General features: G+C 67.1%; 60 protein-coding genes and 1 other RNA gene (2 of these 61 only partly in view). 48 read left to right on the top strand and 13 right to left on the bottom strand.

All coding sequences use genetic code 11. From position 1 onward, the window contains the following. On the top strand, window positions 1-51 hold part of the coding region annotated (locus HUK65_RS06490) for a transposase (protein ID WP_179905333.1) (this coding region is incomplete at its 5' end). Its footprint begins 115 nt before the window's first position; 51 of 166 annotated nt are visible. Between the two features lie 365 nt (window positions 52-416). Here HUK65_RS06490 and HUK65_RS06485 read toward each other — a convergent pair. Beyond that, a complete protein-coding gene (locus HUK65_RS06485; RefSeq protein WP_179905332.1) occupies window positions 417-1145 on the bottom strand; it encodes a DUF805 domain-containing protein in 729 nt (242 codons plus the stop codon). A gap of 141 nt (window positions 1146-1286) precedes the next feature. Here HUK65_RS06485 and HUK65_RS06480 point away from each other — a divergent pair, with 141 nt between their 5' ends. Next, on the top strand, window positions 1287-1718 hold the full coding sequence (locus tag HUK65_RS06480) for a DUF1489 family protein (protein WP_179905341.1): 432 nt from the start codon (window positions 1287-1289) through the stop codon (window positions 1716-1718). Between the two features lie 118 nt (window positions 1719-1836). Here the strand turns inward: HUK65_RS06480 and HUK65_RS06475 are convergent, their stop codons facing one another. After that, on the bottom strand, window positions 1837-2766 hold the full coding sequence (locus tag HUK65_RS06475; protein ID WP_179905331.1) for a class I fructose-bisphosphate aldolase: 930 nt from the start codon (window positions 2764-2766) through the stop codon (window positions 1837-1839). Between the two features lie 116 nt (window positions 2767-2882). Continuing rightward, window positions 2883-5051 carry an RNA degradosome polyphosphate kinase gene (locus tag HUK65_RS06470; RefSeq protein WP_179905340.1) on the bottom strand — a complete coding sequence of 723 codons (2169 nt, stop codon included), beginning with the start codon at window positions 5049-5051 and terminating at the stop codon, window positions 2883-2885. Between the two features lie 164 nt (window positions 5052-5215). Between HUK65_RS06470 and HUK65_RS06465 the strand changes: the two genes are divergently transcribed. Next, window positions 5216-5992, top strand: coding sequence for a rhomboid family intramembrane serine protease (locus tag HUK65_RS06465; protein ID WP_179905339.1), 777 nt, complete (start codon window positions 5216-5218; stop codon window positions 5990-5992). A gap of 119 nt (window positions 5993-6111) precedes the next feature. Beyond that, on the top strand, window positions 6112-6834 hold the full coding sequence (locus tag HUK65_RS06460; protein ID WP_179905330.1) for a glycosyltransferase family 25 protein: 723 nt from the start codon (window positions 6112-6114) through the stop codon (window positions 6832-6834). A 26-nt stretch (window positions 6835-6860) separates the two neighbouring features. On the opposite strand, the gene HUK65_RS06455 is transcribed toward HUK65_RS06460, so the two are convergent. Next, a complete protein-coding gene (locus HUK65_RS06455; RefSeq protein WP_179905329.1) occupies window positions 6861-7550 on the bottom strand; it encodes a thiamine diphosphokinase in 690 nt (229 codons plus the stop codon). Window positions 7551-7687: 137 nt separating this feature from the next. On the opposite strand from HUK65_RS06455, the gene HUK65_RS06450 reads away from it, so the two are divergent. After that, window positions 7688-10105, top strand: coding sequence for a hypothetical protein (locus HUK65_RS06450; RefSeq protein ID WP_179905328.1), 2418 nt, complete (start codon window positions 7688-7690; stop codon window positions 10103-10105). A gap of 110 nt (window positions 10106-10215) precedes the next feature. Here HUK65_RS06450 and HUK65_RS06445 read toward each other — a convergent pair whose 3' ends face one another. After that, complete coding sequence (locus tag HUK65_RS06445) at window positions 10216-11388, bottom strand: MalY/PatB family protein (protein ID WP_179905327.1); 1173 nt, start codon at window positions 11386-11388, stop codon at window positions 10216-10218. Window positions 11389-11507: 119 nt separating this feature from the next. On the opposite strand from HUK65_RS06445, the gene def (HUK65_RS06440) reads away from it, so the two are divergent. The 21 genes from def (HUK65_RS06440) (at window position 11508) to HUK65_RS06340 (ending at window position 28794) form a co-directional block, all read left to right on the top strand. After that, window positions 11508-12032 carry a peptide deformylase gene (def, locus tag HUK65_RS06440; RefSeq protein WP_179905326.1) on the top strand — a complete coding sequence of 175 codons (525 nt, stop codon included), beginning with the start codon at window positions 11508-11510 and terminating at the stop codon, window positions 12030-12032. A gap of 4 nt (window positions 12033-12036) precedes the next feature. Continuing rightward, on the top strand, window positions 12037-12540 hold the full coding sequence (def, locus tag HUK65_RS06435; protein ID WP_179905325.1) for a peptide deformylase: 504 nt from the start codon (window positions 12037-12039) through the stop codon (window positions 12538-12540). A gap of 9 nt (window positions 12541-12549) precedes the next feature. Then, window positions 12550-13038: a peptide deformylase gene (gene def, locus HUK65_RS06430; protein WP_179905324.1), complete on the top strand. Its 489-nt coding sequence runs from the start codon at window positions 12550-12552 to the stop codon at window positions 13036-13038. A 65-nt stretch (window positions 13039-13103) separates the two neighbouring features. Next, window positions 13104-13352, top strand: coding sequence for a hypothetical protein (locus HUK65_RS06425; RefSeq protein ID WP_179905323.1), 249 nt, complete (start codon window positions 13104-13106; stop codon window positions 13350-13352). Between the two features lie 30 nt (window positions 13353-13382). Then, window positions 13383-14297 carry a methionyl-tRNA formyltransferase gene (gene fmt / locus HUK65_RS06420; protein ID WP_179905322.1) on the top strand — a complete coding sequence of 305 codons (915 nt, stop codon included), beginning with the start codon at window positions 13383-13385 and terminating at the stop codon, window positions 14295-14297. Next, complete coding sequence (locus tag HUK65_RS18995; protein WP_268839299.1) at window positions 14294-15109, top strand: putative nucleotide-diphospho-sugar transferase; 816 nt, start codon at window positions 14294-14296, stop codon at window positions 15107-15109. The genes fmt and HUK65_RS18995 overlap by 4 nt, the downstream gene beginning before the upstream one ends. 83 nt (window positions 15110-15192) lie before the next feature. Further along, window positions 15193-16050: a LysR family transcriptional regulator gene (locus HUK65_RS06410; RefSeq protein WP_179905321.1), complete on the top strand. Its 858-nt coding sequence runs from the start codon at window positions 15193-15195 to the stop codon at window positions 16048-16050. Between the two features lie 8 nt (window positions 16051-16058). Then, window positions 16059-16964 carry a DMT family transporter gene (locus HUK65_RS06405; protein WP_179905320.1) on the top strand — a complete coding sequence of 302 codons (906 nt, stop codon included), beginning with the start codon at window positions 16059-16061 and terminating at the stop codon, window positions 16962-16964. Window positions 16965-17235: 271 nt separating this feature from the next. Beyond that, window positions 17236-19698 carry an ATP-dependent helicase HrpB gene (hrpB, locus tag HUK65_RS06400; protein ID WP_179905319.1) on the top strand — a complete coding sequence of 821 codons (2463 nt, stop codon included), beginning with the start codon at window positions 17236-17238 and terminating at the stop codon, window positions 19696-19698. A gap of 117 nt (window positions 19699-19815) precedes the next feature. Continuing rightward, window positions 19816-20391 carry a nucleotidyltransferase family protein gene (locus tag HUK65_RS06395; RefSeq protein WP_179905318.1) on the top strand — a complete coding sequence of 192 codons (576 nt, stop codon included), beginning with the start codon at window positions 19816-19818 and terminating at the stop codon, window positions 20389-20391. Window positions 20392-20622: 231 nt separating this feature from the next. Further along, on the top strand, window positions 20623-21021 hold the full coding sequence (rsfS, locus tag HUK65_RS06390; RefSeq protein WP_407692416.1) for a ribosome silencing factor: 399 nt from the start codon (window positions 20623-20625) through the stop codon (window positions 21019-21021). After that, window positions 21021-21491, top strand: a complete 471-nt coding sequence (gene rlmH / locus HUK65_RS06385) for a 23S rRNA (pseudouridine(1915)-N(3))-methyltransferase RlmH (RefSeq protein ID WP_179905317.1) — start codon at window positions 21021-21023, stop codon at window positions 21489-21491. The genes rsfS and rlmH overlap by 1 nt, the downstream gene beginning before the upstream one ends. A 234-nt stretch (window positions 21492-21725) precedes the next feature. Then, window positions 21726-22268: an RNA polymerase sigma factor gene (locus tag HUK65_RS06380; protein ID WP_179905316.1), complete on the top strand. Its 543-nt coding sequence runs from the start codon at window positions 21726-21728 to the stop codon at window positions 22266-22268. Further along, on the top strand, window positions 22265-23014 hold the full coding sequence (locus HUK65_RS06375) for an anti-sigma factor family protein (protein ID WP_179905315.1): 750 nt from the start codon (window positions 22265-22267) through the stop codon (window positions 23012-23014). Before HUK65_RS06380 ends, HUK65_RS06375 begins: the two co-directional genes overlap by 4 nt. Window positions 23015-23135: 121 nt before the next feature. Further along, window positions 23136-24443: a sulfite oxidase gene (locus HUK65_RS06370; protein WP_179905314.1), complete on the top strand. Its 1308-nt coding sequence runs from the start codon at window positions 23136-23138 to the stop codon at window positions 24441-24443. Between the two features lie 15 nt (window positions 24444-24458). Further along, window positions 24459-24803: an aldehyde dehydrogenase gene (locus HUK65_RS06365; protein ID WP_179905313.1), complete on the top strand. Its 345-nt coding sequence runs from the start codon at window positions 24459-24461 to the stop codon at window positions 24801-24803. Between the two features lie 61 nt (window positions 24804-24864). Beyond that, on the top strand, window positions 24865-25416 hold the full coding sequence (locus tag HUK65_RS06360) for a hypothetical protein (RefSeq protein WP_179905312.1): 552 nt from the start codon (window positions 24865-24867) through the stop codon (window positions 25414-25416). Next, the gene (locus HUK65_RS06355) at window positions 25413-26333 is read left to right on the top strand and encodes a hypothetical protein (RefSeq protein ID WP_235441800.1); all 921 of its coding nucleotides are present in this window, start codon (window positions 25413-25415) and stop codon (window positions 26331-26333) included. Before HUK65_RS06360 ends, HUK65_RS06355 begins: the two co-directional genes overlap by 4 nt. Beyond that, on the top strand, window positions 26333-27664 hold the full coding sequence (locus tag HUK65_RS06350; RefSeq protein ID WP_235441799.1) for an AAA family ATPase: 1332 nt from the start codon (window positions 26333-26335) through the stop codon (window positions 27662-27664). The genes HUK65_RS06355 and HUK65_RS06350 overlap by 1 nt, the downstream gene beginning before the upstream one ends. A gap of 200 nt (window positions 27665-27864) precedes the next feature. Further along, window positions 27865-28128, top strand: coding sequence for a hypothetical protein (locus HUK65_RS06345; protein WP_179905311.1), 264 nt, complete (start codon window positions 27865-27867; stop codon window positions 28126-28128). 180 nt (window positions 28129-28308) lie between these two features. After that, entirely contained in the window at window positions 28309-28794 is a 486-nt protein-coding gene (locus HUK65_RS06340) for a terminase small subunit, Nu1 (RefSeq protein ID WP_179905310.1), read from the top strand. A gap of 24 nt (window positions 28795-28818) precedes the next feature. Here the strand turns inward: HUK65_RS06340 and HUK65_RS19095 are convergent, their stop codons facing one another. Continuing rightward, window positions 28819-29106 carry an Arc family DNA-binding protein gene (locus tag HUK65_RS19095; protein WP_179905309.1) on the bottom strand — a complete coding sequence of 96 codons (288 nt, stop codon included), beginning with the start codon at window positions 29104-29106 and terminating at the stop codon, window positions 28819-28821. A gap of 106 nt (window positions 29107-29212) precedes the next feature. Between HUK65_RS19095 and HUK65_RS06330 the strand changes: the two genes are divergently transcribed. The 10 genes from HUK65_RS06330 (at window position 29213) to HUK65_RS06285 (ending at window position 34839) form a co-directional block, all read left to right on the top strand. Next, window positions 29213-29416, top strand: coding sequence for a ribbon-helix-helix domain-containing protein (locus HUK65_RS06330; RefSeq protein WP_179905308.1), 204 nt, complete (start codon window positions 29213-29215; stop codon window positions 29414-29416). Between the two features lie 35 nt (window positions 29417-29451). Then, window positions 29452-29772 carry a hypothetical protein gene (locus tag HUK65_RS06325; RefSeq protein ID WP_179905307.1) on the top strand — a complete coding sequence of 107 codons (321 nt, stop codon included), beginning with the start codon at window positions 29452-29454 and terminating at the stop codon, window positions 29770-29772. Further along, on the top strand, window positions 29769-29987 hold the full coding sequence (locus tag HUK65_RS06320; RefSeq protein ID WP_179905306.1) for a hypothetical protein: 219 nt from the start codon (window positions 29769-29771) through the stop codon (window positions 29985-29987). Before HUK65_RS06325 ends, HUK65_RS06320 begins: the two co-directional genes overlap by 4 nt. Then, complete coding sequence (locus HUK65_RS06315) at window positions 29984-30256, top strand: hypothetical protein (protein WP_179905305.1); 273 nt, start codon at window positions 29984-29986, stop codon at window positions 30254-30256. Before HUK65_RS06320 ends, HUK65_RS06315 begins: the two co-directional genes overlap by 4 nt. Continuing rightward, window positions 30190-30636 (top strand): hypothetical protein, encoded by a 447-nt coding sequence (locus HUK65_RS06310; protein ID WP_179905304.1) that lies wholly within the window; start codon window positions 30190-30192, stop codon window positions 30634-30636. Before HUK65_RS06315 ends, HUK65_RS06310 begins: the two co-directional genes overlap by 67 nt. Window positions 30637-30735: 99 nt before the next feature. Further along, the gene (locus HUK65_RS06305; RefSeq protein WP_179905303.1) at window positions 30736-31275 is read left to right on the top strand and encodes a hypothetical protein; all 540 of its coding nucleotides are present in this window, start codon (window positions 30736-30738) and stop codon (window positions 31273-31275) included. Then, a complete protein-coding gene (locus HUK65_RS06300) occupies window positions 31272-31889 on the top strand; it encodes a head maturation protease, ClpP-related (RefSeq protein ID WP_179905302.1) in 618 nt (205 codons plus the stop codon). The genes HUK65_RS06305 and HUK65_RS06300 overlap by 4 nt, the downstream gene beginning before the upstream one ends. Next, complete coding sequence (locus HUK65_RS06295) at window positions 31882-33348, top strand: phage major capsid protein (protein ID WP_235441798.1); 1467 nt, start codon at window positions 31882-31884, stop codon at window positions 33346-33348. The genes HUK65_RS06300 and HUK65_RS06295 overlap by 8 nt, the downstream gene beginning before the upstream one ends. Window positions 33349-33530: 182 nt before the next feature. Then, a complete protein-coding gene (locus HUK65_RS06290) occupies window positions 33531-33791 on the top strand; it encodes a helix-turn-helix transcriptional regulator (RefSeq protein ID WP_179905301.1) in 261 nt (86 codons plus the stop codon). A gap of 187 nt (window positions 33792-33978) precedes the next feature. Further along, the gene (locus tag HUK65_RS06285) at window positions 33979-34839 is read left to right on the top strand and encodes a tyrosine-type recombinase/integrase (protein ID WP_327787038.1); all 861 of its coding nucleotides are present in this window, start codon (window positions 33979-33981) and stop codon (window positions 34837-34839) included. A 54-nt stretch (window positions 34840-34893) separates the two neighbouring features. On the opposite strand, the gene ssrA is transcribed toward HUK65_RS06285, so the two are convergent. Both ssrA and HUK65_RS06275 read right to left on the bottom strand, forming a co-directional pair. Then, window positions 34894-35244: a transfer-messenger RNA gene (gene ssrA / locus HUK65_RS06280) on the bottom strand. Window positions 35245-35250: 6 nt separating this feature from the next. After that, on the bottom strand, window positions 35251-36147 hold the full coding sequence (locus HUK65_RS06275; RefSeq protein WP_179905299.1) for a hypothetical protein: 897 nt from the start codon (window positions 36145-36147) through the stop codon (window positions 35251-35253). A gap of 129 nt (window positions 36148-36276) precedes the next feature. Between HUK65_RS06275 and HUK65_RS06270 the strand changes: the two genes are divergently transcribed. After that, window positions 36277-36465, top strand: coding sequence for a DUF4169 family protein (locus HUK65_RS06270; RefSeq protein ID WP_179905298.1), 189 nt, complete (start codon window positions 36277-36279; stop codon window positions 36463-36465). Further along, window positions 36462-36701 carry a ribbon-helix-helix domain-containing protein gene (locus HUK65_RS06265; protein WP_179905297.1) on the top strand — a complete coding sequence of 80 codons (240 nt, stop codon included), beginning with the start codon at window positions 36462-36464 and terminating at the stop codon, window positions 36699-36701. The genes HUK65_RS06270 and HUK65_RS06265 overlap by 4 nt, the downstream gene beginning before the upstream one ends. Window positions 36702-36845: 144 nt before the next feature. On the opposite strand, the gene cobT is transcribed toward HUK65_RS06265, so the two are convergent. Next, complete coding sequence (cobT, locus tag HUK65_RS06260; RefSeq protein WP_179905296.1) at window positions 36846-38720, bottom strand: cobaltochelatase subunit CobT; 1875 nt, start codon at window positions 38718-38720, stop codon at window positions 36846-36848. A 206-nt stretch (window positions 38721-38926) separates the two neighbouring features. Here cobT and HUK65_RS06255 point away from each other — a divergent pair, with 206 nt between their 5' ends. The 9 genes from HUK65_RS06255 to HUK65_RS06215 all read left to right on the top strand — a co-directional run bounded on the left by HUK65_RS06255 (window position 38927) and on the right by HUK65_RS06215 (window position 49590). After that, a complete protein-coding gene (locus tag HUK65_RS06255) occupies window positions 38927-39532 on the top strand; it encodes an NADPH-dependent FMN reductase (RefSeq protein WP_179905295.1) in 606 nt (201 codons plus the stop codon). Window positions 39533-39731: 199 nt separating this feature from the next. After that, complete coding sequence (locus HUK65_RS06250) at window positions 39732-40982, top strand: sarcosine oxidase subunit beta family protein (RefSeq protein ID WP_179905294.1); 1251 nt, start codon at window positions 39732-39734, stop codon at window positions 40980-40982. Between the two features lie 83 nt (window positions 40983-41065). Continuing rightward, window positions 41066-41353 carry a sarcosine oxidase subunit delta gene (locus HUK65_RS06245; RefSeq protein ID WP_179905293.1) on the top strand — a complete coding sequence of 96 codons (288 nt, stop codon included), beginning with the start codon at window positions 41066-41068 and terminating at the stop codon, window positions 41351-41353. Then, window positions 41350-44307 (top strand): sarcosine oxidase subunit alpha family protein, encoded by a 2958-nt coding sequence (locus HUK65_RS06240; protein ID WP_179905292.1) that lies wholly within the window; start codon window positions 41350-41352, stop codon window positions 44305-44307. The genes HUK65_RS06245 and HUK65_RS06240 overlap by 4 nt, the downstream gene beginning before the upstream one ends. Further along, complete coding sequence (locus HUK65_RS06235) at window positions 44300-44857, top strand: sarcosine oxidase subunit gamma (RefSeq protein ID WP_179905291.1); 558 nt, start codon at window positions 44300-44302, stop codon at window positions 44855-44857. The genes HUK65_RS06240 and HUK65_RS06235 overlap by 8 nt, the downstream gene beginning before the upstream one ends. A 119-nt stretch (window positions 44858-44976) precedes the next feature. Beyond that, the gene (locus HUK65_RS06230) at window positions 44977-46089 is read left to right on the top strand and encodes an ABC transporter permease (RefSeq protein ID WP_179905290.1); all 1113 of its coding nucleotides are present in this window, start codon (window positions 44977-44979) and stop codon (window positions 46087-46089) included. A gap of 1 nt (window position 46090) precedes the next feature. Next, window positions 46091-46873 (top strand): ABC transporter ATP-binding protein, encoded by a 783-nt coding sequence (locus HUK65_RS06225; protein ID WP_179905289.1) that lies wholly within the window; start codon window positions 46091-46093, stop codon window positions 46871-46873. A gap of 3 nt (window positions 46874-46876) precedes the next feature. After that, on the top strand, window positions 46877-48961 hold the full coding sequence (locus tag HUK65_RS06220) for an MCE family protein (protein WP_179905288.1): 2085 nt from the start codon (window positions 46877-46879) through the stop codon (window positions 48959-48961). Further along, entirely contained in the window at window positions 48958-49590 is a 633-nt protein-coding gene (locus HUK65_RS06215; RefSeq protein WP_179905287.1) for an ABC-type transport auxiliary lipoprotein family protein, read from the top strand. Before HUK65_RS06220 ends, HUK65_RS06215 begins: the two co-directional genes overlap by 4 nt. Window positions 49591-49596: 6 nt before the next feature. On the opposite strand, the gene HUK65_RS06210 is transcribed toward HUK65_RS06215, so the two are convergent. The 3 genes from HUK65_RS06210 to HUK65_RS06200 form a co-directional block, all read right to left on the bottom strand. Further along, a complete protein-coding gene (locus tag HUK65_RS06210; protein ID WP_179905286.1) occupies window positions 49597-51729 on the bottom strand; it encodes a M10 family metallopeptidase C-terminal domain-containing protein in 2133 nt (710 codons plus the stop codon). Between the two features lie 169 nt (window positions 51730-51898). Further along, window positions 51899-53587, bottom strand: a complete 1689-nt coding sequence (locus tag HUK65_RS06205) for a cation:proton antiporter (protein WP_179905285.1) — start codon at window positions 53585-53587, stop codon at window positions 51899-51901. Window positions 53588-53674: 87 nt separating this feature from the next. Beyond that, window positions 53675-54448, bottom strand: a complete 774-nt coding sequence (locus HUK65_RS06200; protein WP_179905284.1) for a glycerophosphodiester phosphodiesterase — start codon at window positions 54446-54448, stop codon at window positions 53675-53677. Between the two features lie 128 nt (window positions 54449-54576). Here HUK65_RS06200 and HUK65_RS06195 point away from each other — a divergent pair, with 128 nt between their 5' ends. Continuing rightward, window positions 54577-54996, top strand: a complete 420-nt coding sequence (locus HUK65_RS06195) for an Hsp20/alpha crystallin family protein (RefSeq protein ID WP_179905283.1) — start codon at window positions 54577-54579, stop codon at window positions 54994-54996. 141 nt (window positions 54997-55137) lie between these two features. On the opposite strand, the gene HUK65_RS06190 is transcribed toward HUK65_RS06195, so the two are convergent. Beyond that, window positions 55138-55543 carry the final stretch of a response regulator gene (locus HUK65_RS06190; protein WP_179905282.1) on the bottom strand. It continues 1841 nt past the right edge of the window, so the window shows 406 of its 2247 coding nt (coding positions 1842-2247); the start codon falls outside the window, past its right edge; the stop codon is at window positions 55138-55140.

Here is a 55543-nt window from a genome sequence, read left to right as displayed (position 1 = left end):
CTGCTCATCGCCCACATCCGTCGCCTCACCCGCCTCATCGCAAGAACCTGAAATCATTCAGACCATTATGAATCGGACTCTCAGACCGGCATATGGCCGGAGACTGAGCCGCTTTCATTGACTTTCGCTGCCGAATGATCCGCCGTGGCGGCAGCTTGGGTCTGCGGTTCATCGCATCGGAGAACCCCTGGCCAATCCAGGGGTCGGAGGATGGTACACAAGCCGCGCAGTCGCCGTGGATGGTAGGTTGCCTTGCGTTCGGATTCCTGGCGGTCGGTCGGCTCGCACCCTCTGTGCGGGAACTCGCCCGCAACGGATCGGGGACGAATGGTTGAAAGGCCTGCAGCGCGGACCCTCGCATCCTCGTCGGTGCGGGTGGTGCCGCGACACAAGGGACCCACCGCACCGGGCCGTCATTAGCCAAAGCGGTTCGGTCCCGGGTCGCCGCGGGTGCACAGGAACACCAGCATGACGATGAAATAGACCAGCACGCCAATGCCCAGAAGGGCGGCACCCGCGCCTGCTCCGGCAAGGCCGCCTGTCGCCCCCATCAGCCCGATCAGAAAGCCCCCGCCCATCAGGGCCAGCCAGAACCCTCCGATCCACCAGCCCGAACGGTTGATGTCATGCAACCGCCGCCAGCCCACCGCCAGCATGGGCAGCAGCAGCGCCAGATTGGTAAGGGTGTTGAGGGGGCTGAACTCATCCTCCCATCCGGTGCCGAACAGGACCGCATCCAGAACCGCCGCAACAAGGCCCGCCAGCACCGTGAACAGGAAGAAATACCAGTATTCCGACCGGCTGGCCCGTCCCGAGAAGGCGATGTAGTTACCAAGGCAGACCCGGATCGCTTCGGAGAACCCGCGGGCAGGGGCATGGATATAGAGCCCGTCCAGCCCGGTGGTGGGCTCTGGCTGAGGGCTGCGGCGCTGGCCCGCGCGGGGCAGGTCGGCCAGGCCGGGCAGTGGAGGGGGCGCATCGGGGGAGAAATGGGTGCTGGCGGGTTCCCAGCCGTCCATTCCCTCCTGCCAGACAAGGGTGCGGCGGCTCAGGACGCCCTCGGAAATCAGGGCTGCGATCTCGGCTGCGGCGACGGGGCCGACGCGGTTGCCGTCAAGAACGTAATACCAGGGCGTGTCGGTCAATTCAGGGCTCCGAAAAGTTATGACGCAAGGGTCCGGCACCGGTGCGCCACCGTCAAGCCCGCGTTGGCGCTAACCTGCGCCGGGGCGCTTTTGCGGCCACAGCGCGTTGTCCCCGGCGCCGTGCTGCGCTATCTGGCGGGCATGGCGGGACAGCTTCACCTTATCAAGCTTTGCGTCGGCGCCGAGAGCGTCGAGGATCTGATCACCTGGCAGGGCACGCGCCGGGCCCTGGGGGCTGACGGGCTGCCGGTGCATGTGACCCGCATGTGGCCGAAACGGGCCGAGGAACTGCTGGCGGGCGGGTCGCTTTACTGGGTGATCAAGGGCGCGGTGCAGGCGCGGCAGCGGCTGGTGCGGCTGGACGAATGGATCGGCGCCGACGGGGTGCGGCGCTGCGCCATTGTGCTGGACCCTGCGATCATCCGCACCCGCGCCGCCCTGCGCCGCCCCTTCCAGGGCTGGCGCTACCTTCCCGCGGCCGAGGCCCCCGCCGATCTGCCCAGCCCGCGCAAGGGCGATGACACCCTGCCACCGGAACTGGACGCGGCGCTGTCCGACCTGGGTCTGCGCTGAGCGGCCCGCCAAGGCTGGCGTGCCGATGGACGGACGGCCTTCAGCACCGGGACACCCCGCGCCCGGCCGGATGTCTCCGCCGGGCGCGATTGGGGGCGGGTGCGCAGCCCGCCCGGGGTCAGGCCTTGCCCTTGTAGATGTCCACCAGCTTGCCCAGCATGTCCAGCGCATCCTCTCGCGTGCGCTGGAAGCTGTTGCGCCCGATGATGGAGCCGTTGCCGCCGCCGTCACGGATGGCGCGGGCGTCATCATAGACGGAATCGGTGCCCTTCTTGGCCCCGCCGGAAAACACCACGATCCGGCGGCCGTTGAAGCTGGCCTCCATGCAGTGCTTCACCCGCGCGGCCTGGGTGGCGATGTCGATGCCCTGCGCCTCATAGACCTTCTTGGCCTCAGGCAGCATCAGATGATCGGTCGAGAGCTTGATCTTGATGACATGCGCGCCCAGCAGGGCGGCGATCTGGGCGGCATAGGCGGCCACGTCGATGCCCGTCTCGCCGTCCTTGGTCACGGCTTCGCCGCGCGGATAGGACCAGATCACGGTGGCCACGCCCTTGGCGGCGGCCTCCTCGCGCATGGCGCTGATTTCCTCGAACATGTCCAGCGCGCAATCGCTGCCGGGATAAATGGTGAAGCCGATGGCCGAACAGCCCAGCCGCAGTGCATCATCCACCGAGCCGGTGATCGCCTGGTTCTTGCCCGCCGTGTCGGACATCAGCGAATTGGCGCTGTTGACCTTCAGGATGGTGGGGATCTGCCCGGCGAAGGTATCGGCCCCGGCCTCGATCATGCCCAGCGGCGCGGCATAGGCGTTCAGCCCCGCATCCAGCGCCAGTTGGTAATGATAATGCGGGTCATAGGCGGCGGGGTTGGGGGCAAAGCTGCGTGCGGGGCCGTGTTCGAACCCCTGGTCCACCGGCAGGATGATCATCTTGCCGGTCCCGCCCAGCTTGCCCTGCATCAGCATGCGGCACAGTTGCGCCTTCACCCCGGGGGTTTCGCCTTCGTAATGGGACAGGATTTTCCGGACGGTGCGGGTCGCGCGCATGGGGCATCTCTCCTTGGTTCTGGTTGCGCACAGGATTACGCCGCACAATCGCGCAAAACAATGGCGGTTGCGCTCACATCGGCGCTGATAACGCTATCGCCGTTGCGCGGCACCGGTCAGTCCCGCGAATGGGTCAGCAGCGGCGCGTCCGATGCCCCGGCCGAGCCGCGCCCCGAAAGCGAAGGGTTCTCCATGAAGAAGCGGTGGCAGTTGAAGGCCTCGGGGTCGTTCGGCACGCGGGCGGCGCGGGCTTCGGGGTGCAGCACCCAGCTTTGCGCCACATCGGCCAGGTTTGCGGCCATGATCTGTTCGACGATCTGGGTCTTGACCGTGGGGTTGTGGATTTCCACCAGCGTTTCCACCCGGCGCACCAGATTGCGGCCCATCCAGTCGGCCGAGCTCATGAACACCCGCGCCTGGTCCGACGGAAGCCCGTGCCCGTTGCCGAAACAGACGATGCGCGAATGTTCCAGATAGCGCCCGACGATGGATTTGATGCGGATGTTCTCGGACAGGCCGCGCACGCCGGGGCGCAGGCCGTTGATCCCGCGGATCACCAGGCTGATCTTCACTCCGGCCTGGCTGGCGGCATAAAGCGCGTCGATCACCTCGGCATCGATGAGCGAGTTCATCTTGGCCCAGATCGCCGCCGGGCGCCCGGCGCGGGCGTGGTCGGCTTCGGCCGCGATCCACTCCAGCAGGCGCGGCTTCAGCGACAGCGGTGCGATCGACAGGTTTTCCAGCACCTCGGGTTCGGCATAGCCGGACAGGTAGTTGAACACCCGCGCGGCATCGCGCCCCAGCGCCGGATCGCAGGTGAACAGGCTCAGGTCCGTGTAGATGCGCGCGGTGATGGGGTGGTAATTGCCGGTGCCCCAATGGGTATAGGTGACCAGCCGCTTGCCCTCACGCCGGACCACGGCGCTGATCTTGGCATGGGTCTTCAGGTCGATGAACCCATAGACCACATGCGCGCCCGCGCGTTCCAGCCGCCGCGACTGGCGGATGTTGGCGGCCTCGTCGAAGCGGGCCTTCAACTCCACGAAGGCGGTGACGGATTTTCCCGCCTCGGCGGCCTCGCACAGGGCGGCGACGATGGGGCTTTCGCGTGAGGTGCGGTAGAGCGTCTGCTTGATGGCCAGCACATCGGGGTCGCGGGCGGCCTGTTCCAGAAAGCGCACCACCATGTCGAAGGTCTCATAGGGGTGGTGCAGCAGCATGTCCTTTTGCCGGATGGCGGCGAACATGTCGCCTTCGTGGTCCTGAACGCGTTCGGGCACGCGCGGGGTGAAGCCGGGCCATTGCAGGTCCCGGCGGCTGTCCAGCATCAGTTCGCTGAGCGTCGAAATGCGCATGAGGCCATTGATCTCGACCACCTCATCGGCGGCGACGTGCAATTCGCGCATGACCAGTTCGCGCAAAGGGGCAGGGGCGCCGGCGGTGATCTTCATGCGCACCACCTCGCCGCGGCGGCGGCGCTTCAGCGCGATCTCGAATTCGCGCACCAGGTCCTCGGCCTCTTCCTCCAGTTCCAGGTCGCTGTCGCGCAGCACGGTGAAGGCGCAGGAATCCACCAGCCGGTAGCCTGGGAACAGGCTGGACAGCTCGGCCAGCAGCAGTTCCTCCAGCGGCAGGAAACGGTCACAAGCGCCGTCGGGGGGCAGCGGCAGGAAACGGTTGATCTGATGCGGCACCGGCAGCAGCGCCTTGCGCCGCCGTCCCGTGGCTTCATGTTCCAGCCGCAGCGCCAGACAGAAGCCGGTATTCGGGATGAAGGGGAACGGATGCGCCGGGTCGATCGCCAGGGGCGAGAGCACCGGAAAGATGTTTTCCAGGAAATGCGCCTGCAGGGCGGGGCGGTCCGTTTCGGTCAGGTCCGCGCGGGTCAGGATGGCGATGCCGTTTTCGCCCAGTTCATCGCGCAGGGCACGCCAGATCGCCTGCTGGCGGTCCATAAGCGCGCGGGCGTCTTCGTTGATCACCACCATCTGTTCCGCAGGCGTGCGCCCATCGGCCGAAGGCGTGGTGTTCCCTTCGCGCGCCAGTTCGCGCAGACCGGCCACCCGCACGGTATAGAACTCATCCAGATTGGCGGCCGAGATCGACAGGAACCGCACCCGTTCCAGCAAGGGCACGCGCGGGTTGGTCGCTTCCTCCAGCACACGCCAGTTGAATTCCAGCCAGGACAATTCGCGGTTGAAGAAGCGCCCCGGTCCGGTGGGGTCGAAATCCGGCAGGGTAACGGGTTCGGGGAAAGGGGCGTGCAGAAAGTCAGCCTGTGGCACGGAAAACTGTTCGGAATTCATGGTGGCAACCTTACATGACATGCCATGAAGATGCGTCGTTGCTTCGATCTGCGCAAGGGTTGCGCCCGGCGATTGCCCATGGAACGCCGCACGGCGACGAGGCGTTGCCCATGGCCCGGACAGAAGTCAGGACCCTTGCCGTGATGTTCCCGATCCGTGACCACAACCCCTCGCGCCGCGTGCCCTTTGTCACCTGGTCGCTGATCGGCCTGAATGTGCTGGTGTTCCTGTGGTACTGGGGCCAGTTGCCGGACCCGCGCGCGCTGGCGCTGTTCTTTCAGCAATGGGGCATGGTGCCCGCGCGGCTGAGCGCGGGCGAGGGGGCGGCCACCCTGGTGACCCATCAGTTCCTGCATGCGGGCTATCTGCATCTGGGGATGAATATGCTCTTCCTGTATATCTTTGGTGACAACATGGAGGATGAATGGGGCCATCTGCGGTTTCTGGGGTTCTATCTGGCCTGTGGGGTGGCGGCGGCGGGGCTGCAGTACATGGCCGCGCCGGGGTCGATGATCCCGATGGTGGGCGCCTCGGGTGCGGTGGCGGGGGTGCTGGGGGGCTATGTGCTGATGTTTCCCCGCGCGCGGGTGGATATATTCATCTTTCTGATCGTCATCATCCGCATCCTGCCCTTTCCGGCCTGGTTCGTGCTGGGGCTGTGGTTCCTGCTGCAACTTCTGGGCGGGGTGTCGGCGCCGGTGGATGCGGGCGGGGTGGCCTATTGGGCCCATGCGGGCGGCTTTGCCGCCGGGGCGTTGCTGACCTTGCCGCTATGGCTGTTGCGCGGGGGGCCGCGCTTCTGGAGGCGCACCAGCGGCGCGCCGCCCCATCCCGGGACCAGCTATCGCCTGGGCCGCAGCCATGTCCCGCGCACCGGGCGGCGGCGCAATGCCCCGCCGCGGGGGCCGTGGTCGCGCTGAAGGGGCGATCCGGCCTTGTGTCAGGCAGCGGCTCTGCCTTACCCCGGGCGGCGCGGGTATTGTCGATTGATCGGTGACGGTTATTTGCGCATAGTCGCGCAAACGGGCGGGGTTCGCGGATGAGTGTCGAGCAGTTTGTCGAGCGCTACGGACCGCTCTTTCTGATCAACCTGCCGGCGCGCAGGGACCGGCGCGCAGAGTTCGAGGCCGAGCTTGCGCGCCTGGGCCTGTCATTCCAGCACCCGCAGATCACGCTGTTTCCGGCCGTTCGCCCCACAACGGCCGAAGGGTTTCCCACCCTTGGCGCGCGGGGCTGTTTCCTCAGCCACAAGGGTGCGCTCGAAGCGGCAATGGCCGCGAATTGCGCCTCGGTCATCATTTGTGAGGACGATCTTGATTTCGCCGCCGATTTTCGGGACCGCCTGCCGGGGGTCATGGCCGCGTTGGAGCGCACCGAATGGGATATCTTCTATGCGGGCTATACATCCGGGCCGGTGGGCAAGTCGATCTGTGAGGATGCCGGGCTGTTCGCCCTGCCGCCCGAACATGAAGTGATCTGCGCGCATTTCTACATCGTGAAGGGGCGTGCAATTGCGCTTCTGTGCGCATTTCTGGAAACGGTTCTGTCGCGCCCGGCGGGGCATCCGAACGGCGGTCCGATGCATTATGACGGCGCGCTCAATACCTTGCGCGCCCAGAACCCCGATCTGGTGACGCTTGCCATCTTGCCGACCCTCGGCACGCAACGGCCCTCGGCCACGGATATTCACGCACTGAAATGGTTTGACCGGACACCGGTTATCCGCAGCTGCGTTGCCATTCTGCGCCGGTTGCGGCGCTGACGGCGGGCATATCCGTCTGGCGGCACTCAGCATCCTGCGCCTTCCGTCCAGCGTGGCGCGGCCTGCAGGCCGTCCAGCACCGGCTTGAGGTGCCTTGCTGCCAGCATGACCAGCATCCCCGGCGCATCGAATTCCAGCGCCACCCGCGATGCCGAGACTTCGTTCGAGGTGCCGATCACCCCCGCAGGGCTGAATGCCAGCCCGGCAATCGGCCAGCGCAGCCCTTCGGACCCCCCGCGCACCGGCGCCATGGGGAACAGCGACAGCCGCGCCCCCACGGTCAGGTCCAGCGCCAGGCGGGGCGGGGCGGCAAAGCACAGATCGCCGCCGCCAAGCAGGATGCAGCGGCGGTCCGGGAACCGGGCCAGGGTGCTGAAGCCCGCCAGCGTGTGATCCAGCCGTGCGCCGGTGAACCCCAGCGCCAGGATCCAGGGCGCGCGAATCACCGACAGGCATTTGTCGAAATCGGTGCTGTCCTGATCGCCGATCCGGTGCAGCCGCCCCGCGTCCAGCCTTGCGCGCGCGGCGGCTGACAGCGAATCAAGATCGCCCACCACCGCATCGGGCACATGCCCCAGCGCCAGCGCCCGGTCGGCGCCGCCGTCGGCGGCCACCAGATGTGGCGCCATCGTCAGCGCCCGGCGCAGATCCCGCGCGCTGCAGCTGCCCGCCCCCAGCAAGGTCACGGGATTGCCGGTTTCCACAATCACGCGCATGGTGCTAGGCTTCTCAATTGTGGCAGACAAGGGCTGGCGGGGCCATATTCAGATCACCAAATGACCAACATATCTTCATTCAATGGCACATCCTGGCGGTATCGTTAAGCATGTGAGGCAACGAAAGCGAGCGCAAGATGGTTAGTCCAAGCAAGATCCTGACCGTGTCCTATGGCACGTTCTCCTGCACGCTGGAAGGGTTTGACCAGCCGTTTTCCACCATGCAGGCGATTGCCGAATATTTCCGTGATCTGGCGGCCGAGGACCGCTATTTCGGCGCCGAACCGCCGACACCGGATGCCGAGATGCTCCACCGCATCGCCGAGCGCGAGATCAAGCGCCGGGTCGAGGCGCGGGTTCAGGACAACGGTATCCTGTTGCGCCCGCAGGAAACACCCTCGGCCCTGTCCGAGGGTCTTTCCGTGACCGGGCTGGCCCCGGCGGCGGGGATTTCCTCGACCGCGCTGGCTGCCGCCAGCGCCGCAGCACCCGGACGCGCCGCGCAGCGGGAAGCGGCCCCCGAAGATGCAGCCCCCAGAGATGCGGCCCCCGAAGCGGTATCCGAACCGGCCCCCGAACCGGCTCCCGTGACCGCCACGCCCGAGGACACGCCAGCGCCCCAGCCGGTGACCAGCGCGCCGGTCCTGCCCGCGCGCCCTGCGCGGGGGGATGCGACCGACAAGCTGGAGCGCATCCGCGCTGCCGTCGCCAATGCCCGCGCCGATGAACAGGCCGCCACCCGCGCCCCCGCCGTGTCCGAGGCCACCGCCGCCGGGCTGGCCGCAGGCGCGGCCTTTGCCGTTCCGGGCGGGGTGGACGGTGCCTCTGCGCCGACCCTGGACTGGCACCCGCCCGCTCCGGCCGCCGATGATGCGGCGCCGCAGACGCCCCGGCCCACCGTGATACCCGAAAGCGTGATCCCCGAGACCGTGGCCCCCGAAACCGTGATCCCCGAATCGGTATCCGAATCGGCCCCCGAGCCGCAAGCGGTTGCCGAACCGGCGCCGGATACGGAGACGGCTTTCGCGCCGCCCCCTTCCGCCGCACAGCCGCCCGAAGACCCCTTCGCCGCGCTGGAGCTGGATCAGGACGACCTGCAACAGGAAGAGATGGAGCAGGAAACCGCCGAGCTGGAGTTGGAGCTGGAGCTGGACACGGCGCAGGACACGGCGCCCGAGCCCGATCTCGGCAATCTCTTTGCCGACGCCGAAGTTGAAGCAGACTCCGGGTCTGAAGCCGAGGCCGCAGCGGAAGCCGCGCCCGAGGCCGACAGCCAGCCCTCCGAAACCCTGCTCGAAACCCTGATCGAAACCCAGGCCGAAACCGACATCGAGACCGAGGCCGACGCCCCGGCCGAAACCCCGGCAAAGCTGGTGGTGCCCACGCTGAGCGAAATCCGGAATGCGGTGCGCAACACGCTGGGCCGGACAGGGCTGAGCGTGGCGTCCGAGAAGGAGCTGATCGACGATCTGGCCGAGGTGGAGATGGAAGCCGCCACAATGCGCGCCCGGGAACGCCGTGCCGCATCGCTGGATGGCTCGGATTCGGATGAGGCGATGGACCGTCTGCTGGCCAAGGCCGACACGCAGATGCAGGATGCAGAGTCGCAGCGCAACCGTTCGACCTTTGAACACCTTCGCGCCGCCGTGACCGCCGCCCGGGCCGAGGAAGCCGTGGTCGGCCCGCACCGCCCCGAGGTCGAGGAAGAGCGCCAGAAGCAGCGCTTCCGCATGGACCTGGCCGAGAACGCGCCCATGGGCGTGGCCGCGCTGCAGCCTGCAACCCCGCGCACGGCCCAGGACTTTGCCGCACCGCGCAGGGTCGTCGCCGACGAAAGCACTGCGCAAGACGTGGCGCCCGAAGATGAGGGCACCATGAACAAGGTCACTGCCGCCCTTCGCAGCGATACCCACGGCCTGGCCGATGAGGGCGAGGATGTCGCCGAGACCCCCATGGCAGCCGCCCCGGCGCCAGCGGCTGCACGCAATGACGATCTGCCCGACGAAGGCCCCGAAGACACCGACACCTACCCCGCCGATGCTTCGGCCCAGACGCCGACGGTGCAGCGCATCGCCCCGGCCCCCACACGCCCCCTGCGCCCGACGGCCCGGTCCGAGCGCACCGCCCGCCCGCGCCCGGGTGGCAGCGGCCAGCCGCCGCTGATGCTGGTCTCCGAACAGCGTGTGGACGGCGCGACTTCGGGGGCTCCGGTGACCCCGGTGCGTCCGCGCGCCGCCGCTGCTGCCCTGGTGGCACAGGATGCGGGTGGGTTCCTGCGTTTCCTGGGCGAAACCGGCGCACAGGATCTGGAAGGTGCGATCGAAGCCGCCGCCGCATATCTGACCCAGGTCGAAGGCATGGCTGAATTCAGCCGTGCGCAGGTGATGACCCTGGTGCGGGAAACGGAGATCGGCGGCAATGCCAGCCGCGAAGATGCCATGCGCGCGCTGGGCGTCCTTCTGCGTCAGGGCCGGATCGACCGCGCCGGGCGCGGCACCTTTGTTCTGGCCGATGATTCGGCCGCACTGATGCAGGCGCGCCAGAACGCGGGCTGATCCTGCCGCGCAACCGCGCTGAACCCCAGATCGCCGTCGCATCCCCTGCGGCGGCGATTGTCATTTGGCCCGCGCAGCCGCGCAGCACTGCGCGGGCAGGGCAGGGCGCGCTATTGCAGGTCGGCAAAGGCGCGCTGCAACCGCGCGCAGGCGTCCTGCACCACGCTGCGCGGCGCGGCGAGGTTGAAGCGCAGGCAGCTTTCGCCCCCGGTGCCGAAGGTGGTGCCGTGGTTCGCGGCGATCCCGGCGCCCTGTTCAACGCGGGCGGTGAACTCCTGCCGCGTCATGCCGGTATCGCTGAAATCGACCCAGGCCAGATAGGTCGCCTCCAGCGACATCGAGCGCAGGCCGGGAATGGCGGCGATGGCCTCATCGAACAGGCGGCGGTTGCCGTCCAGATAGGCGCAAAGCGCATCCACCCAGTCCGCGCCGCGCGCATCATAGGCCGCCGTGACCCCGTGCAGCCCCAGCGAATTCGGAGAAATCCCCAGCGCCGCCATCACCCCCGCGAACCGCTTGCGCAGCCCCGCATCTGGGATGATCACATTGCCCACATGCAGCCCGGCCATGTTGAAGGTCTTTGAGGCGGCGGTCAGCATCACCAGCCGGTCCAGGCATTCGGGCGCGGCCAGCGGCATGGGGGTGTGGCGGTGGCCGGGCATGACCAGATCATGGTGGATCTCGTCCGACACCAGCAGCAGATCGTGGCGCGCGGCAAAGGCAGCCATGGCGCGCAATTCCTCGCCGCTCCAGACACGGCCGCCGGGATTGTGCGGCGAACACAGGATCACCATACGCTCGGCCCCGGTCATGGTGGCATCGGCGGCGTCGAAATCCAACTCATAGCGGCCATCGCGGATCACCATGGGGCATTCGACCACGCGCCGGCCCGCAGCCTCGATCACCCGGGCAAAGGCGTGATAGACGGGGGTGAACAGCACCACCCCGTCGCCGGGGTCGGTAAATGCCTGCAGGCACAGCGCCGTGCCGTTGACCAGCCCATGCGTGGTGAAGATATGGGCGGGGTCCACGGTCCAGCCGTGGCGATGCTCCATCCACCAGCAGATCGCCGCCAGATAGGCGCGGTCATCGCCGAAATAGCCGAACACACCGTGATCGACGGCGGCGCGCAGGGCCTCGGTCACATGATCGGGGGCGGCGAAATCCATATCCGCCACCCACATGGGCAGGCCCTCCGCCGGGTCCACCCCATAGCGGGCGGCCATCATGTCCCATTTCATGCTGTGGCTGCCGCGGCGGTCGATGATCCGGTCGAAATCCATGTGCTGTCCTCTTTGTTTGCGCCAGACTTGCCGCCCCGCGTGGCGGCTGCAAGCGGAAAATGCCGCCACCGGCGCAGTGCCCGATTGCGCGGGGCCGGGGCTTGGCCTAAATCAGCGCCATGACCAAGCGAGCGATCCTGATCCACCCCGACCCGCGCCTGAAAAAGGCCTGTGACCCCGTGGCCGAGGTCACGCCCGACATCCGCGCCCTGGCCGAGGACATGCTGGAAACCATGTATGATGCCCCCGGCGTGGGTCTGGCCGCGCCGCAGGTGGGGGTGCTCAAGCGGATCTTCGTCATGGATTGCGTGAAGGAGGAGGACGCCGCCCCCCGCCCCATGGTGCTGATCAACCCGGAAATCGCCTGGGCCTCGGATGAAAAAGCCACCTATGAGGAGGGCTGCCTGTCCATCCCCGAGCAATACGCCGAAGTCACCCGGCCCGAGCGTGTTCGGATGCGCTGGACGGATCTGGATGGCGCCGCGCAGGAGGAAGAGTTCGACGGCCTCTGGGCCACATGCGCCCAGCATGAGCTGGACCACCTGAACGGGCGGCTGTTCATCGATCATCTGGGCCCGATCAAGCGCCAGATGATCACCCGGCGCATGGTCAAGCTGAAGCGCGAACGCGCGCGCGAAGGCTAGGGCCGTGGCGCGCCTGCCCATCCTGCGCCACCCCAACCCGGTGCTGCGCCGCGTGGCCCTGCCGGTGGAGGATGTGGCCACCATCCGCGCCCTGGCCGCTGACATGCTGGACACCATGTATGCCGCGCCGGGCCGGGGACTGGCCGGGCCGCAGGTGGGCGTGCTGCGGCGCATCTTCGTCATGGACCCCGGCTGGAAGGAGGGCGCGCGCGATCCCTTCGTCTGCATCAACCCGGAAATCCTGGGCGCCTCGGGGCGGACCGAGGCAGGGGTCGAGGGCTGCCTGTCCATCCCCGGCCTGCCGCTGGAGGTCGAACGCCCGGCCGAGATCACCCTGCGCTGGACGGATGCCGAAGGCACCGAACACACCCGCAACCTGGACGGCGCCGCCGCGCGCTGCGCCCAGCATGAGCTGGATCACCTGAACGGGCGGCTGATCCTGGACCTGCTGGACGAACCTGCCCGCCAGGCGGCGGCGCAGCGGCTGATCGCCATGGGCTGCGGCTGAGGCCTCGCGATGATCCGCCGCTGCATCCCCTGGCCGGACAAGTGCCTGCGCACCCCCGCCGCCCCGGTCGCGGCCATCACCGATGACATCCGCGCGCTCTGGGCCGATATGATCGACACCATGGAGGCCATGCCGGGCGTGGGCCTTGCCGCGCCGCAGATCGGCGTGGGGCTGCGGCTGGCGGTGGTGGATGCTTCGGAAACGCGGGGGAGGGCGGTGCGCATGGCCAATCCGCAGGTGCTCCACGCCAGCGGCCAGTTGCGCGCGCATGAGGAAGCCAGCCCCAACCTGCCCGGAGTCAGCGCCGTGATCCGCCGCCCCCGCGCGGTGACGGTGCGCTTCCTCAACGCCGAGGGCGCGCTGGAGGAGCGTGATTTCGTCAGCCTCTGGGCGACCAGCGTGCAGCATCAGATCGACCATCTGGAGGGACGGATGTATTTCGACCGCCTCAGCCGCCTGAAGCGCGACATGCTGCTGCGCAAGGCTCGGCGCGGGTGAGGGTGGCTCGACTTTCCGCATCAGCGCCCCTAGCTGTGGGGCAAAGGCAACCGATGGAGGACCCCATGCCCCGCAAGGCCAAGGCAATCGCACTCAACACCCCCGCCGACCGCTGGAAACAGGCGGGCGCCGCCGCGCTGCCCATCGCGGGGCTGGCGGTCATGGCGCTGTCGGCCTCGGCGCTGGCCGCGCTGGCCTCGGCCTTCCCCGAGGCTGCGGCCCAGTGCGACCCGCGCGGGGTGGATTTCGGCTGCGGCCATGGGTTCGGCTGCGCCTGCCACATGCTGCCCGCGGACGGGCCAAAGCTTGACTGACCGGGGCGCGGGCAGCGGGGGGCGGTGGCCATGCGGGTGATCTTCATGGGCACGCCGGCGTTTTCCGTTCCGGCGCTGGAGGCCGTGGCCGCCGCGCATGAGGTCGCCGCCGTCTACACCCAGCCCCCGCGCCCGGCGGGGCGGGGCAAGGGCAAGCGCCCCTCCCCGGTGCATCAGCGGGCCCAGGAACTGGGCCTGCAGGTCTGGCACCCGATCACCCTGCGCCATGGCATGATTGAGAATGATTTCATCGCCTTGCAGGCCGATGTTGCGGTGGTCGTGGCCTATGGGCTGATCCTGCCGCGGCTGATCCTGAAAGCGCCGCGCCACGGGTGCCTGAACATCCATGCCTCGCTCCTGCCGCGCTGGCGCGGGGCGGCGCCGATTCACCGCGCGGTGCAGGCGGGCGACACCGAAACCGGCATCTGCATCATGGCGATGGAGGAAGGGCTGGACACCGGTCCCGTCCTGCTGCGCCGCACCACCCCCATCGGCGCGCAGGACACCACCGGCGATCTGCATGACCGTCTGGCCGCAATGGGGGCCGAGGCGATTGTCGAGGCCCTTGCGCGCCTGCCCGATCTGACCCCCCAGCCGCAGCCCGAAACCGGCGTCACCTATGCCGACAAGATCGACAAGGCCGAGGCCCGCATCGACTGGACCCGTCCGGCGCAGCAGGTGGACCGCCAGATCCGCGCGCTTTCACCCTTTCCCGGCGCCTGGTGCGAGACCCCGGGCGGGCGGCTGAAGCTGCTGCGTTCGGCTCTGGCCGAGGGCACGGGCGCGCCGGGCACGGTTCTGGACGCCGGGCGCGGACGGCTGGTGGTGGCCTGCGGCACCGGCGCGGTCGAGGTGACCGAGGCCCAGCGCGCGGGCAAACGCCCCATGGCGGCGGCGGAATTGCTGCTGGGGCTGGCGCTGGAACCGGGGGCGCGGCTGACATGAGCGCCCCTGACATGACCGCCCCTGACGCTGGCGTTGTCTATGTCGCGCGCGGGGCGGGCTATCTGGATCTGGCCGTGGCCTCGGCCCGCACTCTGCGCGCGCAGCATGATGCCCTGCCCATCGACCTTTACACCGACCAGCCCGCGCCCGGAGGGCTGTTCGATCAGGTCCACCCCCTGCCGCCCGAAGGCCAGCGCGACAAGATCGCCTGCATGGCCCGCAGCCGCTTTGACCGGACCCTGTTTCTGGATTGCGATACGCTGGTGCTGGCGCCGCTGGCCGATCTGTTCCGGCTGCTCGACCGGTTCGATCTGGCGGTGGCCCATGATGTGCGCCGGGCCTCGCGCCTGATCCGCCAGGGCGACCGATACCAGCTGCCTTATGCCTTTCCGCAGTTCAACACCGGGGTGCTGCTCTATCGCCACTCTTCGGCCATGGCCGCATTCTTCGACGCCTGGGGCGCGGCCTGGGTGGCGCAGGGCGGCGGGCGTGACCAGCCCGCCTTCCGCGACCTGCTGTGGGACAGCGACCTGCGCTACCATGTGCTGGCGCCGGAATACAACATGCGCCGCCTGACGGTGCTGGACGCGGCCGAACCGGCGGATCTGGTGCCGGTGATCCTTCATTCCCACCGGCTGCTGCAGCATCTGCGCCAGCCCGGCGCACCCCGCGTGCAGGACCTGGCCACCCTGCTGGAGCTGGAGCGCGCCGCCCTGGCGCAGGAATGGGCCGCCCATGGCCGCGCCGTGCCCATCCCGGCGGGCGAGGACCCGGCCGAGCGCTTCCGCGCCAGCGACGAAGGCGCGCCCTGACGGCGCAACGCTTGCACCCCCGGCGAAAGCGCGGGATACCCGGGGGCAGGGGCCCTTGCCCGAAACCGTCCAGGATCCGCACCATGGCATTTGAAAACTGGGACGAATTGCGCACCGCCTATCACGTTGCCCGCGCCGGCACCGTCAGCGGCGCGGCCGAGGCGCTGGGCGTCCATCACGCCACCGTCATCCGCCATGTGGACGCGCTGGAGCAACGCCTGGGCGTGAAGCTCTTCCAGCGCCACGCCCGCGGCTACACCCCGACCGAGGCCGGCACCATGCTGATGAAGGTCGGCCAGACCACGGATGAGCAATTCGCCCAGCTGGCCGCGCGGCTGACGGGCGGCGGCGATGCGATGACAGGCGATCTGACCGTGACCTCGCTGCCGCTGCTGGCACCGATGCTGATGCCCGCGCTTGCCGCGTTGCGCCGGGCCCATCCCGGCCTGCGCCTGCATTACCTGACCGATACCCGCGTCCTGCGCCTGGAATACGGCGAGGCCCATGTCGCCATCCGCGCCGGGGCCCGCCCGCAGGAACCCGATAACGTGGTCCAGCCGCTCTGCACCCGGCAAGTGGCGCTTTACGGCGCGCCCGCCTATCTGGACCGTCACGGCCGCCCCGAAACCGAAGCCCAGCTTGCGGCCCATGCTTTCGTGCGCACCGAAATGCGCGCGCCGTTCTCGGTCTGGCTGTCCGGCGTGGTGCCCGACAGCACCACCGCCATCACCGTGACCGCCCCCGAAGACAAGCTCGCCGCCCTGCGCGCGGGCCTGGGCCTCGGCTTCGTCTTTGCCGATGAAGCCCCGCCGGATCTGGAGCAGGTGCTGCCGCCGCGCCCGGACTGGGCGGTGCCACTGTGGCTGGTCACCCATATGGACCTGCACCGAACTCCGAAAGTGCAGGCCACGATCAAGGCGATCAAGGCCGTCCTGCGGTGACGCGGCGGATGCCACCGGCCGCCCGCGGGCACCTGGCGATGCTGGGGTTCTCGGCTCTCGTGGCGGGATCCTTCAGCCTCGGAGCACTGGTCGCCAATGACCTTGCCCCCACGGTCCTGAACGCCGTGCGCTTTGCCATCGCTGCCGGGGTGCTTCTGGTGCTGGTGGCGCTTGGTCCGGGCTTTCGGCGTGCCCATGTCCTGGCGCCATGGCGCTACCTGCTGCTGGGCGGAACCTTTTCCATTTATTTCGCCTTGATGTTCGAAGGACTGAAGACCGCGCCCCCGGTTTCGGCAGGCGCCATCTTTACGCTGACCCCGCTCATCACCGCCGGCTTCGCCTGGCTGCTGTTGCGCCAGGGCATGACGCCACGCATGGTGCTGGCACTGGCCATTGGCGCGGCCGGGGCCCTCTGGGTCATCTTCCGCGCCGACCTCGGCGCAGTGCTGAGCTTTGATCCGGGGCGTGGCGAGGCAATCTATTTCACCGGCTGCATCGCCCATGCCCTCTTCATCCCGATGCTGCGCAAGCTCCACCGCGGCGAACCCGCATTGGTGGTCACAACATATGTCAACCTCGCCTGCTGCCTCGTGCTTGGGCTGGCGGGTCTGCGCCCGCTGCTTGAAACCGACTGGACCGCACTCCCCACCCTGGTCTGGTGGACCATCCTCTACACCGCCATTTTCGCCAGCGCAGTCACCTTCTTCCTGCTGCAATACGCAGCCCAGGTCCTGCCGTCCTCCAAGGTAATGGCCTATACCTACCTGACCCCCAGCTGGATCATCCTGTGGGAACTGGCGCTGGGCCACGGCCTGCCCACCGCACTGGTCCTGCCCGGCATCGGCCTCAGCATCATCGCCCTTGCGCTGCTGCTCAAGGATGAAGCGCCGCCCCCGGCCCCGGCCACGGGTTGATTCCGCGCGCCCCTGCCCGGCGCGCCCGGGCCGCATCTCCCGCCCACCCACCCCGATGCGGCCCGGGCGCGAACTTGTTGCAGCGCCTGCCTCTTTCATCCTTGCGCAAATATCCCGGGGGAGTCCCCGCGCCCCGCGGGGACGGGGGCAGCGCCCCCCACCGCACGCAGTGCCAGACGGCTTGCGCGCGTTTCGCGCGCTCCGCCTTTCGACTGGCCGGAGGCGTTCCGAAACTCTGGCGTTTTCCGCATCCCTTTGCGATACCACCGCCATGCGCCCTCTGTCTCCGCTTCCGGTTGATGCCATCCTCCCCGCCCTGCGTGCAGCGCTTCTGCACCACGGGCGTGCCGTGCTTCAGGCCCCGCCGGGGGCGGGCAAGACCACCCGCGTTCCGCTTGCGCTTCTGCCCGATATCCACGGCCGGATCATCCTGCTCGAGCCCCGCCGCCTGGCGGCGCGTGCTGCGGCGGAGCACATGGCCGCGCTGCTGGGTGAGCCGCCGGGTGAGCGCGTCGGCTACCGGATCCGGGGCGAGGCCGCCGTTTCGGCCCGCACCCGGATCGAGGTCGTCACCGAAGGCATCCTGACGCGGATGCTCCAGTCCGACCCTGACCTTCCCGGCGTCGGCGCCATTATCTTCGATGAATTCCACGAACGCTCGCTTCAGGCCGACCTGGGCCTGGCCCTGGCGTGGGAGGCCCGCGCCATCCTGCGCCCGGACCTGCAGTTGCTGGTCATGTCGGCCACGCTCGAAGCCGCCCCCGTCGCCGCCCTGATGGAGGACGCGCCGGTCCTCACCGCCGAAGGCCGCGCCTATCCGGTCGAGACCCGCTGGCTGGACCGCCCCCAACCGCCCGGCCAGCGCCTTGATGCCGCGGCGTCCGCCCTCATCACCGATGCGCTTGTCAGCACCAGCGGCGGCCTGCTGGCCTTCTTGCCCGGCGAGGGCGAGATTCGCCGAGTCGCCACCCGCCTGCAAGGCGCGCTCCCTGCCGATACGCATCTCCACATGCTCTTCGGCGCCATGCCGCTGCGCGACCAGCGCGCCGCCATCGCTCCGGCGGCGCAGGGGCGCAAGCTGGTGCTGGCCACGGCTATTGCCGAAACCTCGCTGACGATCGAGGATATCCGCGTTGTGGTCGATTGCGGCCGGGCGCGGCGGGCGCGGTTTGATCCGGGCTCGGGCATGTCGCGGCTGGTCACCGAACCGGTCAGCCGGGCCGAGGCTGACCAGCGCCGGGGCCGGGCGGGGCGGGTGGCGCCGGGCGTTTGTTTCCGCATGTGGGCGCGCGCGCAGGAAGGTGCGCTGCCCGCGTTCCCCCCGGCCGAGATCGAGGCTGCCGATCTGGCGGGGCTTGCGCTGGACCTTGCCGCATGGGGCGGGGGGGATGCGCTGCGCTTCCTCACCCCGCCGCCCGCCGCCGCCCTGGCCGAGGCCCGCGCGCTGCTGCAGATGTTGGGCGCGCTGGACCACGCAGGGCGGATCACCCCCCATGGGCAGGCCATGGCCAGGCTGCCCCTGCATCCGCGGCTGGCGCATATGCTGTTGCAGGGCGGGGCCCCCGCCGCCGATCTGGCCGCCCTTCTGGCCGGGCGTGACCCGCTGCGCGGCAGCGCCCCCGTGGATCTGGACCTGCGGCTGTCCGCGCTGCGCGATCCGCGCGGCTTTGCCGACCGCCACCCCTGGACTGCCGACCGCGGCGCCATCGAAACCGCCCGAACCGAAGCGCAGCGCCTGCGCCGCGTCATCCGCGGCGCTGCCCGACCCGCCGAGCCACTGCCCCCCGGTGCCCTTGCGGCGCTGGCCTATCCGGACCGCATCGGCCTGCGCCGCAAGGGCGAGGCGCCGCGCTATCTGCTCAGTGGCGGGCGGGGCGCCGCGCTGCCGCCCGATGACCCGCTTGCCAATGCCCGCCTGATCGTTGCCACCGACCTGGACGGCGCCGGGCGCGAGGCCCGCATCCGCCAGGCCGCCACCCTGACCGAATCCACCCTGCGCGACCTTTACGCCGAGCGTATCCACTGGGCCGATCATTGCGCCTGGTCCCGCCGTCACCGCCGGGTCGAGGCCCGCCAGCAGGAGCGCCTGGGCGCGCTGGTGCTGCAGGACCGCATCTGGCATGACGCCCCGCCCGAGGCCATCGCCGCCGCCGCCGCCGAAGGGGTGCGCGACCTGGGCCTGCCGCTCTCGGACCCTGCGCGGCGCCTGATGGCGCGGGTGGCGCTGCTGCACGGGCAGGGCTGCGATCTGCCGGACATGTCCGAACCCGCGCTGCTGGAGCGCGTGGACGACTGGCTCGCCCCCTGGCTGGGCACCTGCCGCGATGCTGACAGCCTCCGCGCGCTGGACCTGCTGCCTGCGCTGCAGGCCATGCTGGACCATGACCAGCGCCAGCTTCTGGACCGTCTGGCGCCGGCGCAGTTCACCACCCCGCTGGGCCATCGCCTGCCCATCGACTACAGCGAAGCCACCCCCGCGATCGAGGTCCGCGTGCAGGAGCTGTTCGGCGTCACCACCCACCCCTGTGTTGGCCCCGACCGCCAGCCGCTGAAGATCACGCTTCTGTCGCCCGCCCGCCGTCCGGTGCAGGTGACCATGGATCTGCCGGGGTTCTGGGCCTCCAGCTATGCCGAGGTCCGCAAGGACATGCGCGCCCGCTACCCCCGCCACCCCTGGCCCGAAGACCCCACCCAGGCCGACCCCACCCTGCGTGCCAAGCCCCGTGGGCGCTGACATGCGCCAATATCACCGATGTCCCGCACCCGTCGCATGGGGCGCTTTTTGCCTCCTCGAAACTCATGCCCCGGCGGCGCAGATCCGGCCCGGGACATCAGGCGCAAGAGGCTGACCATGACGTCCCGAACCTGCCTTGAAACCACGGTCCTCAAGAACCCTGCCGTAAACGCAGTCTGGCAGGGGTGGCACCACTTGCAGCTTCCGCAATGCTGGTTGGTCGCAGGGTGCCTGGCGCAGACGGTGTGGAACGCGCGCTTCGGACTGCCCGGCATGCACGGCATCTCGGATATCGACCTGATATACTTCGATCCGACCGACCTGAGCCTATCCGGCGAGCAGGCCCATGCAGAGCGGATACGGGCGCTGTTTCCGGACCTTGGCATCTGGATGGACGTCAAGAACGAAGCGCGTGTCCACCTCTGGTATGCGGCGCGGTTCGGCTTTCAGATCAGGCCCTACAGCTCCGCCGTCGATGCAATCGATACCTTTCCGACAACCGCCACCACCATCGGTATGCGACCCGGGCCGCATGGGTGCGAGATCCATGCAACCTTTGGGCTGGGCGATCTGTTCGCCGGTGTGGTGCGGCCCAACAAGCGCCTGATCACGCGCGGGATATACGAGGCGAAAGTGGCGAAATGGCGGGTCCACTGGCCTGATCTGCGTGTCGTCGGCTGGGATGCGGGATAGCGATTGCCCGTCGCGCGGCGACCGCGCGGTCCGCCAGAGGGATCATCCCATCCGCCGCCATCCGGACAACCGGTGACACAGGCGCCCTGTGGTGCCCGCGGACCGAAGGCGGCGCGTTTCGGCAAATCGGCGCGCATGGCGGATTCGCCCCGTGCCGATGGTTGAGATCATGCCCGCGCGATGCTATTTTAGAGGGGTCACAGCGCTCAGGAGGACAGTATTCTGTCACAGATCGATACCGCCGCAACTGCGGCGCCCGCCACGCCCAAGCCCACCGCGGCCTATGACAGCGCCGCCCTGCTGGATCTGGTGCTGCAATCGCTTGATGACGACAAGGCCGAAGACATCGTGACCATCGACCTGCGCGGGCGCACGGCCATGGCCGATACCATGGTCATCGCCTCGGGGCGGTCGTCGCGCAAGGTCTCGTCCATGGCACAAAAGCTGCTGGACCGGCTGAAGGAGCGCTTTCGCCTCACCGCCCGGGCCGAGGGCAAGGACATCGGCGACTGGGTGCTCGTCGATACCGGCGATGTGGTCGTCCATATCTTCCGCCCCGAGGTGCGCGAATTCTACCAGCTGGAAAAGATGTGGCTTGAGCCCGAAGGCAGCGACCGCCCGGCCCGCTGATGCGGCTGCATATCTGCGCCGTGGGACGGTTGCGCACCGGCCCGGAACGTGCGCTGATCGATGACTACACCCGGCGCCTGGACCGGACGGGACGGGCGCTGTCGCTGGGGCCGCTGAACGAACATCAGATCGATGAACGCAAGACCCAGGGACCTGAGGCCGAGGGCGCAGCCCTCGAACGCGCAATCCCCTCCCAGGCCCGGCTGATCGCGCTGGATGAACGCGGCAAGCTGCTGACATCGCCCGACTTCGCCGCCCTGCTGGCCCGTTGGCGCGATGAAGGCACCCAGGACACGGCTTTCGTGATCGGGGGCGCCGACGGTCTGGCCCCCGGCCTGCGCGCGCGTGCCGATGCTACCCTTTCGCTGGGGCGCATGGTGTGGCCGCATATGCTGGCCCGCGTGATGCTGGCCGAACAGATCTACCGCGCGGCCACGATCCTTGCCGGAAGCCCCTATCACCGCGCCTGATGACAGGCCCGTCCGCCATGCGCCCCGGCGCATGTTTGCTGTGCTGGGTGCTGCCGCCCGCCCGGATCGTCTACGCGCTGGGGGTGAAATCGTGCTGGTGGTCCTGGCGGGGCAGGGCGCGCTGCCCCCTGGCCGTGCCCACATGCCCGGGGCTTGATTTCGCGCGCCGCGCCGGGCAAGCTTCCCGAAGCGTCCGGTAGCATGTCCGGTCGCTGGCTGGGAGGAGCCACCGACATGCTTGATGACATCCACCAGACGTGGCTGTTGCAGTCACGGCGGCAGCTGTTCGGCTATGCCTGCGCGCTTTGCGCCGATACCGCCAGCGCCGAGGATCTGTATCAGGACACCATGGTCCGCGCCATGTCGGCGGCCTCGGTCCCCGATGATCCTACCGCTTATCGCGTCTGGCTGTTTCGCATCCTGCGCAATCTGTGGATTGACCGGTTGCGCGCTGCCGGGCGGCTGCCCGATGTCGATGACGGGGCCGAGGTAGACCAGATGCCCAGCGGCCAGGGGGGCGATCAGGTGGTCAATGCGCTGGCCGTGCGCCAGGCCTTCGGGCGCCTGTCCAAGGCGCATCGCGATATTCTGGCGCTGGTTGACATTTGCGGCTTCAGCTATGCAGATGCGGCACAGATGCTGGATGTCCCACCTGGAACGATCATGAGCCGTATCAGCCGCGCCCGCGCCGCCTTGGCCGCCCGTATGCAGGAAGACCGCAGCGTGGTTGCCCTGCCGCTGCATCATGCCGCGCGCCGCAAAGGGCAGCGCGCATGACAGGTCCGGTCGGTGATGCGCAGCTCAACGCCTTTGTGGATGGGGAGCTTGCCTCGGCCGAGGCGGCGCAGGTGGCACAGGCCATCGCGGAAGACCCCGCCCTGGCCCGGCGCGCCGCGCATCTGCACCAGATGAAAGCCGCGCTGGCGGGATATGGCGCAAACCTGCCCCTGCCGGACCTGCCGCGCGGCAAGACGGCGCCCGCCGCGCCGCCGCGCCGCAAGGCCATGCGCGCGATGATGGCCGCCGCGCTGGCTCTGGTGGGGCTGCTGGGGCTGACATCGATCTCGTCCCCGCCGCCCGAGGGGGCAGATCCCGGAACACCGCTGCTGGCCCTGCATGACCAATGGTTGCAGCAGGACGGCGCCGCGCCCGGGCTGGCGCTGCCGGATGGCTATGGCTGGATTGCCCCGGTCATGCAGGCCAGCGGGCTGCAACTGGTGACGGTGCAGCAGGACGCGCGCGGCACGCATCTGGGCTTCAAGGGCCCGAATGCCTGCCGCCTGAGCCTGCGCATGACCCCGGGCCAGGACGCAACGCCGCTGGCGCTGACCCTGGCCGAGGATATCCAGCACGCCCATTGGCAGGCCGGCGGCCTGGCCTTCGAGATGCTGGCCCGCGACATGGCGCTGCCGCGTTTTGCCACCGTCGCCACCGGGCTGCATCAGGGCAGCCGCGCGCTGGGCGGCGATGCCGCGCTGCGCATTGCGCTGATCGAATCCGCCCGGCTTCCCTGCCTCGCCTGAAATTCTTTTCATCGCGCCGGAATATTATGCATCCGCGAGTCGTCCTTTAACCTGAGGGCATCTGCGACATCCTGTCATCGCCCTCGGAGGAAACGGCTCTGGCCATGGGAGGATGAACAGCATGCCGAAGAAAGAACGCGGGCTTGTAGAGCTTTATCACAATGACCCGGAACGCGCGGAATACCTGGTCTTTGGCCGCAAGGCCGGACCGGACCGGCGCGGGTTCCTCAAGGGGGCGGGGCTGGCCTCGATGGGGGCGGTGCTGGGCACCACCATTCCGTTCAGCAGCAACATGCCTGCCGGGCTGATGCCCGCCGCCCTGGCCGAAACCGTGAATGAATTCACCTTTGACGCCAAGCACGCCGACATGATCGTGCACAACGACCGGCCCGTGAATGTCGAAGCGGCGGCCCATCTGCTTGATGATGACGTCACGCCCTTTGACAAGCATTTCATCCGCAACAACGGCACCATGCCGATGCCGATGAGCAAATCCGACTGGCGCCTGACCATCGATGGTGAGGTCAATGAGGAGCTGGAGCTGAGCTACGACCAGCTGATGAATGATTTCGATCATGTCACCATGCGCGCGCAGCTGGAATGTGGCGGCAACGGGCGCGCGGGCTTCAACCCGCTGCCGCGCGGCAACCCCTGGACCATCGGCGCCATCGGCAATGCCGAATGGACCGGGGTGCGCCTGTCGGACATCCTGCGCCGGGCCGGGCTGAAGCCTTCGGCCACCTATACCGGGCATTTCAGCTACGACGAGCATCTCTCGGGCGACCCGGACCGGCCCTCGATCTCGCGCGGGGGGCCGATCGACAAGATGATGGACCCGCATACCATCGTCGCGCTGAAAATGAATGGCGAGGATATCCCGATCGAGCATGGCTATCCCGCCCGCGTTGTGGCGCCGGGCTGGGCCGGGTCGGTCAGCCAGAAATGGGTGACGCGCATCTGGGTGCGGGACCGTGAACATGACGGGCCGGGCATGACGGGTCTGAGCTACCGCGTGCCGCGCTTCCCGGTCGAAGCCGGGGCCGAGGTGGCGCATGAGGACATGATGGTCATGGGCTCGATGATCGTGAAATCCGCGATCACCAACCCCGTCGCCGGGGCCGAGGTCCGCGCCGGCGCGCCCTTTGCGATCCGTGGTCAGGCCTGGGCGGGCGACAATCATGTGGTGCGGATGGAAACCTCCATCGATTTCGGGGCGACATGGCAGACGGCTGAACTGCACGCGCCGCCTAATCGGTATTCCTGGCAGCGGTGGGAGCAGACGATCGTGCCGCCGCAGGCCGGGTATTATGAGGTCTGGTCGCGTGCCACCGACAACCAGGGCAACAGCCAGCCCATGGTCGTGCCGGGTTGGAACCCGCGCGGGTATCTCAACAATGCCTGCCACCGCATCCATTTCACGGCTGTCTGAGGAACCCGAACCCTGATGAAAACCCTTGCTTCAACCTGCGGGGCGGCCCTGGCCGCCCTGCTTCTGGCCGCGCCGCTTCCGGCAGGTGCAGAAGAACGGATCACCCGCCTGGCCGATGTCCCCGAGGATTTCGAATTCCACCCCCTGCCGCCCGGCGAAGGCGTGGATGAGGTCTATTACGGCTGCATCGCCTGCCACAGCCTGCGCACGGTCACCAATGGCGGCTATTCGCGCCGCGTCTGGGATGAGCTTCTGGACTGGATGGTCGAGGATCAGGGCATGATGGAGCCCGAACCCGAGGTCCGCGAGATCATGCTCGACTATCTGGAAACCTATATCGGCGAGGATTGGGAGGGCTGACCCCCTATCCCCGTCACCGCACTTCGGCCCCGGATGCAGACTGCGTCCGGGGCTGAATCATGTGAAGATCACGGCCAAAGCCTCAACGCCGCGCCATGGGCCTGCGCAGGATCGGCAGCAGTTTCGGAAAAGGAAATGCAGGCTTCCCCTGCGATCCGACATTCCCGTTAACATTCAACGGGATGCGGTTTTCAGCAAAGCTGGAACGGAAAAAGAACGTGCGCAGAACGAACCGGGACACTGTAAAACCGATCCGCCCCGGGGAAAGCTGAACCCCGGCGCGCTGGCGGGCGCAACCGGGGCAGATAGCAAAGCTGACAGCTTCAAGAACGAAGAATACCGCCTGCGCCTCGAACGTGCAAGGATACTGTGCCTGGCGATTGCCGACTGCGACCCGCGTGATGCGTGCCAGATCATGGCAGCGGCGCTTGACGACCTGTCGGCGGGCATGCCGGGGGCGCCACTGTTCAGCTACATGGATCAGGCCGCGTGGTGGTCTGACCTGGCGTCCAAGCCTGAATTGAAAGCCTACCTGCTGGCCTGCTGGACGCGCCTGTCGCCAAGGGTGCAAGACGACTTCCTGCGCTTTATCGAGCGGAGGGCGGCGGCATGAGCGGCAACTATCGCGCAGCCTTTCCGGGCGGATTGTCCGTTCCTGTGGCTTATAAGGCTAGCCCTATAAAACGTCGCCGCGCAACAAAAGCCGAAATGGAGGACCGCGCGGCGTTCTTCATCGCTTATGCAATGGCGCATGGTCCGGTCACTGTCCGGGGCCTTTACTATCAGGCCGAGGTCGCGGGCATTCCGGGCATCGACAAGACTGAAAGCGGCTATGCCAAAACGCAGATACAGGTGCTAAAGCTGCGCCGCGAGGGCCGCATGCCCTACAGCAAGATTGCCGATGCAACGCGCTACATGCGCCGCCCGCGCACCTTCGACGGATGGGAGGATGCGCTACAGGCAACCGCGCGACTGTATCGGAAAAGCCTCTGGGCGGGATCGGGATACGAGGTCGAAATCTGGCTGGAAAAATCTGCGCTGGCAGGCGTCGTGCAGCCTGTGACCTTCGAGTATGACGTTCCGTTAATGCCAACGGGCGGCTATTCATCTGAGACTTTCGCTTTCGAGGCCGTTGACGATCTGCGCGGCACCGGCAAGACGCTGGTCATATATTCGCTGTATGACTTCGACCGGAGCGGCAAGGACGCAGAGCGCAGCCTTCAAGAGAAGGTCGAGCGGTTCGGGCGCGAACTTGGCGTGCCGGTCATCTTCAATGCACTCGGACTGAATGCCGAACAGGTGGAAACCCTGCGCCTGCCCACGAGGCCGCACAAGCGCAACACACCCGCTGATCGCGCATGGCCCTATGACTATGCCTGCGAACTGGACGCTATACCGCCCGACACGCTGCGCCAGATGGTTAGACAGGCGATTGAGCGGCACTTGCCAGCATCGGAACTTGAGGCCCTGAAACAGATCGAGCGGGCCGAGCGTGAAACCCTGATGAACTTCATCAAGGGGGCCGCGTGATGGCAGATGGCACCTTCGATAAGCTGGCAGCTCAAGACGCGCAGCACCGGTCCTTCATGGGTGCAGGATTGCAAAAGGGCGACAACGTGACAGCCCCCGGACGCGCGGGCATCGGCACCCTGATGAACAATGACGAAGGCATGCCGAATGCCTGGTGGGTCTATTGGGCGGATGGTTCTTATGAACTCGACCGCGCCGAAACCTTGACCAAGGTTCAAGCCCCGAAGCGCGATCAGTTTGAAGATGATCCACACGCGCGCCCGAATATGCGTGGATCAAGGTTTTTCTCTGCTGCTGCGCTGAATGGAAAGCCCATACCGCCCCGGCAATGGCTGGTCGATGGCCTGATTCCCTCTGGCACCGTGACCCTGTTCGGCGGCGATGGGGGCACCGGTAAAAGCCTGCTGGCCCTGCAACTGGCCTGTAGCGTGGCGCTGGGCCGGTCATGGCTGGGGAAAGCGACCGCAGGCGGCTGCGCGCTCTATATCAGCGCTGAGGACGACGAGGACGAACTCCACCGGCGCATTGCCGATATATGCCAGTCCGAGGACATAGCACCGGCAGAACTCGACCGCCTGACCCTTCGCAGCCTTGCCGGGGAAGATGCGTTGCTTGCCGTCCAGATGCAGGGCAAGGGCATGCTGACCCCGACCGAGTTGTTTCACGAACTCGACCGCAAGCTGAAGGCTGACGCGCCTGCGCTTCTGGTGCTGGACACACTGGCCGATCTGTTTCCCGGCGATGAGAACAACCGCGCGCAGGCGAGGCAGTTTGTCGGCATGCTGCGCGGGCTGGCAATTCGCCACGGCTGCGCTGTCGTCATGCTGGCGCATCCGTCGCTGTCTGGCCTGAACTCAGGCAGCGGAACGAGCGGATCGACCGGCTGGAACAACAGTGTCAGGTCGCGCCTGTATCTCGAACGCATCAAGGATGAAGGCTATGAGCCTGACACCGACGCGCGCGTTCTGCGCACCATGAAGGCCAACTATGGACCCACCGGCGGCGAGATAGCCTTGCGCTGGCAGGCCGGGGTTTTCGTCGCGCAGCAACAGGAACAGGGCCTTGACCGCGTGTCGGCATCTGCCAAGGCCGAGCGGGTGTTTCTCAAGTTGCTGGACGCACTCACGGCGCAGGGCAGATACGTTTCTGCAAGCCCCGGACCGACATATGCACCCGCTCAATTCGCCAGTCACCCCGAGGCTGAAGGCTGCACAAAGCGGGCGCTCAAAGGCGCAATGGACAAACTATTCGGGCGGGATGAAATCATCGTCGCGACACATGGAACGGGTGTCAAAGCACGCTCACACATCGCCAGAAAGGGGGCCGCGTGATGCTGAAAAAGCAGGGTGCAACCCCCGGTGCAATACTGTTTCCAACCCCCGGTGCAACCCCCCGCCAACCCCCCGCCAACGAGGGTGCAATATATACCCCCATACCCCCTAGCGTTGCACCCGCCCTTGGCGGCGGGATGCACGCCATGAAACCGGGCGCGACACATCGCGCGCCGATGCTCTGAGAAGGACACCAGACCATGACCAATGAAGCCGACGACGACCAGATTGAACTGATCGCAGCGACCACCCGCGCGATGGTTGCGCACCTGGCACGGCTGCACGGAATACCGCCCGGCCTGGTGCTGGCAGGCGTCCATGCAGAAGTGATCAGCATCATCGCCACGGCATACGGCGGCGGCGTGGCCGCAGGATGCGCAGAACGGGCCGCTGACCGCGTGCGCAACTTGCCAAGCTATGAACAGTGCGAACTGGCCGCGATGCAGCCCATGGGGCGCGCGTAGGGGCGCACAGGCGGCGACATGCCCTTGCGTCGGCACCAGTAGCCAGCGGGGCAGGATGGCCGCCCACGGGGCGCTCCGGGTCCTCCTTGGCGGTTCCCGGCAGGGTAATTCGCGATCTCGACACATTCCTAGCCACAGACCCGAAGAACACATTTCGTTTCGTGAATGAAAGGGCACCTGATGACCAATGAACTGACCTTCACCACCGCCGATTTTGCCGCCCTGGTCGGCTGCACGCCCCGGCACCTGCAACAGCTTGCCCGCGATGGCATCATTCCGAAGGCTGCGCGGGGCCGCTGGTCGGCGGCTTCTGTGACCGCGTATTGCGCATACCTGCAATCGGATGCGCGGCGCGGTCCTGCCGACTTTCAGGCCGAGCGGGCGCGGTTGACGCGGGCGCAGGCCGATCTGGCCGAGGCGAACCTGGCGCAGCGGCAGGGCGAACTTCTGGCGCGTGGTGATGTTGACGCCGCTGTCGTCGGCGCCTTCGCCCGCGTCCGGGCGCGGCTTCTGGCGATCCCGTCCAAGGCTGCGCCGCTGGTGGCCGGGCAGACCACCGCCGAAGCGGGCGAGACGATCCGGCAGGCGATCCATGAGGCGCTGCGCGAACTGTCGGAAACCAGCGTGTCGGACCTGACAAGGGCGGATGCAGGCGGCGATGGCTGATCCGCGCGCGCGGGGAATCCGCTATCAGCTTCCCTTGTCAGATAGTTCACTCCGGGCCTTATCGCGCAGAAACGCTGCGTATGATTCCAGCACGTCAGCGGCATTCAGCTTTTCTTGCGGCGCCCCGACAAAGAGGTGAAGCCGAAGCAGATCAGGTCCAAATCCCGTATTCAGAGACTCCGAGAGCCGAGCAACAATTTCGGCATTCATCGACCTGTGGTTAGACTCTGCCGCAACCCGGATTGCTTCCCTCATACCGTCCGGAAATCGCAGCATGAACTTGTCGCTGTCGCGTCCCACCGAATCCACCATTTCCACCCTCAAGCTAGATTTGTGTCACGGTGACAGCATTTTTTTCTTGACCGCAATGGCGTCACGGTGACATATAGTGTCACGGTGACTTATTGAGGTTTTCACCATGAACGACCGCAAACCGATGCAGCTACGCCTTCCGCCCGATCTGAAAGCATGGATCGAGGCCGAGGCCGCGAAGAACGGCGCAAGCCAGAACAGCGAAGTCATCCGCGCGATCCGCGACCGGATGGAGCGCGTTGTTATCATTGCGGATAGTTTTCCGGACAGAAGTCCGGAGGACACGCCTCCACCGGCCATGCGAGACTGACCACCCGACCACCCCTAACCATTGGAGCAACGACCATGACGAACAAGAACCCCGCGCCGGGGAACGATACCGGCTTGCCTTCGACTGCAGGCCTTACCCGCGGCGATGAGATTTTCAGGCTCTGTGATGAAGCGAACGCCGCGATGCAGGAAGTCGCGCTTTACGTCCACAGCGTGAATAATGACCCGGCACTTGCGAAGGTTCCCCCAAGGAAGCGCTGGACCCCTGAACGGATGGCACGCTTGCAGGAATTGCAGGGTGCCCACGGGGCAATCGCCAAGCGGATCGAGGATCACCCGGACGGGCATATTGTCGACGTGACCGAAGGGCCTGTTGTGGGGAGGCCGGGCCAATGACCAGCACCCCGAAGCCCGGCTTGTCTGAATACCTGACCGATATGCATTTCAAGGCCACGCGCCTTTCGGGCATAATGAACGCCGTCGCCTTCCTTGAAGGCGAGGAAAGGTGCGACGAAGGCAAGGCCGCGCTGATCTACCTGGCCGAAGAACTGGCGGGCGATCTGAACAATGCGCTGGACGCCGTGAACCTGCCGAAGGGGAACATCCAATGAGCGTGCCAGAGCACCAGCGCGACGCGCACGAAGCGACCGACGCAGTATTGAACCACATTGATGGCCTGATCGCTGCGCTGGACGTGATCGAGGAACACATAAGGTTTCCCGATGTGCAGGCGCCTGCCGCAAAGGCATTCTTCATGCTTCGTCCGATGCTGGCGGAGAAGATGGCAGAACTCTGGAAGCTGCGCACGGCAGAGTGGAAGGCGATACGGGAGAGTCGGCCAGAAGGCGACGCACCGAAGGTCGAGGGGGCGCGGACATGACCTTGCCTGTATTTGAACTGCGGGCCGGTGAGACTTGTCCGAGGGGCCTTGTGTCCATTCCAATTCTGAACCCCGCGACCGAATCTTGCGCGCCGTATGTGGTGCATGTGCATGCCGATTTTCCCGCGCTTCACTTGCGGGCTGGTGTGGCGCTGGAAATGAGGGCGCAGACCTTCATTGACTGCGATGCGCTCTACCACCTGACCGATGGCAGCTTTGCGCGCATCCAGAACTGGTTTGACGGCGACAAGGTCAGGCTGGTGCGCGCGTCTGGCGCTGTCGATTATCTGCCCCGGCGCGATCTGTCGGGGCAGGTTCAAGGATGCTGGACCGGACGCGCCGATCTTGAGCGCGCCGACATGGCAGCGGGGAAAAAGTAACACCCGAACCGGCGCTGGCGACGGCGCCGAGTTCCTCACATGCGGGATTGACGGTAGGCGGCGCTCATGCTAATTTTTCCGCAAGTGAGGGAGTTTTCAATGAAGCGCGCAGAAATAGCTTACATCGCCGATATTCGCCCGAAGCGGATGGACCTGCTCAGAGAGCGGGGCCAGATTCCGTTTGAGCCGCCCGAGCGCGACGCCTTCACCCTCGACCATGCTTTTCGCCTGCGCCTGATGCTGGACCTGATCGGCGGCGAAGATGATGGCCTGGGGGGGCTTGCACCTTCGGACGCTGCGCCGCTGGTGGTCGAGGTCATGGGGCGTTTCCCGCGTCACCCGCTGCACCAGATCGAACCATTTGACTGGTGGGCGGGCGTGGCGATTCTGGAAGCCATGCAGGGCGACGAAACCCGCCGCTGGGCCGTGACCTATGCGGGCGAACTTGCGCAGTTCCCGGCCTGGCTGGACGAAGCCCGGACGTTTGAGGCGGGCGGGCCGGATCGCGCCGTTGCTATGCGAGGGCAACACCGCGTCGTTCGCGTGTTCCTGGTGAACGCCACCCGGGCGGCAAATGTCGTTCGCGACCGCGCCGAAGAAATCGGCATTGACCCCTTTGCGGCCGAGGCCAGCCAATGAGCGCGTATCGGATCGAGGGCATCATCGGCGAAGGCAACTCCACCGCGTCGGCGGTTTCCGCATATCTGGCGCAGCATCCAAGCGGCGCGAATGTGGTTATCAATTCGCCGGGCGGCTGCGCCTTCGAGGGCAGCGCGATGCTGGCCGAACTCGAACGCCACGGCAACGTGACAGTGATTGTGCAGGGCATCGCGGCAAGTGCGGCATCGCTGGCCATGTGCGGCGGCAAGACGATCATCGCGCACCCGGACGCAGTGATAATGATTCACGAACCCGGCGCTGTCTCTTTCGGCACGGCAGACGGGCATCGCAGGACAGCCGACACGCTGGACAAGCTGACCGCAACCTATGCGGCGGCATACGCGCGCGCCACCGGCCACCCTGTCGCGCGGATAGCGTCATGGATGAAGGCCGAATCTTGGATGACAGCTTCCGAGGCTCTGGCGCTGAATTTCATCGACCGGATCGAGGGCGACGGGCAACCCGTCGCTGTCGCGCAATTCGACTTCACCCGCTTTCAACATGCCCCGGCATCGCTGGTGCGGATGGCGCGGGCCAACGGCTGGGCGACCGCTTCGCCCGATACAGGCAAAAAGGAAACGACCGATGCTTGATCACGAAACCCAAACATCCGCGCGCGCTCTGGCGCAGATGCGGGCCATTACCCGCGCCGCGAAGGCACCCGACGATCTGGCCGACCGGCTGGCCGCGCATCCGAAGATGAACGCCGACGTAGCGGGCGCGCTGGTCAAGGCTCACAAGCGGCTGGCGCCGATCTCTGCGCGGCTGAAAATTTCCGAGGCCGAGACCATCGACGCGGTGATGAATGCTGTTCCCGAGGATGGCGAAGTCACCGACCCGGACGCGCTGTTTCAGACCGGCCTGGAAGCGATTCAGGCTGCATGGGCGGCGAAGGGAGACACGGACGTTGCCATGCTGGGGCCGTCCGAAGCCGAGCGCAGCGCGTATCTTCATCACAAGCCTGTTGTCGGTCATACTTGGGACAACGGGCCGGGCCTGCGCGCGAAGATGGTCGAGGGCTTGCTGGCCCGGCTTGATCCGAAGGGCAAAACCAGCGCCATGGGCCGCGATGCGGCGCAGATGACCATGCCGCAGGTCGCGATGGCCGTCTGCCATTCGAAGGGGCTCCGCCCGCTCAATGAGGCCGAAGCGGTTCGCATGGCGGCGACGCACAGCGAGTCCGACTTTCCGCTGATCTTGGAAAACAGCCTGTCGAATCTGGTCGCGCGCCGCATGGAACAGCGCTTGCCCGATCTGGCACGCGCATCGCACGAGGTCGCGCGCGACGATTACCGCGTCGGGCGTTCGCTCACACTGTCTGCAACGGGCATGCCGCAGGAGGTGGCCGAGGGCGGCGAAGTCAAGTTCGTGACTGCCGAGGAAAAGGGCGAGTTCCTGCCCACGGTGCGCGACTTCGCCAGCGGCTTCAATATCAGCAACGTGGCACTGACGAACGACGCCACCGCGATGCGCCTGCTGGGGGACATTGGCAACCGCATGGTGCAGGGCGCCGTCGAACGCCTTCGGCACGTCCTGCTGGAACCGATCGAGGCCAACAGCGGGGCCGGGCAGAACATGGCGGACGGAACCGCGATGTTCCATGCCGATCATGGCAACCTGGCATCCAGCGGCGCCGCGATCAGCATCGAGTCGCTGAGCATCGCCCGCACGGCAATGCGCAAACAGCGCGGTCTGAACGGCGAACTGTATGCCGTCGAACCGTGGGGGCTGGTGGTTCCAGCCGAACTGGAAACCGCCGCGCAGAAGGTTCTGGCCGACATCAACGCGACGAAGTCCTCGGACGCGAACCCGTTTCAGAACGCGCTGGAACTGATCGTGGAACCGGGCCTGTCCGATCCCGAGGCCTGGTATCTGATCGCAGACCCGGCACGCTTCGACGGGCTGGCGCATGCGTTCCTCGACGGGCAGCGCGCGCCGCGTGTCGAAACCCGTCCGGGCTGGAACACGCTGGGCATGGAAATGCGGCTGGTTTGGGCGCTGGACGCGAAGTTTGTTGAAACCGCGACCTGGTATCGCAACCCCGGCGCGTAACACCGAATCCGCCCCCTTCAGCCGGGGCGGTGCGCTCTACGGGTTAGCCGAGCGCAAGGCCAGCGGGCGGTGCCTGAAAACACCCGCAGCAACGGCTCAAGGCTCCTTCAAAGCGAGTGACGTTGCACAACCCCGCCGCGCAGTGCCGTGGCGGGGTCCACCCCGAGACCGAGGGCCGGATCATGCCGAAAAAAGCTTCTGACCGTCGCACCGTCGCAGGTTTGCGCCCCCCTTCATACGTCAGCAAGGCCACACTTGCGGCGGAACTGGACATCTCAGAAACGACCGTTGAAAGCTATGTGCAGCGCGGCATCCTGCCTAAGCCAGTCAGAATTGGCGGCTCAGTGCGCTGGAATTGGGCACAGGTAGATGCAGCGCTGGGCGCGCAGTCGGAATCGCCCGAGGCGGACCCCTTCATGCAGGGGCTGAACAATGTCACCTAAGGTTTCACTGCCCCGGAATGTGCATCGCGTCATTTCGCGCGGGCGGGAGTATTTCTATTATCAGACAGGCCGCAACACGCCCCACCAGGGGCCGCGCATACGCCTGCCTGATGATCCGACCACCCCGGAGTTCTGGAACGCTGTCAGACAGGCGCAGGGCCTTGTCGGGCCGATCCCTACCGATACCGTGGGCGCGCTGATCGACGCCTATGTGACCGCATGGCCGGGACTGCCGCGCAAGCTGTCCAAGGGCACTCAGGATCAGTATCAGCGTCACCTGAAGTATGTGCGGGCCGCATGGGGCGATCTGCCTGCCGCGAAGTTGCGCCCGTCGCATGTGCTGGCACTGATCGAGAAGATTGGCGCTGATCGACCCGGCACGGCGAACAACACGCTGGACGCCCTGCGCGCGATGTGTCGCTGGGCCATGGGGCCGCGCGAACTGTTAGAGCGCGACCCGACTTTGGGCGTTCCACATTTCAGCAAGGGAGAGGGGCACAAGCCCTGGACGCCTGAACAGCTTGCCATTGCCGAGGCGCATTTCACCGGCACGCTGCGCCGCGCGTATCTTCTGGGACGCTGGACCGGCCAGCGGATCAGCGACGTGGTGCGGCTTGGCTGGACCGATGTTGACGAAGGCGGCTTCAACCTGCCTCAGAAGAAAACCGGCGTTCAACCGTGGTGCCCGATCTTCCCGGAACTGGAAGCGGAAATGCAGGGATGGGAAAAGCGACCGGGGCCGTTTTTGTTGCAGGACGAAGGCAAGAACGCGGGCAAGCCCGTCACCACGAATCAGATGTGGAAGATCTTCGACAAGGCGCGGGAGGATCACCCGGAACTGGAAGGCGCGGTCTGGCATGGCCTGCGCGCCAATGCGGTCATCCGGCTCAGGCAGGCCGGATACAGCGGGCAACAGATCAGCGACATGGTCGGAATGTCTGTCGAGATGATCGAACGCTACAGCCGCTACGCTGATCGAAAGGCGGGCGGGCAAGCTGTCCTGCGCAGCATGAAAGAACGCAAGCAGGACAAAACTGTAAAACGCTGAAAAAATGTAAAATGAAAGGAGAGCAATATCAAATGCTTACAGTCAGCGAAATGAAGTGCAGGCTTCTGTTGCCAGGTGCCTGCGGACCCCGCCTTACGCGGCTAGGCGCAAGGGCTTAAGTTTCGGTCTTGTGACAGCTTACGCTGCGACTGCGACCGGAGCACGGTTGTCATTGGCAACTGTACTTAGCGCACCGATAACGGTGGTAGCTCACCGGGACAAAGCAAACCCCTTTAGACGTTCGTCGATCCTGTTTCGGCCCCATGTCCCGCCAATGACCGGGTGTATGGTGGAGCCGCCGGGTACCGCCCCCGGGTCCGATCCGCTTATTACGAGCGCGTTTATGTCCATAGTCCCTTGCGGGACACCCCAGATGTAGGCGCGAAGCCCGCGCAGCGCAAGAGGGCGCAATCAGTCGCGCAGCTGTTGCGCACCCATGAGCGACCAGTCCGGCCGCCCTGTCAGCCGCGCGCGAAAGAACGCCTCGGCGTCCCGATACGTGTGGTTCAGCCAGAGCGAGAGCCGCTGCTTGAACGCCACGTTCCGGAACTGCTGCAGCACCGTCACCGTGCAGGTGCCATCCGGGTTCTGGTGCAGGGTGATCTCGACCAGCATTTCCGGGTCGGCGGTGCCGGGGCGCGGGGTCTCGGTGTAGCGGGCATGGGCATGCGGCGTCAGCGTCTCGTAGCGGATTTCCAGGACCGCGTCCTTCAGGTCCCGGCGCCGCGGCAGGCAAAGGATGAAATCCGCATCGCTCCCCTCGGGCGCAGCGAGCGTGCTGGCTTGCGGCCAGTGGAACTCGGGCGGCAGCGGGGATTGGGGCACCAGCATTCCCCAGACGGCCTCGGGGCTTGCGGGCAGGGTGAGCGAGAACCTGTAGGGCGCCATGTCGCGCCGCCCCCGGTCGCTGAAGTTTCCGCCATAGATCGCCTCGAACGCCAGCATGGGGCAGGCGAAGCACACCACGGGCCAGACCCAGCTTGCCCACGCCGCGCCCTCCATCATCGGCCCCACGGTCAGTGCAAACGCCGTGAACAGCATCGAGCCGAACAACAGGAGTTCCACCACAAACAGCAGACTGGCGATGAACAGGGCAAAGACGAGCGTCAACGTCCCGAAAATGATCATCGTGGCCAGAAGGATCGAGACCGCCATGATCCCCACCGCCCAGGCGCCCGGCAGCGCTCCGTGATCGAAATCCAGATCGAGTTCCGCCAGACCGCTCTGGTGGGAAATGAACAGGAAGATTGTGCCGGCGAGCACGGCGACCCAGAACCGGCGGCTTTGGCGCAGAACGCGTCCGAACATGGTGGGCAATCCTTTTGCTGAAACATGTCCTGGACCTAGGCGCGGCTCATGGCGCCTGCAGGGCGGTCCGGTGGCAGGATGCGCGCGCGGGAATTGCCGCCCCCTGCTGTTTGTTGCTAGGATTGAGGCATGAGCAGAATCATCAACCTCCGCACCGCCCGGAAACAGGCCGCCCGCGACCGCGCCCGCCAGGAGGGGGATGAGAACGCAGCGCGCCATGGCCGCTCCAGGGCCGAACGCAAGCTCGGCGCCGCGTTGCAGGAAAAGGCCCGGACCCAGCTTGACGGGCACCAGCGGGATCCGGACCCCAAGACATGAGCACCCGCCCGGTCAAGCATTCGCTGACCCTGCGCGGGCATCGCACCAGCGTCTCGCTTGAACCTGAATTCTGGGACGCGTTTCGGCAAATTGCCCGCGACCGCGGCATCCCGCTCAACGCGCTCGCGGCCGAGGTCGATGCCGCGCGCGGGGATGTGGGGCTGGCCTCGGCGCTAAGGGTCTTTGTCCTGAACACAGTGCGCGCAGACCGTAATCCGGCCGCCAGACGCTCCTGACGCTGCCGGAAATCCCCAAGTGCCGGGCGCATCTTGCGCCCGGCAGCGCCGACGAGGCGCGCAGGGTGGGTGGGTGGGTGGGCGCGGCTCGGCGGCGCTTCTGCCGCTCCAGCCCGCGCGCGGCCGGGCGAATCGCGCCGCGCGCTACATTGCCCGGCGGATACCCATGACCCGGGCGCGGGCGCGCGGGTCGGCGTCAAACAGGGCGGCCAGCTGTTCGGTCATGGCCCCGGCCAGTTGTTCCACATCGGTGATGGTCACGGCGCGGTCGTAATAGCGGGTCACGTCATGGCCGATGCCGATGGCCAGCAACTCCACCGCCCGGCGCCGTTCCACCATGGCGATCACATCGCGCAGGTGCTTTTCCAGATAATTCGCCGCATTCACCGAAAGCGTCGAATCATCCACCGGGGCACCATCTGAAATCACCATCAGGATCTTGCGCGCCTCGGGGCGCACGACCATCCGCCGATGCGCCCATTCCAGCGCCTCGCCATCGATGTTTTCCTTCAGCAGCCCCTCTTTCATCATCAGGCCCAGATTGTCGCGCACCCGCCGCCAGGGGGCATCGGCGCTCTTGTAGATGATGTGGCGCAGATCGTTGAGCCGCCCCGGCGCCGTGGGCCGCCCCTCGGCCAGCCATTTTTCGCGCGCCCGCCCGCCCTTCCAGGCGCGGGTGGTGAAGCCCAGGATTTCAACCTTCACCTGACAGCGTTCCAGCGTGCGGGCCAGCACATCGGCGCAGATCGCGGCAATCGAAATCGGCCGCCCGCGCATCGACCCCGAATTGTCCAGCAGCAGCGTCACCACCGTGTCGCGGAACTCGGTGTCCTTTTCGGCCTTGAAGGACAAGGGCGTGGTGGGGTTGGCCACCACGCGGGCCAGCCGTCCGGCATCCAGCGTGCCTTCCTCCAGGTCGAACTCCCAGCTGCGGTTCTGCTGCGCTTGCAACCGGCGCTGCAACTTGTTGGCCAGACGCGAGACCGCACCCTTCAGCGGGTCAAGCTGCTGGTCCAGATAGGCGCGCAGCCGTTCCAGCTCGGCCGCCTCGGCCAGATCCTCGGCGCGGATTTCCTCGTCAAATCCGGTGTCATAGACCTTGTAATCGGCGCTGGCCTCGGAATGGGGGGCGGGGGGCGGCGGGTCCGGGGGGGCCTCGCCCTGGGGCAGGTCGGTCTCCTCGGACATCTCATCGTCGGACTGATCGTCCAGGCTCACATCCGCCTGGGCGCTGTCCTGGGACTGGCTGTCGTCCTCGGCATCTTCCTGCTCGCCCTCGTCCTCCTGGCCCTGGGCATCGGGGTTTTCAGGGTCGTCCGAGGCGTCATCCTCCTGCTCCTCGGCGCCTTCCTCCTGATCGTCGCCCTTATCGTCGGGGTCATCGCCCAACTGGTCGCCATAGCCCAGATCGCTGATGATCTTGCGCGCGAAGCGGGCAAAGGCCTGCTGGTCGTCCAGCACGGTTTCCAGCCCGTCCAGCGTGCCGCTGGCCTGTTCTTCGATGAAGCCGCGCCACAGCTCCAGCACATTATCCGCGCCCGGTGGCAGGGGGCGGCCCGTGGCCAGCTGGCGGATCATGTAGCTGGCCGCCGTGGGCAGGGGCGCGTCCTGGCGGTTGCGGATCTGGGCATAGCCCTTGCGCGCGGCGTCATGTTCGATCCGCGCGTCGATATTCCCGGCGGTGCCGGGCATGTGTCGCGCGCCCACGGCCTCGCAACGCGCGGTTTCCATGGCCTCATAAAGGTCACGCGCCATCTGCCCCTGCGGCAGATAGCGGCTGTGGGTGCCCGCGTCATGGAAGCGGTGGCGCAGCGCCAGGCTGTCGGCGGTGCCGCGCGCCAGAAGCACCTCTTCGCGGGTCATCCGCCGGGTGACCTGCGGCAGGCGCATGGCCTCGCCAGCGAGGCCGGGCGGGTCCACCGAATAGGTGACGGTCAGCTCACGCTCATCGGCCATGGTGCGGGCGGCTTCGGCCAGGGCCTTCTTGAACGGATCGGCGGGATTGTCGGAACGTTTCATGCGCGGGCGGCCTGTCTGCAAGCGTTTGGATACAGATAGACCAGCACGCGCCAATTGGAAAGCGGCGCCGTCCAACGCCTGTGCAGCCCATCCCTTTCCGCCCACGCAGATGCGCACAGCCCCTGTGCAGCCGGTGCGGTATCAAGGCCCGTCGCAACACCCTACATCTGAACCACAATTCGAATGCATCTGGTCAGGAGGACCCCATGGCCCATACCCCGAAAATCGCCGTCATCATCGGCACCACCCGTGATTCCCGCTTCGGCGAAAAGCCCGCCCAATGGATTGCCGAGCGCGCAAAGGCCCGCGGCGACTGGCAGGTTGAGCTGGTTGACCTCAAGGATTTCGACCTGCCGCTGTTCAACGAAATGGCGTCGAACGCCTGGATGGAGAGCGAGGATTCGCGCGCCGTCGCCTGGCAGAAGAAGGTCGGCGAATTCGACGGCTTCATCTTCGTCACCCCGGAATACAACCGCTCCATCACCGGCGCGCTGAAGAATGCCCTGGACCAGGCCTATGTGGAATGGAACCGCAAGGCCTTTGGGATCGTCAGCTACGGCGGTGCAGGGGGCACCCGCGCGGCGGAACATCTGCGCACCATCGGGATCGAGTTGCAGATGGCCTCGACCCGCTCGGCCGTGCATATCGGCGGGTCGGAATTCATGGCCGTGCACCCTCTGGGCGGTGACCCCAAGCCGATGGAGGCGATCGAAGGCGCCATCGGCAATTCCGCCGTCGCCATGCTGGAGGAACTGGACTGGTGGGTCCGCGCCACGCTTCAGGCCCGTGACACGCAGGCCAAGGCCGCCTGAGCCGCCAATTCCCTGACCACCGAACAAAAGGGCACCCATGGGGGGTGCCCTTTTTTGCTGTCCGCCCCCTGTCCCTGTCCCGCGCTTCGATGGCGGCTTCGGACATGCGGATGTCGGAAATGGTTCTGGCGCAAGCGGCGGCACTGGTGCATGGTCTCGCCCAACCACGCCCTGTCCGCCCCACAATCAGGACCGCCCCATGCGCTATTCCGCACTCCGAGTCTTTGCCGAAGCCCTGCGCGGCCAGCGCGGCTGGCGCCCGGCCTGGCGCGACCCCGACCCGCAGCCGGAATATGACACGCTGATCATCGGCGGCGGCGGCCACGGGCTGGCCACGGCGCATTACCTGGCCAGCCGCTATGGCGGGAAGCGGATCGCCGTGCTTGAAAAGGGCTGGATCGGCGGCGGCAATGTGGGGCGCAACACCACCATCGTGCGCTCCAACTACCTGCTGGATGGCAACGAACCCTTCTATGAATACTCCCTGAAACTGTGGGAGGGGCTGGAGCAGGACCTCAATTACAACGCCATGGTCAGCCAGCGCGGCATCCTGAACCTCTATCACTCCGACGCCCAGCGTGATGCCTATATCCGGCGCGGCAATGCCATGAAACTCCATGGCGCCGATGCCGAACTGCTGGACGCGGGCGCAGTGCGCGCCATGTACCCCCGGCTGAATTTCGACAATGCGCGCTTTCCCGTTCAGGGCGGGCTGCTGCAGCGCCGCGCGGGCACCGTGCGCCATGATGCCGTCGCCTGGGGCTATGCCCGCGCCGCCGACAGCCGCGGTGTGGACATCCTCCAGAATACCGAGGTCACGGGCCTGCAGATCGAACAGGGCCGCATCAAGGGGGTCGAGACCACCCGCGGCCCCATTCGCGCTGCCAGGGTCGGCGTGGCAGTCGCAGGCAGCACCAGCCGTGTGATGTCCATGGCCGGAATGCGCCTGCCGATCGAAAGCCATGTCCTGCAGGCCTTTGTCAGCGAGGGGCTGAAGCCCCTGATCGACGGGGTGGTGACCTTCGGCGCCGGGCATTTCTATGTCAGCCAGTCGGACAAGGGCGGGCTGGTCTTCGGCGGCGATATCGACGGCTACAACTCCTACGCCCAGCGCGGCAACCTGCCGGTGGTCGAAGACGTGGTCGAAGGCGGCATGGCGATCATGCCCGCCATCGGGCGCGCGCGGCTGCTGCGCATGTGGGGCGGCATCATGGACATGTCCATGGACGGCTCGCCCATCATCGACCGCACCCCGGTGGAGGGCCTCTACCTCAACGCAGGCTGGTGCTATGGCGGGTTCAAGGCCACCCCGGCCTCGGGCATGGCTTTCGCCCATCTGCTCGCTACCGGCGAGCCCCACGAAACAGCCACCGCCTATCGGCTGGACCGCTTCCGTCGCGGCCTGCCCATCGACGAAAAGGGCGCCGGCGCCCAGCCCAACCTCCACTGACGCACCGCCATGCCCGCTTCATCTTGCCAGACATACTCAAACTCCCCGGCCGCCAGAGGCGCCGCCGTGGGACGGGGGCACTCATGATCATCAACCACCCGCTGCTTGGCCCGCGCGACGCGCAGGAATTCACCTATCTGGGCGATGCCACGCTCATCGACCGCCCCGACGGCATGGCCGATGCCGCGCCCGAGGCTTTCCACGACTACCTCCACCTGCGCGACAACCCCGCCGGCACCCACCGCGAGCTCTGGTATCATGAGGGCGGCGACCGCTCCTGGCTGGTGGTCACCCGCGACACCCGCACGCATGAGATCACCCGAGTTGACCTGGCGCGCGATGTCGCCCTGCAACGGGGGCGCGGCGCATGAGCGGCTACCGGCTTCAGGGCGGTCAGATCGACCGCACCCGCACGCTGCCCTTCCGCTTTGACGGGCGCAGCCATTCCGGCCACCCGGGCGACACGCTGGCCTCGGCGCTGCTGGCAAATGGCGTGCGCCTCATGGGGCGCAGCTTCAAGTATCACCGCCCCCGCGGCGTCCTCACCGCAGGGTCCGAAGAACCCAACGCCCTCGTCACCCTGCGCAGCGGCGCCCGGGCCGAACCCAACACCCGCGCCACCGTGGCCGAGCTGTTCGACGGGCTGGAAGCCACCAGCCAGAACCGCTGGCCTTCGCTTGCCTTCGATGCCATGGGCGTCAATGACTGGCTGGCGCCATTTCTCTCGGCCGGGTTCTACTACAAGACCTTCATGTGGCCCGCCGCCTTCTGGGAACGCGTCTACGAACCCATCATCCGCCGCGCCGCCGGGCTGGGCGCGCTGTCTGGGCAGGATGACCCCGATGACTATGACAAGGGCTTCCTGCATTGCGACCTTCTGGTCATCGGCGCCGGGCCTGCGGGGCTGTCAGCGGCCCTGACCGCCGGCCGCGCCGGAGCGCGGGTCATCCTGGCGGATGAGGATTTCCGCATGGGCGGCCGGCTCAACGCCGAAAGCTTCGCGCTGGGCGAGATGCGCGGCGCTGAATGGGCCGCGCAGGCGGTGGCCGAGCTCGCCTCTCTGGATAACGTCCGCCTGATGCCTCGCACCACCGTCATCGGCGCCTTCGACCATGGCGTCTACGGCGCCGTTGAACGCGTGGCCGATCACCTGCCGATCCCGCCCGAAGGCAAGCCGCGCCAGATCCTCTGGCGCATCACCACCGCGCGCACCCTCCTTTGCGCCGGCGCCACCGAACGCCCCGTCGCCTTTGCCGACAATGACCGCCCCGGCATCATGCTGGCGGGCGCCATGCGCGCCTATGCCAACCGCTGGGCCGTGGCGCCGGGCAAACGGGTGGCGCTGTTCGTCAACAATGATGACGGGTTGCGCACCGCGCAGGATCTGGCCGCGCAGGGCGTGCGCGTCTCGGCCATCATTGACTCGCGCCCCTACGCCCCGGACCCGGGCATCCCCGGTGCGCGCCATCTGCCCGGCGCCCTGGTCATCGGCAGCGCCGGGCGGCTGGGGCTGGACACCATCACCGTACGCACCGCCCAGGGCCGCGAATTCCGCATCGACGCTGATGCGCTGGGCGTCTCGGGCGGGTGGAACCCCAATGTGCACCTGACCTGCCACCAGCGCGGGCGGCCCGTCTGGGATGACGCGCTGGCGGCCTTCGTGCCCGGCGCAGATCTGCCCGGCGGCATGGCGGTCGCCGGGGCGGCGGCGGGGGTGTTCTCCACCCATGGCGCGCTGCAGTCGGGCCATGCGGCGGCGGCCAGGGCGCTGGAGGATCTGGGCCGCAGCGCCCCCGCCCCAACCCTGCCGCAGGCCGAAGATACGCCGATCGACCTGCGCCCGCTCTGGCATGTGCCGGGCAAGGGCCGCGCCTGGCTGGACTTCCAGAACGATGTCACCGTCAAGGACATCAAGCTGGCGCATCAGGAAAACTTCCGCTCGGTCGAGCATATGAAGCGCTATACCACGCTGGGCATGGCCACCGATCAGGGCAAGACCTCGAACCTGCCGGCGCTGGCGATCATGGCGGAATTGACCGGCAAGACCATCGCCGAAACCGGCACAACCATCTTCCGCCCGCCCTATACGCCGGTCAGCCTTGGCGTGCTGGCAGGGCGCGCGCGCGGCAAGGATTTCAAACCAACCCGTCTGACCCCCACCCACCATTGGGCAAAGGCCCGGGGCGCGGTGTTCGTCGAAGCGGGCCTTTGGCTGCGCGCGCAGTATTTCCCCCGCCCGGGCGAAACCCACTGGCGCGAAACCGTGGACCGCGAGGTGCTGGCCGTGCGCGCCGCCGTGGGCCTGTGCGATGTGACCACCCTGGGCAAGATCGACATTCAGGGCCGCGACGCCGCCGAATTCGTCAACCGCGTCTATGCCAACGGCTTTGCCAAGCTGGCGGTGGGCCGCGTCCGCTACGGGTTGATGCTGCGCGAGGACGGCTTCCTCATGGATGACGGCACCACCGCGCGCCTGGCCGAGGATCACTTCGTGATGACCACCACCACCGCGAACGCGGGGCCGGTCTATCGCCATCTGGAGTTTGCGCGCCAATGCCTCTGGCCCGGTCTGGATGTGCAGCTGATCTCTACCACCGATGCCTGGGCGCAGATCGCCGTGGCGGGGCCGCGGTCGCGGACGCTGCTGCAGCGGGTTGTGGACCCGGGTCATGACATCTCGAACGCCGCCTTCCCCTTCATGGCCTGCGCCGAGATCACCATCTGCGGGGGCTTGCGCGCGCGGTTGTTCCGGATCTCGTTTTCGGGCGAGCTGGCCTATGAAATCGCCGTGCCCGCCCGCTATGGCCACGCGCTTATGGAGCGGTTGATGGAGAAAGGCGCCGATCTGGGCGTCACCCCCTATGGGACCGAAGCGCTGGGCGTGCTGCGGATCGAAAAGGGCCATGCCACGGCCAATGAACTCAACGGCCAGACTACCGCGCGCGATCTGGGCATGGGCCGGATGGTGTCGGACAAGAAGGACAGCATCGGGGCGGTGCTGTCTCGCCGTGAGGGCATGAACCGCGAAGATGGCCTGCATCTGGTGGGGCTGCGCGCGCTCAACACCGGGTCGCGCCTCGCCGCTGGCTCGCATCTGCTGGAGCGCGGGGCGGATGCCGTGGCGGCCAATGACCTGGGCTGGGTGACCTCGGCCTGCTGGTCGCCGCATCTGGAGGCGCCCATTGCGCTGGCCTTTCTGAAGAGCGGCGCGGCGCGCATGGGTGAAACGGTGCGCGCCGTCAATCTGCTGAGCGGGCAGGATACGGCGGTGGAAATCGTCAGCCCCCATTTCATCGACCCTGAAGGAGAGCGTCTGCGTGCCTGACCTGACCCCGATCACGCCGCTGGGCGGCAGTTCGTTGCGCACCGATACCATCGGCGCCATCTCCATCGCCGAGGCCGATGACTGGGCGCTGGCCTCGGTCGCGGCACGGGCCGGGCAACTGGAGGATACCCTGACCCGGGCGCGCAAGCTGACCGGGCTGGACCTGCCCGGCCCCGGCGGGCTGGTGGCGGGCGGCGACTGGCGCGCCTGGTGGATGGCGCCCGAGGCCTGGATGCTGGCCACCCCGCTTTCGGCCTCCGAGGATATCGTGGCGGCGGTGAAACCCGCGCTGGGGGATGCCGCTTCGATCACGGAACAGACCGACGCCTGGGCGCGATTCGACATCACCGCGCCGGTGGGGTTCCTGGAGCGTCTGTGCAATGTCGATCCCGCCCGGGTCACGCCGGGAACGGCCACCCGCACCGTGATGGAGCATATGGGCGTGGTGGTGCTGCGGCACGGCGATCAGGCGTTTTCGGTGCTGGGGGTGCGGTCTTCGGCCGGGTCGCTGCATCATGCGCTGCTGACGGCTGCGCGCGCCGTTGCCTGAAAGCGGCACCGGGGTGCTGTGCCCGGTGCAGGCATCGAAAAACCTTCACAATTCCACTTGCGGGCGATAAGCGACTCGCGTCTTGTGGGGCGTCCCCATGAGTCCTGGAACGGGTGGAAATGACGGATTTCGGGTTTGAGGTCACACAGACGTCACCGGACGCCCCGCGCGCGCTGCGCCTGCGCGGCGCGTTGACCGTGCAGACCCTGCTGCGGCTGGAATCCGTGCTGGCCGACCATGCGGGGCAGGGGGCGCTGACGCTGGACCTGTCGGACGTGGGGCATATGGACACCGCCGGTGCCTGGTCGGTGGTGCGCTGGTCGGAACGCCACGGCGCGCAGGTCACCGGGCTGGAGGCGCGGCTGCAATCGCTGCTGGACACGGTCGCCGCCGCCATGCCCCGGCCTGACCCGCCCGAACCCGCGCCGCGTGGGCTGCGCGAAATGCTGGAAGGCGTGGGCCGTGGCGTTGTTGGCGCCGGGCGCTTCCTGACGGAACTGGCCGCCTATCTGGGCGTGTTCCTGGCCCGGCTGGGCCGCGCGGCGCGCCACCCGTCCGAATTCCGGCTGACCTCGCTGGTGCATCACTGCCAGGACGTGGGCCTGCGCGCGGTGCCGATTGTCGCGCTGATGGGGTTCCTGATCGGCATCGTGCTGGCCTTTCAAGGCAGCGTGCAGCTGCGCCAGTTCGGGGCCGAGGTGTTCGTGGTGGAACTCATCGCCATCTCCATCCTGCGCGAGCTGGGCATCCTGCTCACCGCGATCATCGTGGCGGGGCGGACGGCCTCGGCCTTTACCGCCGCCATCGGGTCCATGAAGATGCGCGAGGAAATCGACGCCATGCGCACGCTGGGGATCGACCCGGCGATGGTGCTGTTTGTCCCGCGCATCCTGGCGCTGCTGATCACGCTGCCGATCCTGGGGCTGATTGCCAATATCGCGGGGTTCGTGGGCGGCGCGATGATGGCCTGGGCGGAGCTCGGGATTTCGCCCTGGATGTTCTACGTCCGCCTGACCGAGGAAATCTCCATCGACCATGCCATCGTGGGTTTTTCAAAGGCGCCGGTCTTTGCCGTGATCATCGGGGTGATCGGCTGCCATGCGGGGATGCGGGTGGAAAGCAACACCGAATCGCTGGGGCGGATGACCTCGGCCGCGGTGGTCTCGGCGATCTTTGCGGTGATCGCGGCGGATGCGCTGTTTTCGGTCTTCTTTGCGCGGGTGGGGATCTGACATGGCGCAGGATGAACCGATCATCCGCATCCGGGGCCTGCGCAATCAGTTCGGCGCGCAGGTGGTGCATGACAACCTGGATCTGGACCTCTACCGCGGCGAGGTGATGGGCGTTGTCGGCGGCTCGGGCACGGGGAAATCGGTGCTGCTGCGCACCATCGCCGGGCTGCGCCCGCCCCAGGGCGGCAGTATCGAAATCTTTGGCAAGGATGCGCTGAACTGCACCGATGACGCGCGCAAGGAAATCGATCTGCGCATGGGGGTGATGTTTCAGGACGGGGCGCTGTTTTCATCCCTCACCGTGCGCGAAAACGTCGAAGTGCCGATGCAGGCCGTTCCCGGCCTGACGCCCGCACTGCGCCGGGATCTGGCGGATTTGAAGATCTCGCTTTCGGGCCTGCCGTGGTTTGCGGGCGACAAATACCCGTCCGAGCTTTCAGGCGGGATGCGCAAGCGCGCCGGGCTGGCCCGCGCCCTGGCGCTGGACCCGGAAATCCTGTTTCTGGATGAACCCACCGCCGGGCTGGACCCTATCGGCGCTGCGGCCTTTGACGTGCTGATCCGGCAACTGTCGGAAAGCCTTGGGCTGTCGGTGTTCCTTGTCACCCATGATCTTGATACGTTGCACGCAGCCTGCACCCGCATTGCGGTGCTCGCCGAAAAGAAGGTGCTGACCACCGGCACCATGGCGGACATGATGGACGTGGATCACCCCTGGGTGCGCGAATATTTTCACGGGCCAAGATCGCGCGCCGCGATCGACGCCAGCAAGAGGACAGCCTGAGCCATGGAAACCCGCGCCAATTACGTTCTGATCGGGGCTTTCGCGCTGGCGGGCTTTCTGGGCCTGCTGATTTTCCTGATGGTCTTTGCCAATGTGCAACTGGACCGGCGCTATACCTATTTTGACGTGCGGTTTCCGTCGGTTTCGGGGCTGTCGCGCGCCTCCGAGGTGCGGTTCGAAGGGCTGCCGGTGGGGCAGGTTGTTGATGTGCGCCTGTCCCCCGAAATGGACGGGACCATCACCGTGCGCCTGGAGGTGGACGAGGACACCCCCGTGCGCACCGACAGCACCGCCACCATCAGCACGCTGGGGGTCACGGGCGTGTCCATCGTGGCGCTCAGTGCCGGGACGCCGGACCAGCCCATGCTGCGGGACACCGCCGAGATTCCGGTGATCGAGGCCGGGCGCTCCACCCTGGACGCGGTGTTCGAAGACGGCCCCGCCGTGCTGGCCATGGCGCTGGAAGTGGTTGAAAACCTGAATGAATTGCTGGGCGAAACCAACCGCAACCGGGTTGAGAACATCCTCGACAATCTGGAACGCTCCTCGGTGGGGCTGGCCACGGCGCTGGATGATTTCGCCGAGGTCAGCCAGACCATCGCCACCGCCTCCACCGATATTGCCGAATTCACCACCCGCATGGTGCCGGTGGCCGAAGCCGCGCTGGGCACGCTGGGCCGCGTCGATCTGACGCTGGAGACCTATGGCGATCTGGCGCGGCGGGCGGTCACCTCGCTCGATGTCGGTGATGCGGCGCTGGAGGCCGCCACGCAGACGCTGCAGACCGCCGACAGCTATATGGCCCAGGAACTGCCCGATCTGACGCGCGAGCTGACGGAAACCAGCACCGCCCTGCGCAACCAGATCGACATGCTGGGCGCCGATACCCGCCTGATGCTGGCCAATTTCGGCGATGTCGGCGCCGAAGCCACCGCCCGCCTGCGCGAGGCCGAGGCCGCGATTGCCAGCTTCGAGGATCTGACCGCACGCCTGGCCCCGGTGGCCGACAGCGCTGTGGTGACGCTGGCCAATGTCGACGCCACGCTGGAAACCTATGGCGCGCTGGCCGGGCAGGCGGGCAGCGCCCTGGATGGGGCCGAGGCCACATTTGAAAGCGCCCGCCTGGCGCTGGACACGGTGGAACAGTTCATGGCGGGCGATCTGCCGGTGCTGACCCGTGACCTGACCCAGACCAGCGCCACCCTGCGCCAGCAGGCCACGGTGCTGGGCGCCGATGCGCAGCGGCTGATGACCGGCTTCACCGAGGTGGGTGAGCAGGCTTCGGCCCGGCTGAGCGAGGCGCAGGAAACCATCGCCCGCACCGATCTGATGCTGCTGCGCCTGACCGAAACGCTGAATACGGTGGACACTGCCGCGGGCCGGTTTGACGGGCTCATGGCGGATGAGGCCGCGCCCCTGCTGGCCGATGCCCGCGCCATGATTGCCAGCGCCACCGAAGCGGTCGAGGCCGTCACCCGCGCCACCTCCGATGACCTGCCGGCGGTGATGGCCGATATCCGCACCGCCGCACGCACCGCGACCGAGATGGTCGAGACCGTGGGCGCCGACCTGTCAGCGGCCTCGGGGCGGCTGGACGGGGTGCTGGAAACCACCCAGGGCACCATGACGCAGGTGGGCGAAACCTTTGCCAATGCCAACACCACGCTGGAGGCGATCAACAGCGCGCTGGACATCGGTGAGCGCACGCTGGCCGCCGCCGAGCGCGCCTTTGCTGGCGCCGACCGGGTGATCAACGAGGAGGTCTCGGGCGTGCTGGAGGACCTCCGCGCGGCCATGCGCAGCCTTGACGGGGCCATCGCGCAGGTCTCGGATGACATTCCCGCCGTGACCGCCAGCCTGCGCGAAAGTGCCGAAACCGCGAACGAGGCTTTTGCCGAACTGGGCCGGGTGATCGCCACCTCTGGCCCGGCGGTGCGTGAATTTGCCACCCAGGCGCTGCCGCAATACACCCAGATCGGGCGTGAAACCCGCGCCATGATTTCCAACCTGGAGCGCCTCTTGCGCCAGATCGAACGTGACCCTGCCCGTTTCTTCCTCGGGCGCCAGACACCGGAGTTCAGAAGATGATTGCTGCCCGTGCCGCCGTGATGACTGTCGTGCTGCTTGCCCTGTCCGGCTGTGGCGGCCTTCTGGGGCTGGGCGAGGCAACGCGCGCGCTGGACGCCTATGAGCTGCGCGCGCCCACGGACACGCCGCAGGCCACGCGCAGTCTGGCGCGGTCCCTGATCGTGGAGCCGCCGACCTCGGGCGGTGGCCTGGCCACGGACCGGATCATGATCCGGCCCACGCCGCTGCAGGCCTTCTATCTGTCCGGTGCACGCTGGACCGAAGAGGCCCCGGTGATGCTGCAGACCCTGATGGTGCGCAGCTTCGAAGATGCCAATGCCCTGCGCCATGTGGGCCGGCGCGCGCTGCCCGGCGGGTTCTCGGATTTTACCCTGGTGAGCGAGCTGACCGATTTCCAGGCCGAGGTCATCGCCGATGACAGCCTGCAGGTGCGCGTGCGCCTGACCGCGCGGCTGGTGCGCGATGATGACGGGCAGGTCCTGGCCTCGCGCAGTTTTCAGTCGGTGGTGCCGGTGGCGTCAGAAGAGACATTGCCGGTGGTCGAGGGCTTCAACGCCGCCACCAATGCCATCCTGCGCGATCTGACGGTCTGGGCGCTGGGGCGCATCGGGGCACGGCTGAGCAGCTGACCCCGGTCAGACCAGCCAGCCGTAGCTGGCATCCAGGTCCCCGGGCAGCACCGCCATGAAATCGAGCCGTTCCGCAGCCTGGCTGTCGGGGGCGGTCCCGTTCGGCCCGTCGCGGGTGGCGGCGGCCTGCGCTTCAGACAGGGGCAGAAAGACCGGATCAGGCACCGGGGTCAGCCCCACGGCAACGCGCAGCGCCTCCAGCGCATCGACTGCGGTCACGCGCCCGTCCCGGTTCAGGTCCGCGGCCACGAAATCGGCCATGCGCAGCCCGTCAGCGGCAAAGCTGGGGGCCAGCCCCACGGCGATGCGCAGCACGTCCAGCGCATCCATGGCGGTGACCGGACGGGTGGCAGTGCCGTTGAAGCTGTGCGCGAACTCCAGCGCCAGCGCGCCGTCATGGGACAGCGCAAAGGCCCCGCTGGCGGCGGTGGTGGTTTCTGCCAGGACCGCGCCGTTTTCGGGGTCTCGCGCCCGCACGGCGATCCCGCCGACACCGGCGCCGCTGCGGCTCAGCACCGTCCCGTTCAGGGTGCCGTCTTCGGGGGGCGGGTCCGGCTGCGGTGGCGCGGGCTGCGAAGGCGGCGCCGGGTCCGGTGGGGGCTGATCGTCCGGCGGCGGCGGTGGCGGTGGTGGCGGCGACGGTGGCGGCGGTGCGGGTGCTTCGGGCGGGGGGGCAGGCGGGTCCACGGGCAGCACCGCCGAATCGCTGAGCACTTGTATCCGGTCAGGGGTCTGGAACGCATGGCCGAACAGGTCATCGCGCCCCAGCGGCGCGCCATCGGCGGCGGTGATCTGGAGCGTGGCCTCGCGGTAGCTGACACTTGCGCCGGAGGATGTGGCCGCCACCGACAGTTGATCGGGGCTGCGCAGCATGGGCCAGGCCGAAAGATCCAGCCGGTCGGCGCCGCGCTGGAAATCGGTGATCCGGGCCTCGGTGGTCAGGGCATGAAGCACGAAGGTATCGGCCCCGGCGCCGCCGGTCATCACGGTCTCGCCGGGTGGGGCGACCAGAATGTCATTGCCTGCCCCTCCCTCCAGGCGCGTGCCGGGCGCATGAGCCACCAGAATGTCATCCCGCGCACCGCCGCGCAGCGTGGCGGTGCTGTCGGCGTCGCCTTCTATCACATCGCCCAGGCGCGAAAGGGGCAGTGTGAAACTGGTCAGCCCGGCATCGGCCTGCGACCCGGCCATCACCACCAGTTGGTCACCAACGACCGCGGCTTCCAGCGCGGTGACATTGCGCAGCCCGGTTTCGGGGCCATCGGCGATGGTCTGCAGCCAGACCAGCCGCCCATCCGGCAGCAGCGCAAACAGGGTCAGGCCATGATCGCCGCCGCCGGCCACCACAAAGGCATGATCCCCCGCCACCGCTGTGGCGACGGCCTGCACATCGGCAAAGCGGGTGGCGCCATTGTCCATCAGATGATCGGTGACCTGCAACCCCTGCACCGGGTCCACCCGCAGGACGGTCAGCGAATGGCTTCCCGCAGCGCCAACCACTGCCCATTGCGCGCCATGGGCGTCGATCACCTCCAGCGCGGTGGGAGCATGGACCCAGAGCCCCTGCTGGGCCCCAAAGCGCGCATCAAGGGTCACGGCGCCCGATGGCGCGCCATGATAGCTGTAAAGCGCCCCTTCCAGCCCGCCAAGCGCCAGAAAGCCCCCCTGAACCGGCGCAAAACCGACGGTGGCGGCGCTCCAGCCGCCATCGGGCACCCCGGACACGGGCGCGTCCTGCAGCAATGCGGGGGCGGCGAACCCTTCGGCCACGCCCGCGCGGCCCAGTTCGGCGGCATCCTCCAGCGGCACCCAGCGCCGCCCGCCGATCATCCCATCGCCGCGCAGCCTGTAGCCGCCGATTTCACCATTCATGACGGTGACGCCCGCCTGCAGGAAATCATCCAGCGCGTGGACCACCAGATTGGGCGCGGCATGGCGGTCGATCCCGGGGTGAAAGGCGCGTCTGTCCATCAGGGTCAGCCCGGCGGAGTCAACGCGGTAATTCACCAGCCCGCCCGCGCGCCCACTGCTGGTCAGCGCATATGTGTCGCTGCCGCTCTGCCAGAGCTGAATGTCCCGGATACCGATATCCAGCGCGTCATCGCCCGAAGCGACGCGGCCCTGCACCTGCAGCCACATGACCCAACCCAGACCACCATTTCACCCGAGGTCAGGATGGCGCAGGGGGGTGGTGGCGAATCGTCCACAAACCCGGCGAAACCGGGGCTATTGTTTCCGATTATACGCGTATTTTACGGGCTGCAGCCCCACCCCCGGCGTGAAGGAACGCGTGGGGATGGTCTGGTGTTCAGCTTTCGGTGCGGGGTTCATCCCCGGCGATCAGCTGGCGCACGGCATAGTCGGCAGCATCGTCAAAGGGTTTGAGCACCACGCTTGCGCCCTGGTTCAGAAGCTCGTCCGCCTCGGCCACTTTCTGCACCGACAGGAAGACACGCCCGCGGTAGTTTGCGCTCCGCAGCCCATGAAGCAGCGCCAGCTGGGGGTCTGCCTCGGTCAGGGCGCCACGGTCACGGGGCACGGCCGAGACCACGGCCTGCACGCCGCTGAGGTCCATGTGGGCCACGAATTCCGGGTCGGTGGCGTCGCCATACATCGCGTCAAGACCCAGGAGCCGCCAATGGCTCAGCGCTTCGGGGTCGAAGTCGATGCCCAGCACGCGATACCCCTGCTCCTGCAGCCGCGCGCCGATGCGGCAGCCGTAGCGGCCCAGCCCGAAGACGACGAAATCGTGGCCCTTCGCCTCGGCCGTGGCCATGGTGTCCGCGGCTTCGCGGAAGGCGTTGCGCCGCTCGAACAGGCCCAGCCAGGGTTCGCAGATCTCGTAGAGCTTGTGCGACCAGGTGATCATGTAGACCGACAGCGCGATGGTCACGAGGCCCACGAGGGTGACAAGGCCCATCGCCTCGCCGCTGATATGGCCGATGGTGATGCCCATGGCCATGAAGATCAGCGAGAATTCGGAAATCTGCGCCACCGTCAGCCCGGCCAGAAAGCCGGTGCGCTTGCGGTAGCCCATGAAGCCCATGATCGCCAGCACGATCAGCGGGTTGCCGATCAGCACGAAGAGCGACAGCACGATCGCCGGGCCGATCTGGTCCCCCAGCGTGGACAGTTGCAGCGCCGCGCCCAGGTTGATGAAGAAGAACAGCAGCAGGAAATCGCGCAAGGACGCCAGGCGCGAGCTGATCGCCTCGCGGAACTCGGTCGAGGCCAGCGAGACCCCGGCCAGGAGCCCGCCCAGCTCCTTGCCGAAGCCCAGGAAATCGCCAAGTGCCGCCAGCGAGGCCGCCCAGCCGACCGCAAAGATCACCATCAACTCGGGCGAGCGTGCGACGCGGCTCAGCAGCGGTTCGGCCACATAGCGGATGAACAGGATCACCGCCCCCACCATCGCTGCGCCGCCAATGAAGACCTGCGCGACCTCCCACACCCCGCCGGTGTCTTCGCCCAGCCCCACGCCGATGGCCGAAAGCGTGACCATGGCCAGCACCACGAAAATATCCTGCACGATCAGGAAACCCAGCGCGATCTTGCCATGCAGCGCGCCGATTTCCTGCTTGTCCGACAACAGCTTGACGATGATGATGGTGGATGAAAACGTCAGCGCGACCGATATGTAGAGCGATGTCAGCCAGTCCAGTCCCAGCGCCAGACAGATCAGGAACCCGAAGAAGGCGGTGAATGTGACCTGTCCCAGGCCCGTGGCCACCGCCACCTTGCCCAGATTGCGTACCAGGCTGACATCCAGCTTCAGCCCCACCAGAAACAGCAGCACCGCAATCGAAATCTGGCTGAGCGTTTCGATGAATTCAACCGAACTGACAATTCCCAGCGCATCCGGCCCCGCCAGCACACCCACCGCGATGAAAGCCACCACCAGCGGCTGGCGCAGCAGCAGGCCGATGAACCCAACGCCCGCGGCCAACAGCACCAGCAGGGCGATTTCATAGAAGATCGAAGCGAAATTGGCGTCCACGGGGTACTCATCCAGAAGTTCACATTGCGCCCCGTGATACCGCGACGGGAGCGCGCTGGCTAGGGCATGCGTATACCCCCTTGGCGGCTATGCACCGCGCCAGAGCCCGCGCCGCCGCATCACCTCGCGCAGCAGCGCGGGGCGATCGGTCATGATCGCATCCACCCCCATGTCCAGCAGGCGTTCCATCTCGGTCTCCGCGTCCACGGTCCAGACCTGCACCTGTATGCCGCGGCCATGGGCGGCGCGCAGCATCCGCGGCGTGACCACGGCCAGGCCCTTGAAATGGGTGGGCACCTGAACCACCGGAAAGCTGCCCGCCGCCAACACCGGCAGCCCCCAGCCCGCCAGCCATAGCCGCGCCACCCCGGCATGGGCGGGCGACCAGCACAGTTCCGGCCCCAGCGCCGCGCGCAGGCGGCGCGTGCGCGAAGGCGCAAAGGCGCCCACACAGACCCGGTCCAGCACCTTCATGCGCGCCAGCAGATCGGCCAGCGGGTCAACCACTTCATCGGATTTGGCCTCGATCGCCACATGCAGGCCGGGGAAGCACTCCAGCACCTCGGCCAGCAGCGGCAGCCCGGCGTCGCCCCGGGTGCGCAGCCCCTGCAACTCGGCCCAGGGCAGGGCGCCCAGCTTGCGCGGATCATCGAACATGCGTTGCAGCGTGTCATCATGATGGACCACAACCTGCCCGTCGGCGCTGGCGTGCACGTCCAGCTCCACATGGGTAAAGCCCAGCCCCACCGCGCGCATGAAGGCGGGCAGGGTGTTTTCCTCGGCCTCCAGCCCGCCGCCGCGATGGGCGATGGCCAGCGGGCGGGGGTGGTCCAGAAAAGGATGGGTCGGCGTGGCGCGCATGGTCCCATGATGCCCATCTGCGCGCCCATGTCGAGGGGCGCGGCAAGGGTTTGATCCGGATCATGGAAACGGCGCGTGTGGCGCCCCATATTCTTGCCACTGACACTTGACCGCAAGAGGAGGTGACAATGGTCGAGAAGAACCCCATCAGCACTTTGTGGCCTTCGCTGTATGATCCGCTGCGACAGTTCGGGGCGCGGCTGGCCGAATTCCTGGCGCCCGCGGCCGATGCCTCGTCCGATGACGGGGCCTATCGGATCACCATGGAACTGCCCGGTGTGCAGGAGGATGACATCTCGGTTTCGGTTCGCGATGGTGTGGTGACCATCAAGGGCGAGAAGAAATCCGGGACCGAGAAATCCGGCGACACCTGGTATTTCAGCGAACGCCAGTACGGCAGTTTCTCGCGCGCGTTCCGGCTGCCAGCGGATGCCGATGAGGCCGGGATCGAAGCGGCGCTGAACGATGGCGTGCTGACACTGACCGTGCCCCGGCGCAAACCGGTCGGAGAGGGCGCCGAGACCCGCGTGCCAATCAGCCGCGGCTGAGGGCCGGGCGCGCGAAAGCGCACAGATGCCGGGGCCTGTGGTGCCCCGGCGACCTTGCTGGCGGGCGGGGTAAGGGGGGCAGTGTCAGACCCGGCGTAGGGCGCCACGGCCTTTGCGGTGGGTCCGCTTCGCGGGTATGGATCAGGCTTTGCCCGCGTCCTCCCCGGTGCCCTTGCCCTGCAGTCCGGGGCCCAGATATTTGGTCATCATCTCCAGAATCGCCTGTTTTCGCAGCGGTTTGGTCATGTAGTCCGTCAGCCCCAGGGCCAGCAGTTCCGCCCCGTCGCCGGGCATGGCATGGGCGGTCAGCGCAACGATGGGCACCTGCGCGCCGCCCGGCAGGGCGCGGATGCGTCTGGTGGCCTCGCGCCCGTCCATTTCGGGCATGGAGATATCCATGAAGATCAGCGCCGGGCGCAGCCTGCCGAACAGCTCCACCGCCTCGGCCCCGTTGGTGGCGAAGCTCAGGTCGATTTCCAGCTCATCGACCATGCGCGAAAAGACCAGCCGGTTGGTGGCGTTGTCCTCGGCCGACAGAACGCACGGG

The organism is Rhabdonatronobacter sediminivivens (assembly GCF_013415485.1).
GTDB lineage: Bacteria > Pseudomonadota > Alphaproteobacteria > Rhodobacterales > Rhodobacteraceae > Rhabdonatronobacter > Rhabdonatronobacter sediminivivens.
This window is presented reverse-complemented; position numbering and strand designations above follow the sequence as displayed.

Bases quoted from the DNA above. Each gene is read 5' to 3' on its own strand.
- HUK65_RS06480 (WP_179905341.1), top strand. From the start codon at position 1,287: ATGGCGGGACAGCTTCACCTTATCAAGCTTTGCGTCGGCGCCGAGAGC.
- HUK65_RS06475 (WP_179905331.1), bottom strand. From the start codon at position 2,766: ATGCGCGCGACCCGCACCGTCCGGAAAATCCTGTCCCATTACGAAGGC.
- HUK65_RS06465 (WP_179905339.1), top strand. From the start codon at position 5,216: ATGTTCCCGATCCGTGACCACAACCCCTCGCGCCGCGTGCCCTTTGTC.
- HUK65_RS06460 (WP_179905330.1), top strand. From the start codon at position 6,112: ATGAGTGTCGAGCAGTTTGTCGAGCGCTACGGACCGCTCTTTCTGATC.
- HUK65_RS06455 (WP_179905329.1), bottom strand. From the start codon at position 7,550: ATGCGCGTGATTGTGGAAACCGGCAATCCCGTGACCTTGCTGGGGGCG.
- HUK65_RS06450 (WP_179905328.1), top strand. From the start codon at position 7,688: ATGGTTAGTCCAAGCAAGATCCTGACCGTGTCCTATGGCACGTTCTCC.
- HUK65_RS06445 (WP_179905327.1), bottom strand. From the start codon at position 11,388: ATGGATTTCGACCGGATCATCGACCGCCGCGGCAGCCACAGCATGAAA.
- def (WP_179905326.1), top strand. From the start codon at position 11,508: ATGACCAAGCGAGCGATCCTGATCCACCCCGACCCGCGCCTGAAAAAG.
- def (WP_179905324.1), top strand. From the start codon at position 12,550: ATGATCCGCCGCTGCATCCCCTGGCCGGACAAGTGCCTGCGCACCCCC.
- HUK65_RS06425 (WP_179905323.1), top strand. From the start codon at position 13,104: ATGCCCCGCAAGGCCAAGGCAATCGCACTCAACACCCCCGCCGACCGC.
- fmt (WP_179905322.1), top strand. From the start codon at position 13,383: ATGCGGGTGATCTTCATGGGCACGCCGGCGTTTTCCGTTCCGGCGCTG.
- HUK65_RS18995 (WP_268839299.1), top strand. From the start codon at position 14,294: ATGAGCGCCCCTGACATGACCGCCCCTGACGCTGGCGTTGTCTATGTC.
- HUK65_RS06410 (WP_179905321.1), top strand. From the start codon at position 15,193: ATGGCATTTGAAAACTGGGACGAATTGCGCACCGCCTATCACGTTGCC.
- HUK65_RS06405 (WP_179905320.1), top strand. From the start codon at position 16,059: ATGCCACCGGCCGCCCGCGGGCACCTGGCGATGCTGGGGTTCTCGGCT.
- hrpB (WP_179905319.1), top strand. From the start codon at position 17,236: ATGCGCCCTCTGTCTCCGCTTCCGGTTGATGCCATCCTCCCCGCCCTG.
- HUK65_RS06395 (WP_179905318.1), top strand. From the start codon at position 19,816: ATGACGTCCCGAACCTGCCTTGAAACCACGGTCCTCAAGAACCCTGCC.
- rlmH (WP_179905317.1), top strand. From the start codon at position 21,021: ATGCGGCTGCATATCTGCGCCGTGGGACGGTTGCGCACCGGCCCGGAA.
- HUK65_RS06380 (WP_179905316.1), top strand. From the start codon at position 21,726: ATGCTTGATGACATCCACCAGACGTGGCTGTTGCAGTCACGGCGGCAG.
- HUK65_RS06375 (WP_179905315.1), top strand. From the start codon at position 22,265: ATGACAGGTCCGGTCGGTGATGCGCAGCTCAACGCCTTTGTGGATGGG.
- HUK65_RS06370 (WP_179905314.1), top strand. From the start codon at position 23,136: ATGCCGAAGAAAGAACGCGGGCTTGTAGAGCTTTATCACAATGACCCG.
- HUK65_RS06365 (WP_179905313.1), top strand. From the start codon at position 24,459: ATGAAAACCCTTGCTTCAACCTGCGGGGCGGCCCTGGCCGCCCTGCTT.
- HUK65_RS06355 (WP_235441800.1), top strand. From the start codon at position 25,413: ATGAGCGGCAACTATCGCGCAGCCTTTCCGGGCGGATTGTCCGTTCCT.
- HUK65_RS06350 (WP_235441799.1), top strand. From the start codon at position 26,333: ATGGCAGATGGCACCTTCGATAAGCTGGCAGCTCAAGACGCGCAGCAC.
- HUK65_RS06345 (WP_179905311.1), top strand. From the start codon at position 27,865: ATGACCAATGAAGCCGACGACGACCAGATTGAACTGATCGCAGCGACC.
- HUK65_RS06340 (WP_179905310.1), top strand. From the start codon at position 28,309: ATGACCAATGAACTGACCTTCACCACCGCCGATTTTGCCGCCCTGGTC.
- HUK65_RS19095 (WP_179905309.1), bottom strand. From the start codon at position 29,106: ATGGTGGATTCGGTGGGACGCGACAGCGACAAGTTCATGCTGCGATTT.
- HUK65_RS06330 (WP_179905308.1), top strand. From the start codon at position 29,213: ATGAACGACCGCAAACCGATGCAGCTACGCCTTCCGCCCGATCTGAAA.
- HUK65_RS06325 (WP_179905307.1), top strand. From the start codon at position 29,452: ATGACGAACAAGAACCCCGCGCCGGGGAACGATACCGGCTTGCCTTCG.
- HUK65_RS06320 (WP_179905306.1), top strand. From the start codon at position 29,769: ATGACCAGCACCCCGAAGCCCGGCTTGTCTGAATACCTGACCGATATG.
- HUK65_RS06315 (WP_179905305.1), top strand. From the start codon at position 29,984: ATGAGCGTGCCAGAGCACCAGCGCGACGCGCACGAAGCGACCGACGCA.
- HUK65_RS06305 (WP_179905303.1), top strand. From the start codon at position 30,736: ATGAAGCGCGCAGAAATAGCTTACATCGCCGATATTCGCCCGAAGCGG.
- HUK65_RS06300 (WP_179905302.1), top strand. From the start codon at position 31,272: ATGAGCGCGTATCGGATCGAGGGCATCATCGGCGAAGGCAACTCCACC.
- HUK65_RS06295 (WP_235441798.1), top strand. From the start codon at position 31,882: ATGCTTGATCACGAAACCCAAACATCCGCGCGCGCTCTGGCGCAGATG.
- HUK65_RS06290 (WP_179905301.1), top strand. From the start codon at position 33,531: ATGCCGAAAAAAGCTTCTGACCGTCGCACCGTCGCAGGTTTGCGCCCC.
- HUK65_RS06275 (WP_179905299.1), bottom strand. From the start codon at position 36,147: ATGTTCGGACGCGTTCTGCGCCAAAGCCGCCGGTTCTGGGTCGCCGTG.
- HUK65_RS06270 (WP_179905298.1), top strand. From the start codon at position 36,277: ATGAGCAGAATCATCAACCTCCGCACCGCCCGGAAACAGGCCGCCCGC.
- HUK65_RS06265 (WP_179905297.1), top strand. From the start codon at position 36,462: ATGAGCACCCGCCCGGTCAAGCATTCGCTGACCCTGCGCGGGCATCGC.
- cobT (WP_179905296.1), bottom strand. From the start codon at position 38,720: ATGAAACGTTCCGACAATCCCGCCGATCCGTTCAAGAAGGCCCTGGCC.
- HUK65_RS06255 (WP_179905295.1), top strand. From the start codon at position 38,927: ATGGCCCATACCCCGAAAATCGCCGTCATCATCGGCACCACCCGTGAT.
- HUK65_RS06250 (WP_179905294.1), top strand. From the start codon at position 39,732: ATGCGCTATTCCGCACTCCGAGTCTTTGCCGAAGCCCTGCGCGGCCAG.
- HUK65_RS06245 (WP_179905293.1), top strand. From the start codon at position 41,066: ATGATCATCAACCACCCGCTGCTTGGCCCGCGCGACGCGCAGGAATTC.
- HUK65_RS06240 (WP_179905292.1), top strand. From the start codon at position 41,350: ATGAGCGGCTACCGGCTTCAGGGCGGTCAGATCGACCGCACCCGCACG.
- HUK65_RS06230 (WP_179905290.1), top strand. From the start codon at position 44,977: ATGACGGATTTCGGGTTTGAGGTCACACAGACGTCACCGGACGCCCCG.
- HUK65_RS06225 (WP_179905289.1), top strand. From the start codon at position 46,091: ATGGCGCAGGATGAACCGATCATCCGCATCCGGGGCCTGCGCAATCAG.
- HUK65_RS06220 (WP_179905288.1), top strand. From the start codon at position 46,877: ATGGAAACCCGCGCCAATTACGTTCTGATCGGGGCTTTCGCGCTGGCG.
- HUK65_RS06215 (WP_179905287.1), top strand. From the start codon at position 48,958: ATGATTGCTGCCCGTGCCGCCGTGATGACTGTCGTGCTGCTTGCCCTG.
- HUK65_RS06210 (WP_179905286.1), bottom strand. From the start codon at position 51,729: ATGTGGCTGCAGGTGCAGGGCCGCGTCGCTTCGGGCGATGACGCGCTG.
- HUK65_RS06200 (WP_179905284.1), bottom strand. From the start codon at position 54,448: ATGCGCGCCACGCCGACCCATCCTTTTCTGGACCACCCCCGCCCGCTG.
- HUK65_RS06195 (WP_179905283.1), top strand. From the start codon at position 54,577: ATGGTCGAGAAGAACCCCATCAGCACTTTGTGGCCTTCGCTGTATGAT.